This is a genomic window from Desulfurella multipotens (assembly GCF_900101285.1).
In the GTDB taxonomy this organism is placed as follows: domain Bacteria; phylum Campylobacterota_A; class Desulfurellia; order Desulfurellales; family Desulfurellaceae; genus Desulfurella; species Desulfurella acetivorans.
The window spans coordinates 1-57,671 of record NZ_FMYU01000002.1 but is presented as its reverse complement, the minus strand read 5'-3'; the positions used below and the strand labels follow the sequence as shown (position 1 = coordinate 57,671).

General features: G+C 33.3%; 62 protein-coding genes (1 of these 62 running past the window's edge). 6 read left to right on the top strand and 56 right to left on the bottom strand.

Annotated elements, in window-relative coordinates:
- From BLQ93_RS01520 to BLQ93_RS01365, 33 genes are all read right to left on the bottom strand, one after another.
- Positions 1 to 189 carry the beginning of a diacylglycerol/lipid kinase family protein gene (locus tag BLQ93_RS01520; RefSeq protein WP_092127685.1) on the bottom strand. 657 nt of this gene lie to the left of the window's left edge, so the window shows 189 of its 846 coding nt (coding positions 1–189); it begins with the start codon at positions 187 to 189; its stop codon lies off the left edge, out of view.
- The gene (locus BLQ93_RS01515; protein WP_159427463.1) at positions 186 to 974 is read right to left on the bottom strand and encodes an MBL fold metallo-hydrolase; all 789 of its coding nucleotides are present in this window, start codon (positions 972 to 974) and stop codon (positions 186 to 188) included. Before BLQ93_RS01515 ends, BLQ93_RS01520 begins: the two co-directional genes overlap by 4 nt.
- The gene (locus BLQ93_RS01510) at positions 955 to 2,184 is read right to left on the bottom strand and encodes a MiaB/RimO family radical SAM methylthiotransferase (protein WP_092127681.1); all 1,230 of its coding nucleotides are present in this window, start codon (positions 2,182 to 2,184) and stop codon (positions 955 to 957) included. The genes BLQ93_RS01515 and BLQ93_RS01510 overlap by 20 nt, the downstream gene beginning before the upstream one ends.
- The gene (hisB, locus tag BLQ93_RS01505) at positions 2,185 to 2,748 is read right to left on the bottom strand and encodes an imidazoleglycerol-phosphate dehydratase HisB (protein ID WP_025392698.1); all 564 of its coding nucleotides are present in this window, start codon (positions 2,746 to 2,748) and stop codon (positions 2,185 to 2,187) included.
- Positions 2,749 to 3,600: a polyprenyl synthetase family protein gene (locus BLQ93_RS01500; RefSeq protein WP_092127679.1), complete on the bottom strand. Its 852-nt coding sequence runs from the start codon at positions 3,598 to 3,600 to the stop codon at positions 2,749 to 2,751.
- Positions 3,597 to 3,812: an exodeoxyribonuclease VII small subunit gene (xseB, locus tag BLQ93_RS01495; protein ID WP_025392700.1), complete on the bottom strand. Its 216-nt coding sequence runs from the start codon at positions 3,810 to 3,812 to the stop codon at positions 3,597 to 3,599. The genes BLQ93_RS01500 and xseB overlap by 4 nt, the downstream gene beginning before the upstream one ends.
- Complete coding sequence (locus BLQ93_RS01490; protein WP_025392701.1) at positions 3,809 to 4,786, bottom strand: NAD-dependent epimerase/dehydratase family protein; 978 nt, start codon at positions 4,784 to 4,786, stop codon at positions 3,809 to 3,811. The genes xseB and BLQ93_RS01490 overlap by 4 nt, the downstream gene beginning before the upstream one ends.
- A gap of 3 nt (positions 4,787 to 4,789) precedes the next feature.
- On the bottom strand, positions 4,790 to 6,073 hold the full coding sequence (locus BLQ93_RS01485) for a nucleotide sugar dehydrogenase (protein ID WP_092127677.1): 1,284 nt from the start codon (positions 6,071 to 6,073) through the stop codon (positions 4,790 to 4,792).
- Positions 6,074 to 6,517, bottom strand: a complete 444-nt coding sequence (locus BLQ93_RS01480) for a universal stress protein (RefSeq protein ID WP_092127675.1) — start codon at positions 6,515 to 6,517, stop codon at positions 6,074 to 6,076.
- Between the two features lie 12 nt (positions 6,518 to 6,529).
- Positions 6,530 to 7,552, bottom strand: a complete 1,023-nt coding sequence (locus BLQ93_RS01475; RefSeq protein WP_025392704.1) for an aspartate-semialdehyde dehydrogenase — start codon at positions 7,550 to 7,552, stop codon at positions 6,530 to 6,532.
- Between the two features lie 59 nt (positions 7,553 to 7,611).
- Positions 7,612 to 10,158 carry a CBS domain-containing protein gene (locus tag BLQ93_RS01470; protein ID WP_092127673.1) on the bottom strand — a complete coding sequence of 849 codons (2,547 nt, stop codon included), beginning with the start codon at positions 10,156 to 10,158 and terminating at the stop codon, positions 7,612 to 7,614.
- 1 nt (position 10,159) lies between these two features.
- Complete coding sequence (locus tag BLQ93_RS01465) at positions 10,160 to 11,017, bottom strand: tyrosine-type recombinase/integrase (RefSeq protein WP_092127671.1); 858 nt, start codon at positions 11,015 to 11,017, stop codon at positions 10,160 to 10,162.
- Positions 11,004 to 11,150 carry a hypothetical protein gene (locus tag BLQ93_RS09400; RefSeq protein ID WP_156922932.1) on the bottom strand — a complete coding sequence of 49 codons (147 nt, stop codon included), beginning with the start codon at positions 11,148 to 11,150 and terminating at the stop codon, positions 11,004 to 11,006. The genes BLQ93_RS01465 and BLQ93_RS09400 overlap by 14 nt, the downstream gene beginning before the upstream one ends.
- Before the next feature lie 11 nt (positions 11,151 to 11,161).
- Positions 11,162 to 11,812, bottom strand: coding sequence for a hypothetical protein (locus tag BLQ93_RS01460; RefSeq protein WP_092127669.1), 651 nt, complete (start codon positions 11,810 to 11,812; stop codon positions 11,162 to 11,164).
- Positions 11,799 to 12,902 carry a tRNA guanosine(34) transglycosylase Tgt gene (tgt, locus tag BLQ93_RS01455; protein ID WP_092127667.1) on the bottom strand — a complete coding sequence of 368 codons (1,104 nt, stop codon included), beginning with the start codon at positions 12,900 to 12,902 and terminating at the stop codon, positions 11,799 to 11,801. Before tgt ends, BLQ93_RS01460 begins: the two co-directional genes overlap by 14 nt.
- 6 nt (positions 12,903 to 12,908) lie before the next feature.
- Positions 12,909 to 13,652 carry a hypothetical protein gene (locus tag BLQ93_RS01450; protein ID WP_092127665.1) on the bottom strand — a complete coding sequence of 248 codons (744 nt, stop codon included), beginning with the start codon at positions 13,650 to 13,652 and terminating at the stop codon, positions 12,909 to 12,911.
- Entirely contained in the window at positions 13,652 to 14,125 is a 474-nt protein-coding gene (gene purE, locus BLQ93_RS01445; RefSeq protein ID WP_025392710.1) for a 5-(carboxyamino)imidazole ribonucleotide mutase, read from the bottom strand. The genes BLQ93_RS01450 and purE overlap by 1 nt, the downstream gene beginning before the upstream one ends.
- A gap of 14 nt (positions 14,126 to 14,139) precedes the next feature.
- On the bottom strand, positions 14,140 to 15,399 hold the full coding sequence (gene purD / locus BLQ93_RS01440) for a phosphoribosylamine--glycine ligase (protein ID WP_025392711.1): 1,260 nt from the start codon (positions 15,397 to 15,399) through the stop codon (positions 14,140 to 14,142).
- On the bottom strand, positions 15,396 to 15,959 hold the full coding sequence (locus tag BLQ93_RS01435; protein ID WP_092127663.1) for a hypothetical protein: 564 nt from the start codon (positions 15,957 to 15,959) through the stop codon (positions 15,396 to 15,398). The genes purD and BLQ93_RS01435 overlap by 4 nt, the downstream gene beginning before the upstream one ends.
- Positions 15,956 to 16,888 carry an MlaD family protein gene (locus BLQ93_RS01430; protein WP_092127661.1) on the bottom strand — a complete coding sequence of 311 codons (933 nt, stop codon included), beginning with the start codon at positions 16,886 to 16,888 and terminating at the stop codon, positions 15,956 to 15,958. The genes BLQ93_RS01435 and BLQ93_RS01430 overlap by 4 nt, the downstream gene beginning before the upstream one ends.
- Complete coding sequence (locus tag BLQ93_RS01425) at positions 16,872 to 17,642, bottom strand: ABC transporter ATP-binding protein (protein ID WP_092127659.1); 771 nt, start codon at positions 17,640 to 17,642, stop codon at positions 16,872 to 16,874. Before BLQ93_RS01425 ends, BLQ93_RS01430 begins: the two co-directional genes overlap by 17 nt.
- The gene (locus tag BLQ93_RS01420) at positions 17,627 to 18,691 is read right to left on the bottom strand and encodes an MlaE family ABC transporter permease (RefSeq protein WP_025392715.1); all 1,065 of its coding nucleotides are present in this window, start codon (positions 18,689 to 18,691) and stop codon (positions 17,627 to 17,629) included. Before BLQ93_RS01420 ends, BLQ93_RS01425 begins: the two co-directional genes overlap by 16 nt.
- Complete coding sequence (locus tag BLQ93_RS01415; protein WP_092127657.1) at positions 18,692 to 19,066, bottom strand: Fur family transcriptional regulator; 375 nt, start codon at positions 19,064 to 19,066, stop codon at positions 18,692 to 18,694.
- Between the two features lie 19 nt (positions 19,067 to 19,085).
- The gene (locus BLQ93_RS01410) at positions 19,086 to 19,829 is read right to left on the bottom strand and encodes a GltB/FmdC/FwdC-like GXGXG domain-containing protein (protein WP_092127655.1); all 744 of its coding nucleotides are present in this window, start codon (positions 19,827 to 19,829) and stop codon (positions 19,086 to 19,088) included.
- Positions 19,816 to 20,979 (bottom strand): class II glutamine amidotransferase, encoded by a 1,164-nt coding sequence (locus BLQ93_RS01405; protein ID WP_092127653.1) that lies wholly within the window; start codon positions 20,977 to 20,979, stop codon positions 19,816 to 19,818. Before BLQ93_RS01405 ends, BLQ93_RS01410 begins: the two co-directional genes overlap by 14 nt.
- 6 nt (positions 20,980 to 20,985) lie before the next feature.
- Positions 20,986 to 22,242 carry an NAD(P)/FAD-dependent oxidoreductase gene (locus tag BLQ93_RS01400; protein ID WP_092127651.1) on the bottom strand — a complete coding sequence of 419 codons (1,257 nt, stop codon included), beginning with the start codon at positions 22,240 to 22,242 and terminating at the stop codon, positions 20,986 to 20,988.
- 8 nt (positions 22,243 to 22,250) lie between these two features.
- Positions 22,251 to 22,685, bottom strand: coding sequence for a 4Fe-4S dicluster domain-containing protein (locus tag BLQ93_RS01395; RefSeq protein WP_025392720.1), 435 nt, complete (start codon positions 22,683 to 22,685; stop codon positions 22,251 to 22,253).
- A 4-nt stretch (positions 22,686 to 22,689) separates the two neighbouring features.
- Positions 22,690 to 24,198: a glutamate synthase-related protein gene (locus BLQ93_RS01390; protein WP_025392721.1), complete on the bottom strand. Its 1,509-nt coding sequence runs from the start codon at positions 24,196 to 24,198 to the stop codon at positions 22,690 to 22,692.
- Between the two features lie 154 nt (positions 24,199 to 24,352).
- Positions 24,353 to 25,153: a flagellar motor protein MotB gene (locus BLQ93_RS01385; protein WP_092127649.1), complete on the bottom strand. Its 801-nt coding sequence runs from the start codon at positions 25,151 to 25,153 to the stop codon at positions 24,353 to 24,355.
- On the bottom strand, positions 25,154 to 26,002 hold the full coding sequence (locus tag BLQ93_RS01380) for a motility-associated protein (RefSeq protein WP_025392723.1): 849 nt from the start codon (positions 26,000 to 26,002) through the stop codon (positions 25,154 to 25,156).
- A gap of 46 nt (positions 26,003 to 26,048) precedes the next feature.
- On the bottom strand, positions 26,049 to 27,320 hold the full coding sequence (locus tag BLQ93_RS01375; protein ID WP_025392724.1) for a phenylacetate--CoA ligase family protein: 1,272 nt from the start codon (positions 27,318 to 27,320) through the stop codon (positions 26,049 to 26,051).
- Positions 27,307 to 27,738 (bottom strand): 2-oxoacid:acceptor oxidoreductase family protein, encoded by a 432-nt coding sequence (locus BLQ93_RS01370; RefSeq protein ID WP_092127647.1) that lies wholly within the window; start codon positions 27,736 to 27,738, stop codon positions 27,307 to 27,309. Before BLQ93_RS01370 ends, BLQ93_RS01375 begins: the two co-directional genes overlap by 14 nt.
- The gene (locus BLQ93_RS01365) at positions 27,735 to 29,504 is read right to left on the bottom strand and encodes a thiamine pyrophosphate-dependent enzyme (protein ID WP_092127832.1); all 1,770 of its coding nucleotides are present in this window, start codon (positions 29,502 to 29,504) and stop codon (positions 27,735 to 27,737) included. The genes BLQ93_RS01370 and BLQ93_RS01365 overlap by 4 nt, the downstream gene beginning before the upstream one ends.
- 96 nt (positions 29,505 to 29,600) lie before the next feature.
- Here BLQ93_RS01365 and BLQ93_RS01360 point away from each other — a divergent pair, with 96 nt between their 5' ends.
- Positions 29,601 to 32,291, top strand: coding sequence for a 6-hydroxymethylpterin diphosphokinase MptE-like protein (locus tag BLQ93_RS01360; protein WP_159427462.1), 2,691 nt, complete (start codon positions 29,601 to 29,603; stop codon positions 32,289 to 32,291).
- A 96-nt stretch (positions 32,292 to 32,387) separates the two neighbouring features.
- Here the strand turns inward: BLQ93_RS01360 and BLQ93_RS01355 are convergent, their stop codons facing one another.
- The 10 genes from BLQ93_RS01355 to ilvD form a co-directional block, all read right to left on the bottom strand.
- The gene (locus BLQ93_RS01355) at positions 32,388 to 32,696 is read right to left on the bottom strand and encodes an HU family DNA-binding protein (RefSeq protein WP_025392728.1); all 309 of its coding nucleotides are present in this window, start codon (positions 32,694 to 32,696) and stop codon (positions 32,388 to 32,390) included.
- A 68-nt stretch (positions 32,697 to 32,764) separates the two neighbouring features.
- Positions 32,765 to 32,974: a PLDc N-terminal domain-containing protein gene (locus BLQ93_RS01350; RefSeq protein ID WP_025392729.1), complete on the bottom strand. Its 210-nt coding sequence runs from the start codon at positions 32,972 to 32,974 to the stop codon at positions 32,765 to 32,767.
- A 41-nt stretch (positions 32,975 to 33,015) separates the two neighbouring features.
- Positions 33,016 to 34,794: a hypothetical protein gene (locus BLQ93_RS01345; protein WP_092127643.1), complete on the bottom strand. Its 1,779-nt coding sequence runs from the start codon at positions 34,792 to 34,794 to the stop codon at positions 33,016 to 33,018.
- Positions 34,791 to 35,642, bottom strand: coding sequence for a cytochrome b N-terminal domain-containing protein (locus tag BLQ93_RS01340; RefSeq protein WP_025392731.1), 852 nt, complete (start codon positions 35,640 to 35,642; stop codon positions 34,791 to 34,793). The genes BLQ93_RS01345 and BLQ93_RS01340 overlap by 4 nt, the downstream gene beginning before the upstream one ends.
- The gene (locus BLQ93_RS01335) at positions 35,643 to 37,043 is read right to left on the bottom strand and encodes a phosphomannomutase/phosphoglucomutase (RefSeq protein WP_092127642.1); all 1,401 of its coding nucleotides are present in this window, start codon (positions 37,041 to 37,043) and stop codon (positions 35,643 to 35,645) included.
- Entirely contained in the window at positions 37,040 to 37,834 is a 795-nt protein-coding gene (locus BLQ93_RS01330; RefSeq protein WP_092127640.1) for a sulfide-dependent adenosine diphosphate thiazole synthase, read from the bottom strand. The genes BLQ93_RS01335 and BLQ93_RS01330 overlap by 4 nt, the downstream gene beginning before the upstream one ends.
- A gap of 15 nt (positions 37,835 to 37,849) precedes the next feature.
- Positions 37,850 to 39,280 (bottom strand): ArnT family glycosyltransferase, encoded by a 1,431-nt coding sequence (locus BLQ93_RS01325; protein WP_092127639.1) that lies wholly within the window; start codon positions 39,278 to 39,280, stop codon positions 37,850 to 37,852.
- Entirely contained in the window at positions 39,280 to 39,813 is a 534-nt protein-coding gene (lptE, locus tag BLQ93_RS01320) for an LPS assembly lipoprotein LptE (protein WP_025392735.1), read from the bottom strand. The genes BLQ93_RS01325 and lptE overlap by 1 nt, the downstream gene beginning before the upstream one ends.
- Positions 39,810 to 42,254 carry a leucine--tRNA ligase gene (gene leuS, locus BLQ93_RS01315; protein WP_092127637.1) on the bottom strand — a complete coding sequence of 815 codons (2,445 nt, stop codon included), beginning with the start codon at positions 42,252 to 42,254 and terminating at the stop codon, positions 39,810 to 39,812. Before leuS ends, lptE begins: the two co-directional genes overlap by 4 nt.
- A 3-nt stretch (positions 42,255 to 42,257) precedes the next feature.
- A complete protein-coding gene (gene ilvD, locus BLQ93_RS01310; protein WP_092127635.1) occupies positions 42,258 to 43,919 on the bottom strand; it encodes a dihydroxy-acid dehydratase in 1,662 nt (553 codons plus the stop codon).
- A gap of 156 nt (positions 43,920 to 44,075) precedes the next feature.
- Between ilvD and BLQ93_RS01305 the strand changes: the two genes are divergently transcribed.
- Genes BLQ93_RS01305 through BLQ93_RS01295 form a run of 3 tightly spaced genes read left to right on the top strand, consistent with a single transcriptional unit; the run spans position 44,076 to position 45,947 of the window.
- Positions 44,076 to 45,215, top strand: coding sequence for an iron-containing alcohol dehydrogenase (locus BLQ93_RS01305; RefSeq protein ID WP_092127633.1), 1,140 nt, complete (start codon positions 44,076 to 44,078; stop codon positions 45,213 to 45,215).
- A gap of 11 nt (positions 45,216 to 45,226) precedes the next feature.
- On the top strand, positions 45,227 to 45,418 hold the full coding sequence (locus tag BLQ93_RS01300; RefSeq protein ID WP_025392739.1) for a putative motility protein: 192 nt from the start codon (positions 45,227 to 45,229) through the stop codon (positions 45,416 to 45,418).
- Between the two features lie 31 nt (positions 45,419 to 45,449).
- Positions 45,450 to 45,947: a DUF2148 domain-containing protein gene (locus BLQ93_RS01295; RefSeq protein WP_092127631.1), complete on the top strand. Its 498-nt coding sequence runs from the start codon at positions 45,450 to 45,452 to the stop codon at positions 45,945 to 45,947.
- Positions 45,948 to 45,949: 2 nt separating this feature from the next.
- On the opposite strand, the gene BLQ93_RS01290 is transcribed toward BLQ93_RS01295, so the two are convergent.
- Genes BLQ93_RS01290 through BLQ93_RS01280 form a run of 3 tightly spaced genes read right to left on the bottom strand, consistent with a single transcriptional unit; the run spans position 45,950 to position 47,547 of the window.
- A complete protein-coding gene (locus BLQ93_RS01290; protein ID WP_092127629.1) occupies positions 45,950 to 46,585 on the bottom strand; it encodes a PAB0415 family putative ATP pyrophosphatase in 636 nt (211 codons plus the stop codon).
- 6 nt (positions 46,586 to 46,591) lie between these two features.
- Positions 46,592 to 47,029 carry an FKBP-type peptidyl-prolyl cis-trans isomerase gene (locus BLQ93_RS01285; RefSeq protein WP_025392742.1) on the bottom strand — a complete coding sequence of 146 codons (438 nt, stop codon included), beginning with the start codon at positions 47,027 to 47,029 and terminating at the stop codon, positions 46,592 to 46,594.
- 35 nt (positions 47,030 to 47,064) lie between these two features.
- Positions 47,065 to 47,547: a hypothetical protein gene (locus BLQ93_RS01280; RefSeq protein ID WP_159427461.1), complete on the bottom strand. Its 483-nt coding sequence runs from the start codon at positions 47,545 to 47,547 to the stop codon at positions 47,065 to 47,067.
- 131 nt (positions 47,548 to 47,678) lie between these two features.
- On the opposite strand from BLQ93_RS01280, the gene uppP reads away from it, so the two are divergent.
- A complete protein-coding gene (uppP, locus tag BLQ93_RS01275) occupies positions 47,679 to 48,440 on the top strand; it encodes an undecaprenyl-diphosphatase UppP (protein WP_025392744.1) in 762 nt (253 codons plus the stop codon).
- Positions 48,441 to 48,473: 33 nt separating this feature from the next.
- Here the strand turns inward: uppP and BLQ93_RS01270 are convergent, their stop codons facing one another.
- The 10 genes from BLQ93_RS01270 to lexA all read right to left on the bottom strand — a co-directional run bounded on the left by BLQ93_RS01270 (position 48,474) and on the right by lexA (position 57,312).
- A complete protein-coding gene (locus tag BLQ93_RS01270) occupies positions 48,474 to 49,154 on the bottom strand; it encodes a metal-dependent hydrolase (protein WP_025392745.1) in 681 nt (226 codons plus the stop codon).
- Between the two features lie 12 nt (positions 49,155 to 49,166).
- Positions 49,167 to 49,739, bottom strand: coding sequence for an orotate phosphoribosyltransferase (pyrE, locus tag BLQ93_RS01265; protein ID WP_092127625.1), 573 nt, complete (start codon positions 49,737 to 49,739; stop codon positions 49,167 to 49,169).
- Entirely contained in the window at positions 49,740 to 50,453 is a 714-nt protein-coding gene (gene pyrF / locus BLQ93_RS01260) for an orotidine-5'-phosphate decarboxylase (RefSeq protein ID WP_092127623.1), read from the bottom strand.
- The gene (gene nusB, locus BLQ93_RS01255) at positions 50,443 to 50,835 is read right to left on the bottom strand and encodes a transcription antitermination factor NusB (protein WP_092127621.1); all 393 of its coding nucleotides are present in this window, start codon (positions 50,833 to 50,835) and stop codon (positions 50,443 to 50,445) included. The genes pyrF and nusB overlap by 11 nt, the downstream gene beginning before the upstream one ends.
- Positions 50,836 to 50,841: 6 nt before the next feature.
- On the bottom strand, positions 50,842 to 51,300 hold the full coding sequence (gene ribH, locus BLQ93_RS01250) for a 6,7-dimethyl-8-ribityllumazine synthase (RefSeq protein ID WP_025392749.1): 459 nt from the start codon (positions 51,298 to 51,300) through the stop codon (positions 50,842 to 50,844).
- 10 nt (positions 51,301 to 51,310) lie between these two features.
- Complete coding sequence (locus BLQ93_RS01245; RefSeq protein WP_051438209.1) at positions 51,311 to 52,459, bottom strand: bifunctional 3,4-dihydroxy-2-butanone-4-phosphate synthase/GTP cyclohydrolase II; 1,149 nt, start codon at positions 52,457 to 52,459, stop codon at positions 51,311 to 51,313.
- A gap of 137 nt (positions 52,460 to 52,596) precedes the next feature.
- Positions 52,597 to 53,199 carry a riboflavin synthase gene (locus BLQ93_RS01240; protein WP_092127619.1) on the bottom strand — a complete coding sequence of 201 codons (603 nt, stop codon included), beginning with the start codon at positions 53,197 to 53,199 and terminating at the stop codon, positions 52,597 to 52,599.
- On the bottom strand, positions 53,199 to 54,287 hold the full coding sequence (ribD, locus tag BLQ93_RS01235; protein WP_092127617.1) for a bifunctional diaminohydroxyphosphoribosylaminopyrimidine deaminase/5-amino-6-(5-phosphoribosylamino)uracil reductase RibD: 1,089 nt from the start codon (positions 54,285 to 54,287) through the stop codon (positions 53,199 to 53,201). The genes BLQ93_RS01240 and ribD overlap by 1 nt, the downstream gene beginning before the upstream one ends.
- Before the next feature lie 1,227 nt (positions 54,288 to 55,514).
- Complete coding sequence (locus BLQ93_RS01230; protein WP_092127615.1) at positions 55,515 to 56,759, bottom strand: DNA polymerase IV; 1,245 nt, start codon at positions 56,757 to 56,759, stop codon at positions 55,515 to 55,517.
- On the bottom strand, positions 56,737 to 57,312 hold the full coding sequence (lexA, locus tag BLQ93_RS01225; RefSeq protein WP_092127613.1) for a transcriptional repressor LexA: 576 nt from the start codon (positions 57,310 to 57,312) through the stop codon (positions 56,737 to 56,739). The genes BLQ93_RS01230 and lexA overlap by 23 nt, the downstream gene beginning before the upstream one ends.
- A gap of 136 nt (positions 57,313 to 57,448) precedes the next feature.
- On the opposite strand from lexA, the gene BLQ93_RS01220 reads away from it, so the two are divergent.
- A partial coding sequence (locus BLQ93_RS01220; RefSeq protein WP_143338653.1) for a phospholipase D-like domain-containing protein occupies positions 57,449 to 57,671 on the top strand: 223 nt, incomplete at its 3' end.

The following is a 57,671-nucleotide window of genomic DNA, read 5'->3' as shown; positions in this document are numbered from 1 at the left end:
ATCACCACCATAAGAACACACAATTTTATATGATGAATTAATTTTTTTTGCTATCTCAAAACCATCCATTGGCCTTTTTGTGTAAAAAATATCCACTTTTTTAAATGATTCATTAAATATCTGTTTTATTTGCATAAGTTTATTAATTGAAAATCTACGGGCTTTTGGGTTGGCAATTATTGCTATCATATATTTTCTAACTCCACTATCATATTATCCCATGCTGCAATTACATTTGTATTTGTCTTTTGGGATATTTCTTTCGCAACAAGGTGAGGGCTTTCATTTAAAAAACCCATACCAAAATGTGTTAAAATCAATATTTTTGGTTTAAAAATTTCCAAAAACTTATACATATCGTTTGCAGATAGATGCATATATCCTGGCATCTGATTTTTAAAAACTGTATTTACAATAACAACATCGGCTCTATAATCTATAGCTAATTGATCAGTATATAAAGTATCTGCAATATATGCAAACGAGTAACTATCTGATTTAAATACTGCACCAAATGTTGGTGTTGTGTGTAGGTGGGTTAATTTTGTAGAAATTTTAAGATCACCAATAGCATAATCTGTATATTCTTTTAAATAAAGTATATTAAATTTGTCTCTATTGTAATGTAAAACTACAGGATCTTCATCCAATGCTGCAGATGGCGCAAACAAATACCTGGTGCGTTTTCCAGATATTACCATTGACTCCATTATAGAATTAATATCTGCGCAGTGGTCTAGATGTCTGTGACTTAAAAAAATACCATCAACCTTCGACATGTTAATCTTATTTTTCAATGCTGTAACCAAAGCACCAGGTCCTGGGTCTATAACAAATGTTTTACCACCTAAATGAAACCAAATCCCGCCACTTTTGCGTATCTGGTAAAATACACTAAATCTTCCACCTGCCGTGCCTAAAAAAATAATCTTATCTTTGCCATTTTTAAAATTTCTATCTTTCAAAATACGCATAAACACCATCAAAATTAGTAATCTTTCCTTCAATTAAGCCTTTTTTTTCTATTTTTGTCAACACCTTAAAGTATTGGCTTGCAAGGGCTAAATTATACTCATCATTTTGAACAAAGGTGCGCTTTTGTTGTACAATAATTTGTGTACTTTTATTTATAAATTGTTGCATTTTTTGTTTGAATTTAACATTTATGAGTTCTTTTAGTTTATTTGATCTTTCTTTTAAGATGCTATTATCTATGTAACATGAAACTTCTTTTGTGAATGGTCTATGAGAATATGTAAAAATATGTGCAAACACAATATCATTATTCTCAACAAACTTATATGTAGTTAAAAAATCCTCATCAGTTTCTTCAAAACCAACAATTATATCTGTCCCTATAAATATACCCTTTTTTGAAGCATAATCTACAATTTTTTCAAAATCATAAGCAGTATAGTTTCTGTGTGCTAATTTAAGTATCCTATCACTGGCTGATTGAAGGGGTATATGTAGATGCTTTGCAAATTTTCCTGAAGCTATTATGTCAATAAGCTCTTTATCAACATACATAGGCTCAATTGAGCTTAACCTGATTCTAAAATTATACTTTAGTGAATCAATTTTTCTAAGCAGTTCTTTTAAGTTTTCATATGAGCCTATGTTTGTGCCTGTTAATACTATCTCGCCAAATCCTTGCTTTATAAAGTTTTCTATTTCTTTAATAACCAAAGAAGAATCTTTGCATCTTTGAATACCTCTTAAGTGAGCCACAACACAATAAGAACAAAAATTGCTGCAACCTTCTTGAATTTTTACAAATGGACGGCTTTTTTGCCAAAAAGATACAACTTTGTCTATATTGTAAGTTTTTGTTGGTAAAGATGTATCTACACTACGCTGGATAGCGCTTAATATATCGTATTTGTACTTATTGCCTACAATATGAAGATTATTTGCATCAAAATAATCGTCTTTGTTAATTAGGTAACTATCGCAACCAGTGTAAATAATATGTGAATTCGGATTTTGCCTTTGAAGTTTTCTTAAAGTATGTCTTGATTGATCAGAAGCAGACTTTGTAACCGCGCATGAATTAATAACATAAATATCCGCTTTAGTCGACTTATCAACAACTTTATATTGATTAACAATAGACTCAATCATTAATTGCGTTTCATATTGATTTGTTTTGCAACCAAAGGTATAAAAAGCTATTGTTTTCATCTAAAGCGTAAGTTTTGTTGATAAAATTTCAGTTGAAGGCATACAGGCACTCTTTAAGCTTTTTGCTACAGATTTAAATACAGCTTCAACAATATGGTGTTTATTGTAGCCAGCAAGTTGCTTTATGTGCAAAACAATGCGAGCATTGCTTACAAACGCTCTCCAAAACTCTTCAATGAGTTCTACATCAAAATTTAATATAGCTCCACTTACTTGGCAATCATACATTAAATAAACCCTGTTTGCCAAGTCAACACTTGATAATACCAAAGCATCATCCATAGGTATAATGCTATAGCCAAATCTCTCAAAATTGGCTTTCCTTGTTTCTTCAAAAAAAGCCTGACCTAACACAATACCAACATCCTCAACTAAATGGTGGTAATCAACATCAATATCACCGCTTGCTTTCACATTTAAATCGAAATTGCTATGTCGTGATAGTGTTTCTAACATATGATTAAAAAAACCAATACCTGTATCGATATTATATTTAGCAGAACCATTAATACTAAGCTCGATTTTTATATTAGTTTCTTTTGTTTTTCTTTCAATCTTTGTCATCTAACTAGCCCTTTTTACAATAAATTCAGCTAATTCAATTAATTTTTCATGACCTTGGATATTTTTTAATGCATCAATCGCCAAACCTTTAAGTTTATTTGCTAGATCCAGACTTTTTTCAATACCATAGACTTTCGGGTATGTAAGTGTGTTATTGTCAATATCCTTTTTATCTTTGCCCAAAACTTTTTTATCGGATACTATATCTAAATAATCATCTATGATCTGGTAAGACATACCCAAATATAAGCCAAATTTTGAAAAAGGGCGTTCATCTTGATCTGAAAGAATAGCCCCAATCTCGCAGCATGATTGCAAAAACCTCGCAGTTTTATTTTTATGTATAAAGTTAACAAGCCATTTTTGTGGTTTATTCAATTTGTTTTTACTTGAAAGGATATCTGCTGCCTGACCTAAAACCATACCATAAATGCCCGTTTTTTCGGATAATGTTTTAATTATCTTAACAATTTTCTCAGGTGATATTTTGGCGCTTGAAATCATATAAAATGCATTTGTATTCAAACCATCACCGGCCAAAATTGCCAGATCTTCACCAAAAACTATGTGATTAGTAGGTAAATTTCTTCTAAGTAATGCATTATCCATAGCAGGTAAATCATCATGTATAAGAGAATACGCATGCAACATTTCAAGGCCCATAGCAATTTTATAGTCATCTTCGCTAACTTGTCTTTTTAACTCTATGATGGTTAACATTAAAAGAGCCCTTAAGCGTTTCCCACCATTCAAAAGGCTGTAACAAAAGGCCTCATTAAAACTTTCTATATATAATCTTTGTTTACTACAATACTGACTTAGCTTAGAATCAATGATTTGTTTGTAACTCATTCTAGATCTTCCATTTCAACTTCACTATCTTTCATAATAACTTTAACTTTATTTTCTGCCTTTTGAAGTGTCAAAGAACAAAACTTTGACAATTCCATACCCTCTTCAAAGTATTTTAAAGCATCTTCCAAATTTAAATTTTCTTGTTCTAATTTTTGAGCTATTTCTTCAAGGCGTTTTAGAGCCTGTTCAAAACTAAGTTCTTGATTCATCTATCCTGCTCTTTTGTACTTATATCTTTTAAAAACGATGCGTTTTCTACATACCAATCGCATAATCTTTTTATTCCTTCTTCAATAGTTACCTTTGGTGTAAAGTCCAACATTGAATTAATTTTTGAAAAATCAGCACGTGTGGCTAAAACATCTGCTTTGTGAAACTCTTTGTGCACAATTTTTGCCTTTTTACCTAAATTTTGTTCAATGAGACTTATTATATAATTAAGAGAATAAGAAGTGTTTGCCCCTACATTGAAAGCTTCACACCCAACTTTTTTTAGTCCTTTAATTGTTGCATCCACTGCATCATCAATGTATGTAAAATCTCTTGATTGACTACCATCTCCAAAAATAATTACTGGTTCTTCTTCGTATATCCATTTTATAAATCTAAATATACTCATATCCGGTCTGCCATATGGACCATATACTGTAAAGTATCTTAGCATGGTAACATCTATACCATATAGCTGGTAATAGGAATAAGCAATTGCTTCCATTGCTTTTTTACTTGCAGCATATACTGACAATGGTTTGTTTACGCAATAGTCTTCTCTAAACGGTAATGACTCACCTGCATAAAGCGATGAAGTGGACGCAAGCACTACTTTTTCAACACCAAAACGCTTTGCAAGCTCAAATAAATTCAGCGTTCCGAGTGTATTTGTAGATAAATAAACAAAAGGATTTTGCATAGAATATCTAACGCCAGCACGGGCAGCTAAATTTATTATACTATCAAACTTGTGCATTTGAAATATGAGCTTTAGCACATCAAAATTTTCAACATCTGCTTCATAAAATATGAAATTTTTATAACCTTTTAATATAGATAGTCTTTTTTGTTTCATTTTTACATCGTAGTATTGATTTAGATTATCTATACCTACACAGGTTTTTCCTTGCTCAAGCAACGCACGCGTTGTAGAAAATCCTATAAAACCAGCACATCCTGGTATAAAAATCACTTTTTAAAGCCTCCACAAATAAACTGTGTCTGGTAAGTCTTTCTTGTCAACCACACTTTTTACATCTATCAAGCATGAGTTATCCTTCAAACATTTAAGCCATAACTTTTCTTTTATAAATTCATCATGCTTTACAGCTAATATCACACAATCATATTGCTTTAGCAATGGTGAGTCTATAAGGGCAATATTGCCATAATGGGATAACACTTCTTCTTTTATAACATGAGGGTCATAGACTTCAACATTCATATTGAAGTTTCTAAGCTCTCTATATATATCAAATACCAGGCTGTTTCTTGTATCTTTTATGTTTTCTTTAAATGTAAAGCCCAGTATCAAACAATTATGGCCTAAATTTTTTTGCATAATAAGCTTTACTGATTCTTGAGCAATATAGCAACCCATAGAATCATTAAGTCTTCTTCCAGCTAATATAACCTGGGGTAAATACCCTAATTCCTGAGCTTTGTATGTTAAATAATACGGGTCAACACTTATACAATGGCCACCAACAAGACCTGGTTCAAATTTTAAAAAATTCCATTTAGTCGCAGCTGCATCAAGGACTTCTTTTGTATCAAGTCCCATTTTATGAAAAATTAAACTCAGCTCGTTCATTAATGCAATATTTAAATCCCTTTGTGTATTTTCAATTACTTTTGCTGCTTCTGCTGTTTTTATGTTTGGGGCTTTGTACACATTTGTAATCTTACCGTATATTTTTGACAAAATCTCCAAACTTTCTTCATTTGAAGCTGATACCACTTTAGTTATATTTTCAAGTGTGTGTAACCTATCGCCTGGATTTATACGCTCTGGCGAGTAACCTACAAAAAAGTCATTTAAGTAGCTTAAACCTGAAGTTTTCTGTAGTATTGGAACACATATATCTTCTGTTACACCAGGGTATACGGTTGATTCATATACAACAATTGAGCCTTTAGCCAAATTTTTTCCAACGATATAACTTGCGCTTTCAACAAGGCTTAAATCTGGCAATTTGCTTTTTAAAATAGGCGTTGGAACTGTAACAATAATAACACTTGACTCTTTTAAAAAAGATGCGTCATTCGTGTAAAAAATATTTGGCGATTTTATAGAACTACTATCAGTTTCACCTGTTATATCAAAGCCTTTATTAAGTTCATCTATACGTTTTTTATTTATATCAAAGCCAATTACACTAAAATATTTAGCAAGGCTTACTGCCAGAGGTAAACCAACATAACCAAGCCCTACAACCGCAATTTTTTTTTGTTTTTTTTCAAACTCCTCTATGGTCATTTACATTTTCACCACTAAAATAGGTTTCTTTGACATTCTTAAAACTTTTTCCGTAGTTGAACCAAAAACAAACCGCTCAAGCGCACTTTTGCCTTGTGCACCCATAACTATCAAGTCAATGTCATTATTTGTTGCAAACTCAACAATTTTCTTTGGAGCATCACCAACTTCAATGTGCATATCAAAATTATCAAAATCTTTCAAAATCTTATTTTTTATATGTTCAAAGTAGTTTTCTGCCTCTTGCCTCATTGAAGCTTCTATTTTATCAAGTGGTAGTGATGGTACATAGCCAAGTGCAGCTTGTAAATCAGTTATTACATAATAAATGTGCAATTTTGCACCATAGGCTTTTGCCAAACTAAGCGCGTACTCAATAGCTTTTTGAGCATTCTCACTCAAATCTGTAGGAACAAGTATGTTTTTTGGGCTAAAACCTTGCATAGAAAGCCTCCTTTATAAATATTTTTCGATCAAAATCTGAGCTATCTGCACAGCATTATAAGCTGCACCTTTAAGTAAGTTGTCTGCTACTACCCACAGATTAAGTCCATTTTCGATTGACTCGTCACGTCTTATGCGTCCAACAAATGTCTCTCCTCTGCCGCTAACTTCTATAGGCGTTGGATAAATTAGGCTTTTTGGATCATCCATAAGCACACAACCTGCAGCTTCTTTTATAAGTTTTCTAACTTCGTTTATATCAAATGGCTTTTTGGTTTCAACATTGACAGATTCTGAGTGTCCCCTTAAAACAGGAACTCTAACGCATGTTGCGGTGACTTTTATTGAATCATCGTGGAAAATCTTTTTAGTTTCGTTAACCATTTTCATTTCTTCTTTTGTGTAGTCATTTTCTAAAAATACATCTATGTGTGGTAAACAATTAAAAGCTATTTTTTTTGGGAAAACCTTTGGCTTATATGAATCATACTTAAATTCAAAAAACGCTTTTGTTTCATCAATTAATTCTTCCATCGCCCTTCTTCCTGCACCGCTTGTTGCCTGGTATGTGGAAACTACAATCCTTTTGATGCCAAAATTATCATAGATAGGTTTTAGCGCTACAACCATCTGTATGGTAGAACAATTCGGGTTAGCTATAATGCCTTTGTTTTTATACAAAGCAATATCTTCTGCATTTACTTCCGGTACAACAAGCGGTATATCTTTATCCATTCTAAAGTAACTTGTATTATCTACCACAACCGCTCCAGATCTTGCAGCAATAGGAGCATACTTTGCACTAACGCTGCCTCCAGCACTAAAAAGCGCTATATCTATATCTTTAAACGATTCTTCATTCAACACTTCTACAGGTATTTCTTGGCCTTTGAAAGTGACATTTTTACCAATCGAACGCTCTGAGGCAAGAGGTAAAAGTTTTTTTACAGGAAAATTAAAATCTTCAAGTGTTTTAATCATATCCTCGCCAACTGCTCCTGTTGCACCAACAACTGCTACATTGTAACTTTTCATTGCAAACCCCCAAAATTTGCGCTTATTTGTTTATAATTATAGCATTATTATTGTAAAAATCAATTTAAATATTTGTTTTTTATATAATCAATAGCTTCTTGCTTGCTTGTGAATTCACCTTCAATTTGTTTTTCAAAGCAATCATTAAGAATTTTGCCAAAAATTGCTGAAGGTTTGAATCCTAAAGTAATTAAATCTTTACCTGACACGAGAGGTTTTATAAATTGTAAATCCCTTATATAAGAAATTAGCGCTTCTTTTACATAATTACTTTTGGATATTGCAAAAGCAGCAATTTGTGCTTCAAGAGCCATAGGCTTTAAAAAAAAATAAATCTCGCTTTTTTTTCTTCTTTTTGACAAAAATACATTTATCTGTATCATCTGGCTGTATATTTTTTCTATTTTGCTATCAACAATGCCTAAAATATTTGTTAAATTGAACTTTTTTCTAAAGCAAAACTTCAATATTGAAAAATAAATAGCTTCTATCCTGAATTCTATAGGGCAAAAAAAAGTGCACATTTTAACAAAATCTTTACCAGTATTAATTAAATTGAAACAATTTTCATCAATATAAAATTCTTTGTGAAGATATTTAAAAATTTTATAATCGTTGATTTTCTTTAGAATTTCTACAACTTTTTCTTCTTTTAATACTAAACTAAACTCTAGAAATAACCTATTTTTAGAAACCGTATTCAAAACTCCAAGCTCTAAAGCATTTTTCATTAGTTTTTCTGTTTGTTGACCCAATAAAAAATTAAACTTTTCTGCAAATCGCAAAGCTCTAAAAACTCTTGTTGGATCTTCTATAAAACTTAGATTGTGTAAAATGCGTATTTTTTTGTCTTTAATATCTTTTACTCCGCCAAAGTAATCTATAAGCTCGCCAAAATTTTCATTCAAACTTATAGCAAGTGTATTGATTGTAAAGTCTCTTCTGTATAAATCTAATTTTAGCGAACTTTCCTCGACATGTGGCAACCCAGATGATATTTCATCGTAATACTCTTGTCTAGCCGTTGCAAAATCAATTTTTTCACCGTTGATAATAACGCTTGCTGTTTTAAACTCATTGTGAGCAATTAGTTTTCCACCAACAATTGTTGAAAATTCTTTAGCAAATTCTATAGCATTACCTTCAATTACTATATCAATATCTTTAATGGGTATATCCATAATAAGATCTCTAACCATTCCACCTACTGCATAAGCTTTCATTTTTAACTTTAGAGCAACTTCTGATATAATTGTAAAGAAATTGTAAATTTTTTCGTCTAATTTATTTTTTAGCTTCAAATCAACTTTTAGTGTTTTGCGCATGAGTTTTTGTTCAGTTTGATTAATTAAATTTAAAATATTGGTCCTTGTCAAAACACCAACAACTTCATTGTTCCTAAGCACAGGTATTATGCGCTGCTTTTCTTCAATTATTATTGTTTTTATTTTTGCTAATGGTACATCTTCATTTACAGTATAAAAATCGGTTACCATAAACTTTTCTACAGGCTCATCTGCATAATTATGATAAATTGCCCTCTGAAGCGTTGGTCTTGAGATAATACCTGCTAAATTTCCTTTATCCAACACAACTAAAGAGTTTATACCATATTTTGCCATTATTTCGTTGCAGGAGGCAACAGTGTCTGTTTTTTCAACGCATTTAGCAGGTGTGCTCATAATATCTTTTGCTTTTGTTATATACAAAAAACTATCTCTTATAGCAAGTGTTGCTTCATCAAGCGTTTCAATAAGGGTAAGATCTTTTACTGTTGCACTTGCTGCCAAACTATGTCCACCACCATTGAATGTTTTTAAAATCCTTGCTACATCAACTTTCTCGTTTATAGAACGACCAATGATAAAAATTCGAGACTGCATCCTGAAAACACAAATAGCAGCATCTGCTTTTTTCATACTCAAAAATGTATTTACTAAGTTTGCTGCTTCTGCCACATATTCGCTATACTGAGCAAAACTTAATACAATACTAATATTGTTATACTCAAATATACGAGCATTATGTATTAACTCATTTAATAGGTATACCTGCGATTCTTCTATTGTTTCTTCCAATACACTCGATACTACATCAAGCTTTGCCCCTTTTTCAAGCAAATATGCACATACTTCAAAATCATATACTGTTGTGGATGGGTATAGCAATTTTCCTGTGTCTTCATATATTCCAAGCATAAATAACGTTGCTTCTTCTGCGCTAAAATCTATATTGCGTTCTTTTAACTTCATGACAACCTGTGTTGTGTTTGCACCAGTTTTTTTGCAGTAAAACTCATGACAGTTTATATCGCCATCTGGATGGTGGTCAAAACATATAACTTTAACTTTATCAACTATCTTTGCAAATTCACCTATTCGTGACTTTTGACGCGTATCAACAACAATCAATGTATCAATACTTTCAAGGTCCACCTTTTGAAAGTCCGCATAAGCGTATATTGTTGACTGGATGAGAAAATTCTTTTTTGAACGTTTTGGTAAATTTGGAAAAACAATTGTAGCGTCTGGATAAAGTAATTTTGCTGCTATTGCACTTGCTATTGCATCAAAATCAGGTTCAACGTGGCATGTAATTACCTTCATTTTATTCTTTGTAATAATCAGTTTCTTTAAAAGCTTTATTTAAAGCCTCATCACTAACAAAAGTATAGCGTTGAGTTGTATTTAAACTTGAATGACCAAGCAACTCTTGAATAATTTTTATATTGGCTCCTCTTTCAAGCAAATGCGTAGCATATAAGTGTCTCAAGCTATGGGGGTGTAGGTCAAAGCCCTTAGCCCTCGATTCTTGTTTTATTATTTTCCAGATTGCTGCTCTTGTAAATGGTTTGCCTTGTTTACTTAAAAACAAATAATCTTTTGATTCGCTATTTGAATAGGCACTGCGTATATTTGCTATGTAATCTTTAATCTTTAAAAGAACATCCATTGACACAGGTAAAAGACGCATTTTAGAACCCTTTGTTACAACACGTATTAAACCTGCATCAAAGTAAATATCGCTTATTTTTAAATTTATCAGTTCGCTAACCCTTAAACCTGTAGCATAAAAAAAAAGCAAAATCAAACCATTTCGTGTATCCGTAAAAAGAGTTTTTAAAAACTCATAATCAATTGGTTTTTCTATTTTAAAGTTTACTTTTACATTTTTTAGATAACTTAAATCAATTTCAAGCTGGTAATGCTTTCTTATAAATGTTAAAAAAGCTCTAAGACTTGATAGTTTTCTATTTAAAGAAGCTGGCTTGTATAATTTTTTTAGATTATTTACATAATCAAACAAATTAATATTGTCAAGTTGTCTATCTTTAAAATATTCGCAAAATGGTTTTAAATCGCTTTCGTATGACTCAACAGTTTTTACTGACAAACCTTTATTGGCACTTAAGAATATGCAAAAATCAGATAAAATCTGTTTAAGATCCATATTATCCAAATACATCAAAACCACTTGAAAAACATCCACCAAGTGACATTTGAAAATCACTTTTATCTTTAAGTTTCAATTTTAAAAAAAATTGTAAAATATAAGGCAAAACGAGCACAATAAGTATACCAACTAATAAAAGCTTCACAAAAACCTCTTTTAAATTTTTATCTTTAAAAAATTCTCTAATTCTTTTAAGTAATTTTCAAATAAAGGCAATAGTTTATCAAATGTAGGTCTTTTAGGCATAAAAAACAACTTCTTTGTGTTTTCAAGGTTTATCAAAAAATGCTTTTCCACGTCTTCAAAAACATTTTGCGATTGTTTTATGTTCAAAAGGTAAAGTATATACTTTGAAATCAAATAAAAATTATATAAAGACCTGTATGTAATATCTTCTACAGTCTTTCTCTCAAGTGTAAGTTCTAAAAAACTCGAGCGAACTGCTAATATTTTACTTGCTATTTCTCTTTTTATTTGATTCCTTAATGCTTGTGATTCTATATCAATATTTTGGACAGGGTTTTTACCATACAAAACCTTGATATTTTCTTTCAATTCCAGGATTTCCATACAAAAATAGTCTTTGTTTTGTTCTAAAAAGTCAACTTCAAAAAGCAACGGAGAAATATAAAGTTTTTTAAATTTTTTTAAATGTTGTTTTAGTAATTTTATGTCATCCACCAACACTCTATCAAGAACTACCAAAATGCCATTTTTTGAAATACTTGCACTTATTCCTAAGTTGTGAAGGCAAACAGACTGCAACCTTTCTTTAAATAAATTTTTCAAACTCTCAACTATATCCATATTTCCTCTTGTCTAAAAAACTTTTGCTAAACTCAGCAAAACTATTATTTTTAATAGCTTGCCCTATGCGTTGCATCAAATTATAATAATAACTTAAATTGTGAATTGTTGCAAGCGTATAAAAGCTTAATTCCTTTGATTTATAAAGATGCCTCAAAAAAGCTCTTGAGTAGTTTTTGCACGTATAGCAATCGCAGTTTTCATCTATAGGGGATTCATCTTTTGCATAAGCAGCATTTTTTATGTTTATATTACCAAAATCGGTAAATAAATAGCCATTTCTTGCATTTCTTGTGGGCATTACGCAATCAAACATATCTACACCAAAACCAACAAGCCTTACAATATCTTCTGGCCTACCAACTCCCATGGCATACCTTGGTTTATCTTCTGGTAAATATTGCATAACAGAAGCCACAGTGTCATACATTTCTTGCGTAGACTCTCCAACACTTAAACCACCAATAGCTATACCATCAAAATCCATACCTGCAATCTCAAGAGCGCTTTTTTTTCTTAAATCTTCAAATACACCACCTTGCACAATACCAAAAACAGCAGTATGTGGTGGCCTTTTTATTACAGAAGAGCGTTTTGCCCAATTTAGTGTTATGTTTAGCGATTTTTCTACAAAGCTTTTATCAAGACTGTATGCTGGACATTCATCAAGAACCATCGCAATATCGCTTTTAAATCGAAACTGTATATCAAGCACTTTTTCTGGTGTAAACAAGTGATAAGACCCATCAATGTGCGATTTAAAAACAACACCTTCTTGGGTAACTTTTCTTAAATCCGACAAGCTAAAAACCTGAAAACCGCCGCTATCTGTTAAAATAGAACCCTTAAAATTTGTAAATTTATGCAACCCTCCAAAAGCTTCAATTATTTCAACGCCTGGCCTTAAATACAAATGGTATGTATTGGACAACATTAGTTTATAACCAATATCAATAAGTGTATCTGGCAAAAGCGCCTTTACTATACCTTGCGTACCAACAGGCATAAACGCAGGCAACTCAATTTCATCTTTTAGCCACAACAAAGACAGTCTTGCATTATCTGAAGTTTTCAAACACTTAAATTCCATAATTACCTAATTATTTCTGATGTAGATTTTATCTAAATCGCTTGAACAAACAAACAATTTTTGGTTTGAATAATATGCAAATGTTGGTTTTTCAAATTTAAATGATTTTACTAGCATTAAATCTTTATTTAAAATAAAAACTCTGTTTACTTGTTGAGATGTTACACTTAAATAACCATTATTAAAACTAATATAATCAATTGGTACACTAAAATCCTTGCTTGTCAAAACTTGTTTATTTATATTGTAGGATTTAATACTGTGTCCTACAACTACAAAAATTTCATTGTCATTGGTTGCAATTGACGAAGCACCTTTAATATTAAATAAAAATTTTACTTTATAATTTTGTACTTTTAAAATATCCCCTGTATCAAGCAAAACCAAAATATCATTGCCAAAGTTTGCAATTTGTCTGATCTTTCCAGAAAACTTAACTACTTTTAAAAGCTTAGATGACCTTTGGTAAAAAAATAAATTATCTTTTGTTGATACTACAATCATATTTTGATAGGTTAATATGCTTGATGGATCATTTAAATCCAAAAACTCCAATTCCAATATATGACCGTATTTATCTAGCATGCTTATATAGCCATCTTTTTGGACAACATACAATATACCATTGCTGTATGAGAGACTCAAAGGTTTTTTTAAACCATACACACTATAATCGTTTCCAAATTTAAAACTTGTTATAACAATAAATATTACAATTCCAGCAATACAGGCATACTCTTTTTTGGACATTACAAATCTTCGTTAATTTTGCGTATATTTTCTTCTTCTTTTTTAATGTAATCAAGTAATTTTTGCTTTAAATCAGGATCTTGTTGCGCAAACATCCTTGCTACAAATAATGCTGCGTTATGTGCACCTTTTTTGCCAATACCCATAGATGCAACAGGTACGCCTTTTGGCATTTGAGTAATAGAAAGCAGTGCATCAAGCCCAAACATCTCACTATCAACCGGTACACCAATTACTGGCAAAATTGAATATGATGCAACAAAACCCGGCAATGCTGCAGAAAGCCCTGCTATTGCGATTATGCAATCAAATTCAGCATTTACTTTTTGAACTATTTCTTTTACATACTCTGGACTTCTGTGGGCACTTGCAATGTAAACCTTATATTCAATACCAAACTCTTCCAATGTTTTTTTTGCTTCATAGATAATGTTTTCATCGCTTTTACTGCCGGATATAATTGCTACTTTCATAATTTTCCTCCTTTTCAAAAGTACTTTAGTGCTTTTTTGCCAATATCGCGTCTAAAATGCATTCCATCAAAGTGAATATTCTCAATTGCCTTATAAGCCTTTTCTATAGCTTTTTTAAAGTCTTTATCAAGTGCCACTACATTCAACACTCTGCCACCGTTTGTATATATTTTTGAATCTTTTTTGTATGTTCCTGCATGAAATACAATTGCGTCAGTAACATTTTCCAGGCCATATATAGGCTTGTCTTTCTCGTAAGGCCCCGGATAGCCTTTGCTAGCTAAAACCACACTTACGCAGAATTTATCTTCGAACTCTATTTTATAATCACCTAAATTGCCATTTGCACATCTAAGCATAATATCTAACAAATCACTTTTTAATAAAGGCAAAACCACCTGAGTTTCTGGATCTCCAAACCTGCAATTGTATTCAAGCACATAAGGCTTGTTATCTACAACCATTAAACCTGCATACAAAACTCCCCTGTAATCAATCCCTTCACTTTTTAAAGCATCTAAGGTTTGCTCTATTAAAGAATCGCACTTACTTTGTATAGCGTTTACTATTGGCGCTTTTGCATAAGCTCCCATACCGCCCGTATTTGGACCCAAATCATTATCAAAAACCCTTTTGTGGTCTTGAGAAGCAACCATTGGGACAAATTTTTTGCCATCACAAAAAACCATATAAGACAATTCTTCGCCGTCTAAGAACTCTTCTATAACAACTCTACTTCCTGCTTCGCCAAACTTTTTATTGGCAAAACAATCATTGAGGTGAGCAAGAGCTTCGTATTCATTATTGGCAATAGCTACACCTTTTCCTGCTGCCAAACCATCTGCTTTTATAACCAATGGATAAATTGCCTTTTTTATATACCTATACGCTTCATCAAAATTATCAAATGTTTCATAGGCCGCCGTTGGTATAGAGTATTTTTTGCATAAATTTTTGCAAAATATTTTACTTGACTCAATTGCTGAAGCTATTTTTGTGGGGCCAAATGCTAGTATGCCAGCATAATTTAGGTAATCTACAATACCTTTTGCCAAAGGCTCTTCTGGTCCAACAACAACAAATTCAATCGAATTTTTTTTACAAAACTTTGCCAAAGCTTCAAAATCAAGCACTGATATATCAACATTTGTTGCCAATTGTGATGTACCAGCGTTTCCTTTTGCGCAGTAAATTTTCTCACAACGCTTGCTTTGTGAGAGTTTATAACAAATGGCATGTTCTCTTGCTCCATTACCAACAACAAGTACATTCATTTTAACACTCCCAATAACCATTCATTTAGGTTTTCTAAAAATTCCTGTGTTGCTTTACCTGCTGCATCCAGCATCGATTCATTTGTATTCTTTTTAAAATCCTTTTTATAATCAAACATTTTGCTTGCTAAAAGCTCATATTGAGAGTTATACAAAAAAGCCCTTGCTTTAAAGTAAAAAAAACTTTCTTTATTATTAAAATGTGGCTCATAATTAAAAAGTAGAATTTTAAGCCTATATTTTGCATAAGGGTCTTGCTTGATATATCTTATATTTTCAAGTATAAAATCTTTTAGCATTGTTGGGGGAGAATTTATCCACTTAGAGTAAGCAAAATAATTATAAACACCATTTGACTCATACAAAATGTAGTTGTTTTTAAGTCTATTTGACTCTACGTTATCTAAGTTAACCGAATTTATTTTTATTTCATTTTTTTTGCTTACATTAGAAACCTCAGGCTGCAGGTAATTATATCCGGTATTGTTTACGTTTTTAACCTTTACAGAACAAGAAGCTAAAAATAAGCCTAATAAAAGAAAAAATACAATTTTTTTCATTGATTACTCCTTTCAGTTGGCGATGGAGTTTTGGGTTTCCCATATATTATGTAAGTAGGATTTGATCTTAATTCATTAACAAGCTCATCAGTAGTTTTTACTGTTTTATTGATGTTTTCTATCATGCGATTTAAATTATACATACTTTCATGTGTAAAATAATTTATTTGATTTTTATTTTCATTTATTAACTGACTCAAATCAGAACTTATCTGAGTAAGATTTTTTGAACTTTCCTGCAATGTGGCTATGAGCTTATTTGTAGATTGAAAAGCACTATCTGCGCTTTCTCCTGCCTGTTTTATAGATTGTATAGCTTCGTTTGCTTTATTTAATGTTGAATTTAAATTTTGCAAATCAATAGATAATTCTTTGCTTGCTTTGTTTGTGTTGTTTAGAATTGATGATATTTGCTGTCTGTTTTCTTTATTAAAAACTTCATTCATGTTTTTAATAAGGGTGTTTGCACTATCTAATACATTTGGTAAAGCTTGAGAAATTTTTTGCAATTCACTCATTTTTGATTTAATAACAGGATACTCCCTATGATCAACACTTGTTAAAAGAGGTGCGTTTTTTGTCCCACCTGTTAAATCAATAGAAGCAAGACCCGTTAAACCCTGAGCTGAAACTGTGGCTACTGTATCAGTTTTTATTGGTATATTGCTTTTTACTTTTATAAAAATTCTTACAATTTCTGGGTTGTTTGGGTCTATATCTATTTTTTCAACATTACCAACATTTACACCTTTGTACTTTACAAGAGAATTACTGGATAAACCATTTACAGAATATTTTGTCAAAATAAGGTAAGTCTTGTAAGATTCATTTGTCCTGTAGCCAAACAACCAAAGAACTATAATTACTATTGCAAAACTCAATATAATTACAAAACTGCCAACAAGTATATAATTAGGCTTTGTTTCCATCTAAAAACCTCTTGCCCCTCTCTCCCATAAACAGCTCTTTTACCCAGGCATCGTCTACAGTGTGTATTTTATCTGGTGTATCACAAAAAATAATTGTTTTATTTGCAATAATGGCAACTCTATCAGCTATTAAAAGCGAAGACAAATCGTGCGTTATCATAATTACACTAACACCTAAAAGCTCAACAAGTTTCTTTATCGTTTTGTCAAACTCATCTGCACTTATAGGATCAAGACCGCTAACTGGCTCATCCAAAAATAGAATCTTTGGGTCAACAGCCAGTGCACGTGCAAGTGCTGCTTTTTTTTTCATACCCCCTGAGAGCTCACTTGGGTACAACCAGTAAACGTCTTCGTCTAAATCAGAAAGTTTTATCTTTAGCATAGCCATATTTTTTGCCGTTTCATCGTCTATATTATAGCGTTTTTTTATCACATATACAATATTTTCACCAACACTTAAGCTACTAAACAATGCAGCTGATTGAAACATTACACCAATCTTGTTTTTTATAGCCTGTTTTTGTTTAAAACTCAATTGTTTAATATTTATACCATCTATAATAATATCACCTTGTTTCGGCTCTTTAAGTAAAATTAATTCTTTTAAAAGCGTAGTTTTGCCAGAACCAGAACCGCCAATTATGGCTAAAATTTCCCCTTTGTAAACATCAAGGTTTAAATTTTGGTGTATTATTCGCTCATTGTATGCACTTTGTAGATTTCTAACGCTAATTATTATATCTTTAACCATCTATAAATCACACTAAATATTGCATCTATTACAATCACGCTAAATATACTTTTTACAACACTCGCGGTTACATGTGTACCTATACTTTCTGCTTTTTGCTCAACTTTAAATCCTTCACTTGTACCAATCAATGCTATTACAATACCAAACACAGGACCCTTAACTATACCGGATAAAAAAGATTTTATCGTAACAACACGGCTTGCCCTATCTAAAAACTCTGCGTAGTTTACACCCAATATAAGATTTGATATAATCATCCCGCCAAAAATCCCAATAATATCGGCAAATACTATCAAAAGTGGCATAACGATAAAAAGTGAAAGTATGCGCGGCAACACCAATAGCGTATATGGCGATACGCCCATTGTATCAAGTGTATCAACTTCTTCCTGGACTTTCATTAAGCCAAGCGTAGCAGTATAGCTGCTTGCGCTTCTGCCTGAAACAATTATTGCAACAATCAATGGGCCAAGTTCTCTAACAATTGAAATACTAACCAGATCAACTATAAAAATATTTGCACCAAACTGCCTTAGTTGAGCAGCAGACTGATATGCAATAACAAGACCAATTAAAAAAGACAAAACACCTACAATACCAATTGCACCCACGCCCATATTTTGTATATCTTTTATAAAAGTGCGAAATTCAAAATCCGAAATTTTTGAGATAAAATCAATTGTTGATTTGCCTATAAAATTCAAAAAAAACAAATAATCTTTAAGTTTTTTTTCTAAATAATTACTAAAGCGCAACAAAAGGCTTTTCTTTTTTACCTTCGGGATTTTAGCAAGATTGTTTAAAACAAGCTCAAGTACACTTTCTACTTTTTCATTTTTGCCACTTAACTTTGATTTATCAAAATTTTGTAATATTAAAAGTCCACCAAATGTGTCTATCTCATCAACTAGCGAGATATCGACACGCTCAAAACCAACAAAATCTGAAATTTTTTTTTGAATGCCTTTTGTATTTTCAACAACCCACTTACCTTTTAAGTATAAAATTTTATCTTTTAATTCAAAAAACTCGTGATTTTGACCCATTTACTTTGCGCAATTTGGGCACAGACCATAAAATATAGTAGAGTGATAATCAACTTTGTAGCCTTTCTTGTTTAACTCTTCATCTAAAGCTTTATTGTATGGTATGTCTAAATCTAGCACAGCCCCACACTTTGTGCACTTGAAATGATAGTGCGGTTCTGTTTTTGCATCGTAGCGCAAAATATTCTTGTCACTTTTTATCTCTATTACTTTGCCCTCTTCTGCCAAAATACGCAAATTTCTATAAACCGTTGCTATAGAAATCTTTGGATACCTGGGTTTTATCGAGTAATAGAGTTCTTCTGGTGTAGGATGATCATAGCGGGATTTAAGCTCTTCATACACCATGGCACGTTGTTTTGTATTTTTTCTCATGTGTTTAACCTCCTAATATTTAAGGTCCCGGGATATACAAATTTCCGTAGGGCCTTTTACTTTTCGGCGTGATTTTTACAAACTCATCTTTTATTATCTTATCGCAATCAAAACCAAAAAGATCGCAAAATTTCTTTATATTTGTTATGATTTTTTGCATATCTTTGTCGTCAGGCTTGCTTATTAATACTTCGCTAGAGCAAAGTGATTCATCTACGTCTTGTCTTACAAAAATAGCTCCACCATGCATACCTGTACCTAAATAATTACCAGTTAAGCGTTTCTTATCCCTATTTAGTCCAAGCAGTATTAGTGTGCCGCCTGCCATGTACTCACCCATAAAAGCACCGGCGCAACCGCCTATTACTACTGTTGGGCTTACATCTTCTTTGTAGGCTTTCATGTGAATACATGCTCTATAGCCAACATTGCCTTTGACAAATATTGAACCACCTCTCATGCTATAGCCCAATACATCGCCTGCATTACCATGAATGATGATTTCTCCAGAACTCATAGTGTTGCCTATACCATCTTGAGCATCTTCGTTTACAATAATGGTGGGTCCTTCCATAAATGCACCTAAATCATTTCCTGGTACGCCGTTAATTACTATTTCTACGGGTTTTGCTATACCACAACCAATATAGTATTGTCCGCAAACACCATCAATTATAATTTTATTTTCACCTTCTTCAATTACACGCCTTATTATATCATTTAAAACATTGTATTTAAGATTACTTGCATCAATCCTCTTCATCTTGTACCCCATAATAAACATTATAAGCTTCATCAGTAAGTCTTGCGATAACAGGTTCACCCGCATCTGGAGAACTTATATCTTTTATATCACTGCAAATATGCTTTATAGCTGCTTCTTCGCTTGAAAAATAATATACACCATCCTTTTTTCCTACAACCAGCGGTCTTAATTTAATTCTATCATTTAAAGCCATTATACCACCTTTAAATGTCAATAAAATTGAAAAAGGACCGTTAAGAAGTGCTCTGCCATATATTATCCTTAAAGCTTTGTAAAGTTTTTTCTGATCTTGTGGCATCCTTTCTATCTCTTCCCACAAAGGAGCACTGAATATTTTGGCTAACAACTCTATTGGTATCTTATGTTTTCTTACAATTAAATCTGCCAGATAAACAATTGCTTCTGTATCAGTTTTTTGAGTGCACTTATAACCATGCATCTCCAAATATCGCTTATTGGCACCGTAGGATGAAATCTCTCCATTGTGCACAACTGTCCAATCAAGCAAACCAAATGGATGTGCGCCACCCCACCATCCAGGTGTATTGGTAGGAAAACGGTTATGGGCTGTCCAGCAATAAGCCTTGTAACGTTCAATCCTGAAAAAGTTTGCAATTTCATCGGGATAGCCTATGCCTTTAAATATACCCATGTTTTTACCGCTTGATATAACAAAAGCACCATTTATATTTTCGTTTATAAAAAACACAAGCTTGTTTATAAATTCATCGGCATCAGTTTCGCTCATGTACTCGCTTTCTGCTTTTGTGCCCTGGGCTCTTGGCAATACAAAATATACAAAAAACATAGGTCGTTTCCTATTTTTCATTCCCCTTGTAGGAATACCGCTGCGTTCTGCAACCATTACTCTGCGCTCTAAAAAATCCTCTACAGCACGCTTTGCTAAATCGTCATCAATCATCAAATGTAATGCATAATAATTTTTAAATTCTGGGTATATACCATATGCGGCATATCCTGAGCCCAAACCATTGCCTCTATCGCGCATTATATCAATTGCAGAAACAATTTTATTGCCATCTATAAGATCACCTTTTGTGTTAAAAATCCCAAAAATACCGCAACCCGAAGCATCTTTTGGATCATTGGAAATGGCAAAACTTTGAATCTTTTCTATCTCAACCATATATACCTACCTTTGTAATTTTCTATCAAGCCTTAACACTCTAAAAGCTTTATCAAAATATTTCCACCCAAAATCATTGTTTAAAAATGTATCTTTTATCCATGAAACATCAAACTTTTTTTCTATCATCCAATTAAACATACCTGCTTTTTCAACATTATTTACAAGAATAACACCAATTAATTTGTTATCTCTAATAATAAACTTTCTATATTTGTCATCTTTTTTGTATTCAAGTACCTCATCAGTATCGCTTTCAATTAATCCCATAGAAATAAACCCTACATTGCCAATCTCAATGGAATTCATTGCAAAACCACCGCCAAACTTTACCTCATGTCCGCTTGCATTCAGGCCTGCAACATAGCCTTCCCTGGCTGCAAGCGGCAAAATAGGAATAGGCCTTCTAACATTTACTACAATATCATAAATACTTGCAACATCACCAGCTGCATAGCAATCATCGCATGCTTTTAGGTAATCATCAACCACAATGCCTCTATCAAGCTTTATGTTTTGATCAACAAAAGCTACATTTGGCGCAACACCCACACTAAGCAAGCATGCATCGCATAATATTTTTTTACCACTTGAAAGCGTAACCTGACTAACAGTTTTATCACCATCAAGCTCAACAACAGAGTCATTTAAAATTATATCTACTCCACTTAGCTTCAATTGTTCCTGGATCAACACTGCCGCATAATCATCAAGTGCTGGAAACAATACTCTTTTTGCAAGCTCGACCAATACTACCTTTTTTCCTATTTTTGACAAATCATAAGCCATTTTTGTGCCAATTAAGCCAGCCCCTACTATAACAATAGAGTTTATTTTGACTAAATCCTCTTTAAGTTTTTTTGCCCCTTTAATATTTGTTAATGTATAAACCCCATCTAAATCAATACCTGTAATATTTTTTGGTATTATAGCATTTGCACCACTTGCAATAATAAGCTTGTCATAGTTAATGTTTTCTTTATTGGATAAAATTACTGTTTTTTGTTTTGTATCAACTTTTTCAACAGTTTGTCCAAGTAATGTTTGTATATTATTTTTATCAAAAAAATCATTTCTTCTATAAAACATTCTTTCTTCAGAAAAACTTACTTCTCCAATTACCCAATTTGGCAAAAGCGGTCTAGAATATGGCCTTGTTTGTTCATCTGATATTATTAAAATTTCACCTTGAGTATCATTTTGCCTAATGGCAGTGGCTGCGTTAATACCTGCAACAGAATTTCCTATTATTACATACTTCATTTAACTCCTCACAACTCTTCAAAAGTTAAAGCTTCATTGGGGCATGCTTCAACACATGCTGGAATACTTCTATCTGGACATAAATCGCATTTGATAGATAAACCCCAGTCATCATTTTTGCCTTGTTTTATAACACCATACGGACAAACCATAATACACATCCAACAACCTACACATGTCTGAGTATTAACAACAACATAACCTCTTTCATCCCTATGCATAGAACCATTCTGGCAGGCAAAAATACATGGCGCATCATCACAATGTCTGCACATTATTGAAGCAGAATATGGATAATTAAATTCCACTGTGCATCTTGATAATACATTTTCTTTTTTTACAGCTTTGATAATATCTTTTGATACAGAATGCTCTGTTTTGCAAGCTACCTCGCATAAATGACAATATACACAATTATCTTCATTTATTTTAACAAGCTTCATTTTATTATTCTCCTGCGTGCAATATACCTAATATTTCCATTTCTTTTTCACTTAAATCAAAACCTCTTAAGGCGAGCCTGTTGCCTTTTAGTGATTCTATAGAGTTTATGCCCATAGCGCCAAGCGTTTCTTTTATCTCTAAAGCCCAAACATTTACTAAATTAACAAGCCTTTGAGTAGCAATATTCGGATTTTGGCGCTTTGACAAAAATGGGTCTTGTGTTGCAATACCCCATGCGCATTTTCCAGTGTGGCACTGCTGACACATAGTACAACCTATAGCAATAAGCGTAGCTGTGCCAATGTATACTGCATCTGCACCTAATGCAATTGCTTTTATTACATCCATCGAGTTTCTAATCCCGCCTGATGCAACTAGTGAAATCTTGCCTCTTAAGCCTTCCTGTCTTAATCTATCATCGACGCTTGCAAGGGCAAGCTCTATAGGAAGTCCAACATTATCCCTTATAACCTGGGGCGATGCGCCTGTCCCACCCTTAAAACCATCAAGGACAATTACATCAGCGCCCGCTTGGGCTACACCACTTGCAATTGCAGCAATGTTATGCACACATGCAATTTTAACAAAAATAGGCTTTTTATACTCCGTAGCTTCTTTTAAGGCGTATATAAGTTGTCTTAAATCTTCAATCGAGTAAATATCATGGTGCGGAGCAGGACTTAGCGCATCGGTTCCTTTTGGTATCATTCTCGTTTGGGCAATAGAAGCTGTAACTTTTTCGCCGGGCAAATGACCACCTATGCCTGGCTTTGCACCCTGGCCAATTTTAATTTCAATTGCGCTTGCTACATCAAGGTACTCTTTGTAAACCCCAAAACGTCCACTTGCCACCTGAACTATTATATTGCCTTCAAATTTATAGTGGTCTTTGTGAAGGCCACCTTCGCCAGAGTTGAAGTACGTACCAAGCTCAACTGCTGCCCTGCCTATAGCTTCAATAACGTTGTAATTCAGCGCACCATAGCTCATTGCAGCAAACATTATTGGTATTTCCAATTCAAGCTGAGGGTATAAAACAGTTTTTAATTTACCATCTTCTATCTCTAAATAATCAACTTTTTTACCTAAAAATGTTTTTAACTCCATTGGTTCCCTTAAAGGATCAATTGATGGGTTTGTTACTTGTGAAGCATTTATAAGCATATGATCCCAATACACAATATACGGTTTATCTGAACCCATAGAAACAACTGGTGCCCCGCCAAAAGCTGCCCTTTTTTTGACACCAACCACATTCCATTTGCCCCAGCTTTCGTTAATACGATAAGGGTTTTCGCGGTTTTCTATTGTAATGGCCTCTGTTGGACAAAACGCAGCGCATCTATTACAACCTACGCATTTCGCATCCCAGTTCCATATTTTATCTTCTTCTTCATCGTAAAATGTAGCATCAAAAGAGCATTGCTCAACACACGCTTTACACTTAATACACCTATCTGGATCCCTTATAACATGAAAATCTGGCGGTGTATAAGTTTTAACATCTTTCATCCACTTCACGTTATTACTCCCCTTAAACAGAAATATAATTTAAGGATAAATACATACAATAAAAAATAATCATTGTCAATACTGTTAATTATTTAAATAAAAATATTAAAAAAATGTAATATATTTGATATGCACTATAACTTTTTAATCAATATTACAATACGCCTGTTAACCGGATCTTGGGGCAATGTTCCTGGCATAGGCCTTGTATCACCATAGCCAACAACACTACTAAAGCGCTCCGAAACAATACCTTGAGATTCAAGTATCTTTCTTGCTTCATTTGCTCTACCAATAGATAAATCCCAATTAGATATAAACCAGAAACAACTGGTGTATAATTTGCATAACCTTCTATGACAATTTTATTTGGAAGAGGTCTGATATTAGAAGCTATTATCTTCAATATATCAATTGTATATGGTTCTGGTTTAATGGAACCATTTGCAAACATTGGTCTATCATTTTTATCAAATAGAATAATATTCAAACCTTCTTCATTAATCGAATATTTTATCTGCACACCATAAGGAGCAATTTCTTTATTTGACTTAATAGCTTCTTGAATTTTACCCAGGATTGATGTCATTTGATTTTGCATTTCGTATTTATTTTCATATCTTTTTATTTGGGAAGCTTGATTATTTATAGTTATGGGTTTATTCTCAGAAGGCACCTGGCTGACCACAAGCTGTTTTGAGCCTATATCAAATACTCCTTTTGATGGATTTAAACCGCTTCCTTGAGATACGCTTACAGATTGCATAGGGTGTGTAAAGTAATACTCAATAATTTTTCTTTGCTGTTCGTTTGTTGCTGCAACAAGCCACATAACAAGGAAAAAAGCCATCATTGAAGTCATAAAATCGCCATAGGCTATCTCCCATACGCTTGATTCTGGTGGTTTTGACTTCTTGCATTTCTTCTTTCGCACTAAATTGGTACTGTCTGCCATTTAGCGCCTCTCTTTTGCAAGCTTTTCTACCTCATCAAATTCAGTGCGATATACTGGCGGTACAGTTTGTCTTACTGATTCCATAGCAATAATAGGTGCGTCACCTTTTGCAATAGAAATAATGCCAACTTTAAGTGATTTTAAATATCCCACAAAATCTTCATTTTTTAGTTCCTGTACGGTAGCCATTGGACCAATCACCACATAACAAAGTAGTAAGCCCAAAAAAGTACCTGTAAGCGCACCTGCAACATGGTGACCTACTTCTAAAATAGAACCCCCCAGTGCGCCCATGGTTAAAATAACACCCATAACAGCTGCAACAATACCCATACCAGGCATACTCTCGGCAATTTTTGCCACCATTTTTGGTGCTACAGATATCTCTTTTTCTACAACTTCAATATTAGAGTCAAGCATTTCATCAAGTTTTTCTATTTCAATACCAGTTACAATGTTTCTTATTGCATCAATCACAAATTCTCTTATTTCTTTGTTTTTGAGCAAAAAGGTATTAGACTGCATAATAGGGCTTTCTTCTGGCTTATCAACAATGGCTTCAAGTGATAATATGCCATCTTTTCTTACTTTAACTGATAAGTTGTAAATAAATAGTAATAATTCCAAATATACTTTTTTATTAAAAGGGTTTGGCTTTGCAAACCCAACAATAACCTTTATAGCATCCTTCATAATAGAAGGTGTAGTAGAAGCAACAAGTATACCCGCTGCACCGCCAAATAAGACGATATATTCCGATACCTGTATTAAAACAAGTGGCTTTCCGCCGCCCAAAACAAAACCTGTTAAAATAGCAGCAATGGTAAGTACAACACCGATTACATTCATTTATACCCCACACTAATACAATCGGAATATATGCAAAAAAAATAAGTTATTTCTGTCTTTTGTCAATAACTCTTACCATTTTGCCTGGCATTCTTTGTATTGTATTTTCTGGAACAATTTGCAATATGCAATGAAAACCCAATAAATCATAGAGAGCGTTTTCCAGCCTATTTCTTGCTTCAGATGAAAAACCATTTGTTTTTTCTAAAATTATTGTAATCTCATCTTTACCTTTCGTGTTTTCAAGCACAATTTGATAGTATGGGCCAATTGTTTCATACTGAAGTAAAATCTGTTCAATTTGAGATGGATAAAAATTAACACCTTTAACTTTTAACATATCATCCGTGCGTCCTTTTAGTCGAGAAACTCTTAAGTGTGTCCTTCCACAATCGCACTTGTCTCTTGAAACAATTTTTGTTATATCTTTTGTACGGTACCTTATTAGCGGCAAACCTTCCCTTGTTAGAGTTGTGATAACAAGCTCGCCTTCTTTTCCATCATCAAGGGGATTTAGTGTATTTGGGTCTACAATTTCTGCAATATAGTGATCTTCCCATATATGTATGCCAGATTTTGCCTCACAATCAATACCCATGCCAACACCACCAGTTTCCGTCATGCCTATAATATCAAATGTTTTAACCCTCATCTGACTTTCAATGCGAGCCCTAAGTTCATCTGACCATGTCTCTGCTCCCAAAATGGCTACGCGTAAATTTGTTTTAGAAAAATCAAAGTTGTTTTGTTTTGCAACTTCTATTAACCTTTGTGGGTACGAAGCAATCGAGCAAATGGCAGTTGTTTGAAAATCTTTTATGAATTTAAGCTGGAGTAGAGTCCTACCTGCACCCATTGGTATAATAAAAGCACCGATCTTTTGAGCACCAAAGTGGAATCCAAATCCACCATTAAATAAACCAAAAGATGGCATTATCTGGATTCTATCTTTTTTGTCAACGCCAGCTGCATAAAAACACCTTGCAACAATTTCTGCCCAATTTTCCACATCGGACTGGCTCATAGCATTCACTACAGGCGTGCCTGTTGTGCCTGAGCTTGTATGTATTCTTACTATTTTGTCTGTATAGGTAATATGATTCAGAGGGTAAGCTTCTCTGAGTTCTTCTTTTGTTGTAAAAGGTAATTTTTTTAAGTCATCAAGGCTTTTTATGTCATCTGGCTCAATTGAATCATACTTTGATTTAAGAGATGAATTAGAGTTTTTTATTAAAGAAAGTGTTTGTTTTAAGCGATCAAGCTGAAGTTTTTGGATCTCTTCTTGAGGCATTGTCTCAAAATGTTCATTGAATATCATTATTAAACCCCTTGTTAAAAAATTCTGCATCATTTTTATTAATTAAACTAATGGCTTTTTGATAATCAATATTTAATACCTTTGCTAATTTGGCAAACATATAAATATTTAACATTTTTGGGTTGGATTTTAAAATATACTCCTGTTCTCTTTCAGACAAAAATATAATATTTTGCGAATATAAATAAGCAAGCTTTTTGAGTGAGTTATTTAACAAAACAACTAAATCTGCCTTTTTGTAACCAATAGTTGGGCTTTTGTAATCACCAATTTTTAAGTGTACCTCTACAAGACCACCTTTTTTTGCCATACCATGGATCTCGCTTGATAGTATATTTTGACCATCAAACGATTTAATAATCAGCCTTGATAGGTAAAGTACACCTTCACCGCCCCTTCCCAGTAAAACAATTTTCATTTTAGTACCTTTATGGAGCCAAATGGGCAACTATATATACACTGAGCACAATCGATGCATGTTTTTCTATCAATTTCCACCTGTTTAGTATCCTCATTGAATATAAGCGATTGACACTCAAACTCATCGATACATAATTTACAGCCTTTGCAATCATTATCCACAAAAACTTTAATAATTGGGTTATTTTTTAAACCTTCATCTGTATTGACACACAAATGTCTAAATATAATAACAGCTATTGAAGAATTTTTTTCAATATAATCTTTTGATTGTTTTAGTACTTCAATGCTTTTTTTAAAATCATACGGATCTACAATTTCTAAAAAACCAATATCTAAATTTCTAACTATTTTTTCTATAGATATAGGTTTTACTGCCTCGCCAAGAGAATTAACCGGACTTGATAGTGTTTTTTGATTACCTGTCATAGCAACTGTAGAATTATCAAGTATAACAAGCAAAAATGCAGCGTTATTATGAATTGCATCAATCAAGGCGCTCAGTCCTGTATGAAAAAATGTTGAATCACCAATGATTGCTACTACATGCTGGTTTTTGTCGGAAAGTTTAAATGCTTTATCAAAACCAAAAGCAAAAGATACACTTGCGCCCATACAGAAAACAGTATCTGTTACGCCTAAATTTACACCAAGCGTGTAACAACCTATATCGCCGGCAAAAATGGCATCAGAATAAACTTGCTTTATCTCAAAAAAAGCGCTCCTGTGAGCACAACCCGGACACAAAGAAGGCGGTTTATCTTTAAAATCGATATTAACTGGCACAAAAGAATCCAAAACGCCAATATTGTACAAAATTTGTTCACATACATCCATACTAAGCTCGCCTTCTTTTGGCACAATGTTGTTTCTTCTGCCTTGTAAATTTAGCTGTAGCTCTATTAATGGATAAGTTTCCTCAATAGCTATAGCTTTTTCAAATCTTGATAAATCAATATTTGGCAAAGGATAGGGCATGTCTGCCTTGGCAAGTGTAACTTTATCTTGTAATTTATGCTCTTGTATTAGCTCATATAGGTTACTATAGACCAAACCACTTGATACAAGTAAAATATTCCCAAAAAAATCGAATTTTAATGAGTTTTTCGAAGCAATACTGAAGAGTTTTTCATTTAATTTTTTATGTAATATAAACCTTAATTTGGGTGTTGCAGCAAACCTAGCTGGGTCTTTTTTAAACTCTGCATTTAAAGTAATATTTTCAATATTGTCTTGCACAACAATATTTTGTCTTCCATGCGAGATACGCGTTGTGGTCCTAAGCATTACTGGTAGTTTATAGGTTCTGCTTAACTCAACAGCTTTTTTTGAAAAGTCATAGGCTTCTTTTATATCTGATGGATCAAAAACGGGAATTTTTGCAAATAAAGCTAACATACGAGAATCTTGCTCGGTTTGCGAAGAATATGGGCCTGGATCATCTGCTGCAACTACTACAAATGCCCCTTGTGTACCCACAAGAGAAGCGCTCATTAATGGATCAAGTGCAACATTAAGGCCTACCTGTTTGCAAAAAAAAGCTGAATCAATACCCGTAAAACTTGCGCTTAAAGCTTCTTCCAATGCTACTTTTTCGTTTATAGACCACTCAATATAAGCATTCAAATTGTATTTTGATTTTAAATATAGGCCGTAGCGCAAAATCTCGCTTGAAGGCGTTCCGGGATAAGCACTTGCAAACCTCACATTGCTCTCTAAGAGCGCCTGAGCTATCGCTTCATTGCCAGACAAAATCTCGATCATGAATATACTTTTAGCAAAAAATACAAATTTTGCAAGCACCTTGAAAAAAAAGCTTTTTTTAATAAAATGTGTATAATAAAGCAACAAGGAGTTAAAATGTTAGAAAAAAACGCATTGGTTATTGATAAAAAAGCTACATACTTAAAGAAGTTACTTGAAAATATAAATCCAAAACCAATTCAAGTAAGTAAAGAAATCTATACAAAGCCTCAATTAAAACACGAAGATGTGGTAGTATTGTCTGGTTTTGGAAGTGGACATATTGCAAAACGTTTGATTGAAGATTTTCCAAAAAATACGATTATTTGTTATGAAACGGATTTAGAAGGCCTAAAATATGTTCTTGACAATGTTGATGTATCGGACTGTTTTGTGCATGATAATTTCTTTTTCTTTGCAAGCGATGAAGAAAACATAGAAAATACCATAACCGCAACTTTTAATTTATTTGTCGGAAAATTTAACTTTGGAAATCTCCAGATCATTACAAACCCACTTTTAGAACCATCAAAATCTCAAAAAATTAATGATATTATTCAAAAGCTATATACACCGATACTATTAAACCGAAACACACTTTTATTAAAATCTCAGTACATAATAGAAAATATTGTAAAAAATATATCCGATGTTGCTTTAGGCTTTAATCTTGATTATTTAAAAAATAGGGCCAAAAATAAGCCTGCATTAATTGTTGCATCTGGTCCATCTCTATCAAACGATATAGAAACAATAAAAAAATACCACAATAGATTTATTGTAATTGCAGTTGATTCTGTAATTAATATTCTAAAGCAACACGATATAAAACCAGATATTATATGCGGCCTTGACTATCAGCAAGTTACGCTTGAAAAATACTCTCCTTTAATGAAAAAAACTCAAGCTGACGATAGTATCTTTGTATTTGAGCCAGCTATATTTTACCAGATACCAAAATTATTTAAAAATAAAGTTTTCAAAACGGAAGAAAACAGCTTTTTGGAGTTGCTCGATATAAAACCTAACTACGAAGTTTTTCCAATTAATGCCGTAACACACTTGGCTGTAAATGTTGCCTATATTCTTGGTGCAAACCCTATTGTATTTGTTGGTCAAGATTGGGCATACACCAAAGCCCAGCATCACGCAAAAGGCACTATTTTGCCTCAGGGTCTTCCAGAAAAATTAATCTGGGTAAAAGGCAATTATGAAGAAAAGGTCCCAACAGATGAAAATTTATTTTCAGGTCTTACCATAATGTCTGAGATTGCAAATTTTTTAACCTCAAAAGGCATACAGGTTATAAACGCAACAAGTGGTGGTGCATATATAGAAAATACACAAATAGAAAAACTTGAAGAATTTGCAAAAAGGATCAAAAAAAATGCTACTATAACAATAAAATTCAATAAAAAGCCATCTTTGTCAATATACATTAAAAAACTGAAAAACATACTTTTAGAAATGAACAAAGCAATTCATAAAGCAGATAAAGCTCTAAAGATAAACCAAAACATACAAAAAACATATGAAAAAACTAAAAATATGGAAAAAATCAGATCAAAAGTAGAAGAATCCAATAAAATCAATAATGAATTATACAACAACCCTGTAATGACCAAATTTGTATTTTTTTACTATTTTCAAGAATTTTACAATTATTTCAAAGAAGAAATTGACATAGAAAACCAAACTCTGGAAAAAAGATTAGAACAGTCAAATAAATACTTTGAGTTAATAAAAACTCTCACTCAAAACCTGATCGAGCTTGTTCAAAAAACAATTAAATACCTTGAACTAAAAAATGCTTTTTTGCAAAAATTTGAAGAAAATGTAAAAAACAATGATAAATTGTTTGAATTACTGATGAACTGCTATGATTTTGGCGATATATACTTTGGTCTTGAAATATTAGATAAAATAAATATACAAAACAATTCAAAACTCATATTTGCAAAGGCAAAACTTTTATCAAACTACAGATATTTTCACAAACATGCGGTGGAATTGTATGAAAAAGCCATTGAACTTGACCCGGATTTTGAGTTAGCCAGAAACGAGCTTGCTGTTGAGAAGTACAAAATTATTTCTCATCTCATTCTTGCAAAAGATGCTATTTTAAACAGAAATGATTTTATTACTGCAAAAAGACTCATAGAAAGAGCAAAAGATTATGACCCAGACAATGAGCACACCATACAGTGGCTATCAATGATAAACAACTTAGAACAAATGCAAACAATGCAAGAGCGCCAAAAGGTAATCAAAGAACAGCTCAAAATCGAAGGTACTATACCCGAATACGATAAAGCCATTGAATTATTAAAACAAAATAAAATTGATGAAGCCTACAGTGTGCTTGAAAATCTAAACAAAAAATACCCGGCTTTTGGTGATGCGCTTTTTTTAATGGGAAGCATTTTAATCGACAAAAAAGATTTTGATAAAGCCCTTGATTTACTCAATCAGGCGAAAAACCTTCTTCCGTACCATCCATTTGTTTATGTTGCACTTGCAAAAATTTATATGTCAAAAGAAATTTACGATAAAGCAAAGGAAGCATTAGAAACTGCATTGAGTCTAAATCCTGCTTTAAAAGACGAAATTGGAGAAAATCTTGGAGATTTGTATTACGAGTTTGGTGAGTACGAAAAGGCTTTATCACTTTATGAATCACACCTGCAAATAACTCAAGATAAAAGAAAATTACTTATGAAAATAGCACTATGCTATAAAGGTTTGGGGTTGATTCAAAGCTACAATCAGATTTTATCAAAACTGCAAGAACTGTCAACAAATGCCTAAAAAAACTTTAAAAAATAGAAATAAAAAAATGCTGGTTTTGATAAATACAGAAAAAAACCCACTGACATTGCTGTCAGTGGGTAAATGCTTTAATTTTTACTTTTTCTTTCCTTTAGAAGCAGGTTTTTCTTGTTTATTGATTTCTTCTTTAAAAACTGCACCTACTTTAAATGCAGGCAATTTAAAAGCAGGAATTGTGATTGCTTCGCCAGTTTGAGGATTTCTACCTTTCCTTTGAGCTCTATTTGATACATAAAAACTACCAAAGCCTGTAAAAAGAACGCTCTCGCCAGATTTAAGTGTTTCCACTATTGTAGATAGAGTAGCATCTAAGAATTCTTTCGCTTTTTCCTGAGAAATATTGGTTTTCTTAGCCAATACTTTTACAAACTCGTTCTTTGTCATAGAAACCTCCCTTTATTGGATAAACTTTTCATAGTTTAATGAGTTTATATTGATTTGTCAAAGAAAAATTAATCATTTTTTAGCTTTTGGTTTCTACCAATAAAAAAATACAAAATTGATCCCAAAAATGGCAAAACGATAACAAGAACAAGCCATATAACTTTGGTTAATCCATCTTTAAAATCGCTTTTTAGTATATCTATTAAAGCAAAAAGCCACAATGCAACTGCAATTAACGATAATAAACCCATAACAAAAAAACCTTCAAATAATCCCATATCAACTCCACTAAGTAAATTTAAAAAAATTGTAATAAAATTTATCGCTTATTGCAAGGTGTTTTGTGTTCTAAAAATAATTTGTAACTTTTTGAAAAATCACGATATATAGGGTCATTGTAGCTTTTATGACAAACAACACACTGACCAACTTCATAAATTTTTACAAGCTCATCTTTATTAAAAGCTCTTTCACCTTTTACAGGAAAACTTTGCATTTGCCTGCCATGCTCGTTGACTATCATATCAAGCGGTACATCGCCTAAACCACTTGCTTTTGCATCACATGTAGGCGTAAATTTAAACTGTTTAGTATATGGATTAAAGCTCAAATTACCCGTCCCAAAGCCCATTGTACTAGGATTATGATGACAATCTTCACAACTTCTAGATTGTAATTGTGTTGTGTGTGGATCTATTGTAGCTACACTTAAACCCTTAATTTGTTTAACAAATTTAAAGTCTTTATTAAAAATAGTGATAAAATCCTGGCAACCAGGTTCAACTGGCATAACTTTCCCATGCGGGTCAAATGCCAGCTGAGGTGTTTCAAAACGCACATAGCTATTTAGCTCAGCATAAGCACCAGGTGTGTCTTTGTACTTTATCCAATTAAGTTGTTTTAGACCTTCAAAATTGACAATATGGCAACCATAGCACTGTGGCGCCCATGCAGAATGACAAGCTTGGCATGATAAATTTTTATGCCCAGCAAATGTATGATAGGGTTTATTATTTACAAGCGGAATCGGTATTGCTTTGCCTGTTTCTTTACTAAAAAATATAGCTTTGCCGTTAATCTTTTGAACATTGTAAATTATCTGACCTGTGCGTTCCTCTAAAGCTGCATAATCACCTGCTTTTAATGGCACTTTACCATTAAGAAAAGCTAATTTCAAAGCCAATGAATTTGGAGGCACTTGTACAAAATGAGGTTCATGGCAGTCTTTACAGGTAATTCCTACCTGTTGTGTCATGTTTTTGTAGTGAAGACCAAGACCCATTGTATCAGACATTGTATGGCAATCAATACAACTCATATGTGCTTTAGTATAATGAACATCGCCTGGCAAATCTAAATAATACCTATCTGGGTTACCTAAAATATTATAATGTGATGGACCACCATCCATAAATGGTGTGCCATATTCTTCTGTTTCATAGTGACCAAAGTACGATAAACCAATTCTACCTGATCTGTTATGGCACTTTACGCATGTTGCATCGCTTATATGCATGGTTAGCTCTACATGAGGATTTCCTTTAACCCACTTAGCATGGCAATCAAGACAGCCTCCACCACGCTCTTGTATTTCTTTTGTAGGACCCTGACCGTAGGGTTTATATAAATGACAGGCTCCACAGTTTTTTTCATAATATTGAATAGCTTTATTTTCTTTAAATTTTCCTTCGTATAAATCTTTAACAGTAACATCACTTGAAAGATTATCCGTGTAGCCAAATTTATGTAAAACTGCAGAAATTATTCCCCTATTTGTTGCCATAAGTGAAGTTTCTACTTCCTCAACCTGCTCTTTATGACACTTACCGCAGGTTTGGGCAGCATACCTTAAATCTGCTGGGTTTTTAATCAAACCTTTGTGTGCTTGGGCTTCATTTGTTGTATAAGGATTGCCGCCATGGCACACAACGCATCCTATCTGGTCAACCGGGTGAGCCTTATCCATATGAATATCTTTATGGCATACAAAGCAGGATTCCTTTTGAGGATTTACATGTGGTTTTTGACTTTGCCTGTACACTGCTATAAATAAAATCGCTATAGTTAACACAACAAGTATTACTATTGTTTTTTTCATTGTCTAAAAATCATTATATAAAAAATCATAATAAAATACAAAACAAAACCAAATAAAAATAAACGCTTCAAGATATGGCCTTTTTGAGTTGGCAATAAAGCAAAAGACAGTAAACCAAAAAAAGGAAGTATTATACCCGCAATAAAAGGAGCTATATATATCAAGCTTTCCTGTATTGGCCAAAAAAACCACGGACCCCATATAATTGGTCGTTTTGCACTTGATACTATATCAAAAGGAGCACTGATAGGTAGCAGAGCACTTAGTAAAACTGTTACAAAAAAAGCTATCAGTGTATTTTCAAAGTTTGTAAACATGCGCTTTATATGGTAATAATTAAGTAAGATAAGTATAATAGGTAATATACTAATATGGTAAAAATAAAAGTACAAAGAAGGATACTGCTGAGAGTAAAATAAGCTGGCAATGTACTGACCAAAAAAAGGCACAGATAAAATAATATGCTGCATAATAAGCGAAGCAGAATCACTTTCATTGTTTGCTCTCAGCACAAAGCCAGTAAACATTTCAAAAAAAGAAACTACAAGTATTGCAGCCAAAGCAAACCAATATACATACTTTTTGCCTACATAATCATCTATTTGCACATGCCATATCGTATGAATAAGTAGAAAAATAAAAAAAAGCTCACTTGAATAAAAGTGAGCTGAGCGAATCAACCATCCATACCTATAGGCATCTTCAATCAAAAACATACTATTCTGTGCTGTTTCAAATGTTGTGGGATCATACCTATAAAGCAGCATTACACCAGATATTATTGATATACCTAAAAAGGCCAGCGTAAGCCAGCCAATATAATATGTAAAATCCTGTTTTTTGAACATTTAAACGGAATCAATTGTCCTTTTAACTATATCTAGCGTATCATTTTTTAGTTTTTCTAAATTTTCTGGACTATTTGCTTCAAATCGTAGTACAAGTGCAGGTTGCGTATTGCTTGAGCGCACAAGCCCCCAGCCGTTTTTTGTATTGAATCTTATACCATCAATTGTTATTATATTTGTTATAGCATATTTTTCTTTGTTTTTTATATAGTAATCTTCAATTTCTTTTGTAACTAATACTTTTTTCTCTTCTGGGCAGTCTATTCTGATTTCTGGCGTATTAAATGTTTTTGGCAAATCATTTTTCCACTTTTGTAAATCTATGCGCTCTTTTGCCAAAATTTCAAGCAATCTCAATGAAACATATATAGCATCATCATAACCAAAATACCTATCGGCAAAAAATATATGCCCACTCATTTCACCGCCAAGCAAAGCTTTTTCTTCTTTCATTTTTGCTTTAATTAAAGAGTGGCCTGCTTTCCACATAATAGCTTTTCCACCTGCTTGCTCAATTTTGTCATATAACACTTGAGAACATTTAACTTCGCCAATAATTGTTGCGCCTTTGTGTTCTTTTAAAATATGCTGGGCAAAAAGCAACAATAGTTGGTCTCCATACATAGTTTCTTCATTTTTTAATATAACACCTATTCTATCAGCATCTCCATCAAAGCCAATGCCAATATCAAAAGAATTATCTTTTAATGTTTTTTTAAGTTCTTTAAGATTTTCCTCAACAGTTGGATCTGGATGGTGGTTTGGAAATGTACCGTCTGGTTCAATAAAAAGGCCAATAACATCAAAATCCAATTCTTTAAGTATGGGGTAAGCTATAAAACCACCTGTACCATTACCTGCATCTAACACAACTTTCGGCTTATTTGGCAATTCTTTTAATTGTCTAAATTGGTTCAACATGTATGTTGTATAATCTTTTATTATATCGTATGTGCTAAATTCGGGCTTTCCAATTTCAATTACATCTGTAGATTTCATAATTTCTTTTATAGTTTGAATTTCTTCACCAAAAATAGTATTTTTGCCAACACTTAGCTTAAAACCATTATACTGGGGTGGGTTGTGGGAGGCAGTTATCATTATACCGCCATCAACATGCAAATTAAACAGCGAAAAATACGCAACAGGCGTAGCAACAAGGCCTATATCTATAACTTTTACTCCCCTGTAATTAAGCCCATAGCACAAAGCATTAAATAATTTTTTTGAGCTAAGCCTTGCATCATAACCAATACTAACTGTTAAGTCTTCTTTTTTAAAAGCTTTTTTTAGATGCGCTGCAAATGCCTGCCCAAGTGTGCAAGCAAACTGCTCATCTAAATTTTCACCCACTATCCCTCTTATGTCATATTCTCTAAAAATACTATCGTCAACTATCATTTTTTGCCCCACTTTTCCAATATTAAAGAAGCGCATTTTTTACCAGAGTTTAGCATACCGCCAAATATAGGACCCATTCTGTGAGCACCAGAGCAAGCATTTGCAGCCATACCGCACACATAAAGACCATTGTATATTTCTTTTGTATGGTTAACTGTATCTTGTTCTCCAACATCTGCCCACATGGGTTTTTCACCAGGCACACCGCCTGAATCTGTATTTAGCTTTACACCAGCTTTTCTAACAAGTGTTTGAGCTAAATGTGCATCGTGGCCCGTGGCATCTACTGTAAAGCTTGCGCTAACAACTATGGGGTCAACTGGCAAACTCGCCATATTAACGGTTGTCCAGTTTATTACAACGCCACCTACCCTGTATTGCCCATCAACTTTTTTTAGCACTACATCTTCTATTTCTATACCATTAAATATTTTTACGCCAGCTTTAACTGTTTTTGATATGAGTGTTGAAATAGCTTCTATAGAGTCTGCTGTATAGTAGTTTGGCTCATATAAAACTGTTTTTATATCAAACTCATCAAGTATAGCTTTTCCATCTTCCTGGACAACTATCTCATTAAACATCATTGCACCACCCCACATACCGCCACCTACAGATAATCTTTTATCAAATAGTGTAACTTTAAGGCCGTTTTTTGCAAGCTCATAACCGCAAATTAACCCTGCAGGACCACCGCCAACAATAACACAATCGCAATCAAGCTGTGATAATAATTTTTGACTGTAGCGCTCAATAATCGCCTTAGAAATAATTCTTTCATCCAATGCCATAATCTATCCTCCTATCTAATATTCTCCCACATAAAACACTCCATATGGACTAAATTCACTGCCATAGACTTTTTTAAGCACTTCTTTGTTTTGCGTTATAAGCACACCTTTTGATTTTTGTGGTATGTATATTGGCAAATTTGATTCTTTTTCAACATAATACAATAAATCTAAATGCACATTATTACTCATAACATATTTTGCTTTATTTTTCAAAATTATGCTTGCTATCTTTTTACCATAAACCGACACATCAGGCATATAGCTAGCCTTATAGGGTACATATACCATACTATAAGCTGCCTTTGCACAAATCATAAATACAACAATATACATGTATTGCTCTAGCGCATATTTTTTGGATAGTTGGTATAAAAATACAACCACAAAAACGCTAAAAATTAGCAAGATTAAATAGTTTGATCCTTTAGCAAATAAATAGCCAAATAAAATTGCACCGCTAATTAGAATAATTGTAAAAATAGCAACTAATTTAAGATAAAAACTATCTATATTTACTTTATAAAATGATGCCAAACTTGCAAAAAAAGGCACCAGAATTAAATAATTCTCAAATGGCAAAATCCACATTAAAAAAAATACTGCAATACTTCCATTTAATGCAAACCTGTAAAGCCTGGTATCGTATTTTCTAAAGAAATTTTTAATAAAAATTGACCATGGTAAAAGCAAAAAAAATGCTATAAATGGAAAAGAAATCAAATGCCCCATATAATTTTTAAAATCAAAAGATTCTAAAAAACCCAAAAAAAACGAACCCACAAGGTAGTGAATACTATTTATATTTAAACCATACAAAGCTATACCAAAAAGGCTTAAAAATAATATTAAAATAAGAGCTACCAGATGTTCTTTTATGCTTATTAGTTCTTTATTTTTTTCTAAGACAGCTAAGCAAAGCAAAATAACATAAAACAAAAAAATCGCACTTAAGCCCAATGTTAAAAAAGCCAATACTAGCCATACTTCAAAATTTTTTTGTCTGAAATATACTTTTATCAAAGCCATAAACAAAAAAAATACAGCGCTTGGATACAAAGAGTAAGTATTGACTGATAATAGCACAATTACAGTGGTTAAATAAATAGATGCAAAGTAAAATGGATCTATACCTTCAAACTCATTTTTTAAAATAAATGGCAAAAGTGCAGTTAAAATTACAAAGACAAACTGACCAAATCTTGCTTGCCATTGATTTTCACCAAATATTTTAAACAATATGCTTGTATAGTAAGCACCAAGTGGAGGTTTTTTGAAGTAAGGCTTACCCAGTACTGTTTGCCATTTATAATTGCCACTTTTGTTCATCTGCAAACTTATTATAGCATTTTTAGCTTCTTTATAACTAAAATCCAGCTTACCTAAATTAAAAAGATTTGCTATTAGATAAAGTGCAAAAAAAACGGCCAATACTTGTTTGGGCATTAAAAATTAATAAATAAATCTTCTCTAACTAATACTGCAAGTTGATCCAAAACCTTTTGTTGCACAGAGTTTTTTGCTATTTGAAGTGCAATTTCTCTATTGTTTGCTTTAAAATCTGCGAAACTTGTCAATAATTTATTCAAAATCAAAGCTTTTCCGTCTCTGTCTTTTAGTGTCAAACTTATTGTTATCATGCATCTATAAACTATAGGCAACCCTTCGCTATTAAAAAGAGATGGATCAACCGAATAACTTGTTATATCTGTTTCCAAATAACCCTGTGCATGTAGTTTTTGATCTACAACCTTTATATTATGTGCAATTAATTCATTAATTATGGATTTTTTTAAATATAGAGCAATATCTGGATTTGATGTAGAATTCTTTGGTGTTTCAACATATACAGTTTTTATACTATCAATTACTGATGAGTGTGTGGCTGCACGATAGCCACACGAAGCTAAAATAAACGGAATAACAATTAAAAATATTATTTTGAAAAAGTTTTTTATTTCCAAAGTAGCTTTTTTCATACAATAATGTTTAGGATCTTGTTTTTAACATACACATACTTTTTGATTTCTTTGCCTTCAAGGTGTTTTTTTACTTTTTCTGAGTTTAGCGCAAGCTTTTCAACTTCTTTTTGGTCTGCATCTTTAGTGGTTTCAACTGTATCTCTGAGTTTTCCATTTATCGTAATTGCAATTTTAACTGTATCTTTGGTTGCATATTCAAGCTCAACTTTAGGCCAGCTTTGAGAAAATACAATTTCACTATGACCCAACATTTCCCAAAGCTCGCAAGCTAAATGTGGCACAAAAGGGCTAGCCATTATGGTTAATTTTTCAAGTGCTTCCTTGAAGTAGCCAAGTTCATCTTCTTCAGGGTTAAAACTATATAAAAAGTTTACAAATTCCATCAATTTAGCAATTGCTGTGTTAAAATGATAGTTTTCAATATCGTTTGTGACTTTTTGCACGCAAGAGTTTATCTCATAGAGAAGCTCTTTAATGCGAGGCGTCAGTGTACCTTGCAAAGGTGCATCTTTGACTTTGAAAGCATAATTTGCAATAAGCCTATAAAGCCTATTTAAAAATCTAAATGAGCCTTCAATGCCTTCATCAGACCATTCTAAATCTTTATCTACAGGTGCTGCAAACAGGATAAATAACCTGGCAGTATCTGCACCGTAAGTGTTTACAATATCGTCTGGATCCACCACATTGCCTTTGGATTTACTCATTTTAGCGCCATCTTTTATAACCATTCCTTGTGTTAACAAGCGCTTAAATGGCTCACTTGACTCAACATAGCCAAGATCCCTCAACACTTTTGTAAAATACCTTGCATATAGTAAATGCATTACCGCATGTTCAATGCCGCCAATGTATTGATCCACATCCATCCAGTATTTAACTTTTTGTTTGTCAAATATATCTTTATCGTAATCAGGAGAACAATACCTCAAGAAATACCAGCTTGATTCTACAAATGTATCAAAAGTATCTGTTTCTCTTTTTGCTTTTGCACCGCATATTGGACAGGTAGTATTTACAAAACTCTCTACTTTTGCCAATGGTGAACCACCAAAACCTGTTATCTCTACATTTTCGGGTAACTCAACAGGTAAATTTTCTATGCTTTCTGTTACTACACCGCAATTTGGACAATAAATAATTGGAATTGGAGCACCCCAATAGCGCTGACGAGACACGTTCCAATCCCTTAATTTGTATTGATAAGCTTTTCTTGCTAGGTTCTTACTCGCAAGGTGTTCAACAATTTTTTCTTTAGCCAATTCATTTTGCAAACCATTAAACTCTCCTGAATTTACAAGAAATCCACTATCAACAAAGCTGCTTTTCCAGGTTGTTACATCTTTGCTTAAATCTTCGCGGTAAATTACAATCTTTTTTGGTATGTTAAATTTAGTTGCAAACTCAAAATCCCTTTGATCGTGCGCTGGCACACCCATTACAACGCCTGTACCATACTCCATTAAAACAAAATTAGCAATATAAAGTGGCACAATTTCACCATTAGCAGGATTAACTAAATTAATACCGCTATATATGCCGTCTTTTTCTTTATCGTAATCTTTTTTTATGTCCAGATCAACTATCATTTTTTCAACATAATCCAATATATTTTTGTCCTTTACAATCTCTTTTACCTTTGGGTGTTTTGGCGATATACTAACGAATGTTACACCAAACAATGTATCGGGTCTTGTTGTAAAAACTTCTAAGTACTCATCTGATTTTTCAAACTTGAATTTGATAAAAGCACCTTCACTTTTTCCTATCCAATTTATCTGTTGGCTTAAAACCCTACTTGGCCATCCTTGTTCTAATAATTTAATATCTTCTAACAATTCATCTGCATAATCTGTAATTTTAAAATACCAGCTAAAGATAGTTTTTTTAACAACTTCGCTATCGCATCTCCAACATTTGCCATCTTCTACCTGCTCGTTTGCAAGCACAGTCTGACAGTGTGGACAGAAATTAACTTCTGATTCCTTTCTATATGCCATACCGCGTTTAAACATTTCTATAAATATCTTTTGTTCCCATTTATAGTATTTTGGATCACATGTAGCAATTATTCTGTCTTTATCATAAGAAAAGCCAAGTTTTTGCAATTGACTGAGCATATAATCCATATTTGCGTAAGTCCATTTTGCAGGATGAATCTTTGCATTAATTGCTGCGTTTTCTGCAGGCAAACCAAATGCATCAAAGCCTATTGGGTGCAATACGTTGTAGCCTGTATAACGCTTAAAACGAGCTATAACATCGCCAATTGTATAATTTCTAACATGTCCCATATGAATTTTACCAGATGGGTAGGGGAACATTTCCAAACAATAGTATTTTGGTTTTTCATCAAAATCTACAGCTTTATTTAAGTTTAACTTATCCCAGATTTCCTGCCATTTTTTTTCAATAACACTTGGATTATACTTTTCCATAAGCTACCTCAACACTGCTCCTAAATGTGCATCTTGAACAAGCCTTGCATAACGGGCCAAATAACCCGTTGTAATTTTGGGTGGCTTTGGCTTAAAATGTTTTTTCCTTTCTTCAATTACTTTTTCATCCACAAGCAAATTAATTGTTTTTTCTGGTACATTAATTTCTATTAGATCACCTTCTTCTACTAAACCAATAAGTCCCCCTTTTGCAGCTTCAGGTGATATATGGCCTATAGATAAACCTCTTGTTGCACCGGAAAACCTGCCATCAGTAATTAAAGCTACTTTTGTATCAAGACCCATGCCTGCTATTGCGCTTGTTGGCTGAAGCATTTCTTTCATGCCTGGACCACCCGCTGGACCTTCATATCGAATAACAACACAATCGCCTTCTTTGATCTGTTTGTTAAATATTGCCTTTGTTGCTTCTTCTTCACTATCAAAGACTCTGGCTTTCCCGACAAAATGGTCCATTTTTGCAGATACGCCAGATTGCTTTAGTACTGCACCAAATGGTGCCAGGTTACCTTTTAGTATTGATAATCCTCCTTTTGGATAATAAGGCTTATCAACTGGTCTAATAATATTATTATTTTTAACCTTTGCGTTTTTGTAGGAGTCATAAATTGTAGCGCCTGTTACAGTAATGCAGTCTCTTTTTATTAAACCAATGCTATCAAGTCTACTCATAATAGCCATCACACCACCTGCATTGTCAAGATCTTCTAAGTGGTATGGCCCAACTGGACTAAATGAACACAAATCGGGTGTTTTATCGCTTATTTCATTGAATATATCAAGAGAAAGCTCTATATTTGCTTCTTGAGCAATGGCAAGCAAATGAAGCACAGTGTTTGTAGAACATCCCATTGCCATATCAACTGCAATGGCATTTTTTATACTATCAATTGTTATTATATCCCTTGGTTTTATATTTTTTTCCACTAGTTCAACAATCTTAGCACCTGCAAGCTTTGCAAGTCTTACACGTGCTGCATACACAGCAGGTATTGTACCGTTTCCAGGCAAACTCAAACCTAAAGCCTCGCTTAAGCAATTTATAGAATTTGCAGAATACATACCAGAACAAGACCCACATGAAGGACATGCTATATTTTCTATTTCTAATAACTCTTCTTCGTTTATGCTACCAGAAATGTATTTTCCTACAGCTTCAAAAGCCTGCGCCAAATCTATATCTTTACCCTGGTATTTACCGGCAAGCATTGGACCACCGGATATCATAATTGTTGGTATATTAACCCTGGCTGCTGCCATCATCATGCCAGGTACAATTTTATCACATGCAGGAAGTATCACAAGTCCATCAACTGGATGTGCATTTACCATAATTTCTACAGCATCTGCAATATTTTCCCTTGATGGCAAAGAATAGTGCATCCCTAAATGACCCATTGCAATACCGTCATCTACACCTATGGTGTTAAATTCAATAGGTGTTCCACCTGCCATATAAATACCTGCTTTAACAGCTTCAACAAGCGTTTTTAGGTGCACATGACCAGGCACTATATCGTTTGAAGAATTGGCAATAGCAATAATTGGCCTTGAAAGTTCTTCATCGGTAAAGCCATCTGCTTTAAACAAAGATCTATGTGGTGCCCTTTCTGGTCCCTTTAACATAATATCGCTTCTTCGCATACTTTCAACTCCTTCAAAAAATACAATTTTGTTAAAATTATAACTTAAAAAATCTTTGTGTCAAATAATATAGGTTTTAAATACTTGACTTATAAGAGTGTTAGTATATTTTAGTAATGTGATTGCTTTACTTACTAGCAAGTCAAGGGGGTGCAAATGAAAGGATTTATTTTCTACAATCCAACACAGATTGTTTTTGGCGAAGATCAAACTAAAAAAATAGGTAAGTATATAAAAGATAAAAAATGCTTATTATTGTATGGTGGTGGGAGTATAAAGAAAAATGGAATATACGATAAAGTTGTAGAATCGCTAAATAAATATAACGTATCATTTGTTGAAAAATCAGGCATAAAACCTAACCCGGTGCTTTCATTTGTTTATGAAGCAATTGAATTTGCTAAAAAAGAGCAGGTGGAAGCTATATTGGCCGTTGGTGGTGGTAGCGTGATAGATAGTGCAAAAGCTATAGCAGCAGGTTTTTATTACTATGGTGATGTTTGGGATTTTTTCATTGATAAAGCCCAAATCAAACAAGCTTTGCCCATTTATACAGTTTTAACACTTGCAGCTACTGCTTCGGAGATGAACTCAGGCGCTGTTATAACAAATGAAAAAACAAAGCAAAAATTTAATATAAGAAGCGATTGTTTGTTTCCAAAGGTTTCCATACTGGACCCAATAAATACATACACGGTACCAAAAGACCAGGTGGCAAATGGCAGTGTTGATGCTATTGTACATTTACTTGAAGGCTATTTTACAAAAAAATATCCAAATACACCAATTCAGGATGGTTTTGTTGAAACACTTGTAAAAACAATTATTTCATCAACAAAAGAAATCTTAAAAGAACCGGCAAACTATGACGCAAGGGCAAATTTCATGTGGTCTGCCACACTTGCTTTAAACGGCTTAACCACAGCAGGTATTGGTGAATACGCATTTCCAAATCACATGATTGGCCACTCTTTATCTGCGCTTTTTGATATAGCTCATGGTCAAAGCCTATCTATTGTTTTTCCTGCCTGGCTTAAGTATAATAAAGACACTTTAAACAATAGACTTGAGCATTTTGGTAAAGAGGTCTTTGGCGTAAAATCGCCGGATAAAGCAATAGAAGAACTGGAAATCTATTTTAAAGCAATTGGAGCACCAACAAAACTAAAAGATGTTAATCTATCCGAAGCTGACATTGAAGCTATTGCACAAAATGCTATTTCTCTTGCTAAAAAATGGGGTCTAAATGATTACAGTACAGAAAAAATCGCGAGTATTTTAAAATTTGCATTGTAAGGAGGCAAAGTATGGAGGTAAATGCAAATACTCAAATAGGCATAGATGTTTTAAAAAAAGCCATTGATGCAAATAAAACTCAGGTAAGCAACCTGTTGAAAATGCAGCAAAATGCCCAAGACAAGCTAAATACTCAAATTCAAAAAAACGACACAGTGCCAAAATCCAACGTAATAGGGAGTTTGTTTGACAAAAGGGTATAGTAAAAGCTAGTTTATAAATGGATATATAAAAATGCTTGATTGTAGTGTTGAGCTTTTAATTAATAGTGCTATAACTGCGCCAAAAGCTGGTGGCAAAGATGATGTAATTGTTGTTAATTTAACTGATAATGAGAAAATTAAACTCATACTTGATGCAATGGTAAAAATTTCTGAGCGTACTAATTTTAGCTTTTATAAAAGAGATTCAATTACATGTCAAAACATAAAACAAATAATATTTGTAGGCGCAAAAGACTATTACCACAACTATAATTGCGGTTTTTGTGGGTTTGAAACCTGTGATTTGTGCAAAAAAAACGGTGCCTTTTGCGCATTAACCATAACCGATTGTGGTATTGCGCTTGGTTCTTTAGTTAAACTTGCAAGTATTTTGGGCATCGACAATAGAATAATGCTATCACTTGGAAAAGCTGCCATTGAAACCGGTGTTATAAAAGGTGCTGTTGCAGTTTACGGTGTACCTTTGTATGTCAGCTCAAAAAGCATATTTTTTGATAGAAAATATTGAATTTATTCTAAACTACACTGTAAATAGTAATATTTTTCAGAATCTTTTATAAAATCAGTTTTTAATTTAAAACTTCTATCATACAAAGGACATGACGTAACGATTGTATGAAATTCACCAGCTTCGCCTGCTAGATCAATGTGCGGATTTTCGTTTAAAAATCTATATAAATCGTCTTCTGTTTCAAAAGTGTATCCTAAATATTTTTTATCAAGCTTAAATTTATCGCAAGCAATTATACTGTATTTAAATCCGCAATCCAGCATTTTCTTGACTAAAATTTTACTGTCTTGTTTCCACAGTGGTTCTAAAAACTCTTTGTTTGATCTTTTAGCAAGTTCTCTTAGCCAATCGTAATGAGACTCCAAGTAAATATCTCCACTTATAATCATATCAATATCAAGTGCTTTTAAAAATTCTACAAATTGTTCCTGACCATTTTTCATATCAAATATTAAAAGTTCTTTTTTGCATGATTTCGCTAAAAGTTTTAGAGCATTTAAGTTTTCATAATGAACAGATAAACCTACTGTAGTCTTTAGCAGCAAAAAATACTTGACATAAATATCGTTTTTTTGAGCTAAATAAGTGGCAAAGAGACCGTCTTTGCCACCTGAAAAAAATGATATAGCTTTCAAATTTAATTAAGATGCTGCTTCTACTTTTACAAGTTCAATTTCAAAATTAAGGTTTTTACCAGCCAAAGGATGATTACCGTCAAGTGTTAGCTCTTCTTCGTTTTTGTCAATTACACTAAATAGCACTACACTGCCATCGGGCTGTTGACCTTGAAGTCTATCTCCAATTTGAGGATCTAGGTCTGGAGGTAGTTGAGATTTGTTAATTACAATAACACGCTCATTGTAGTATGGCCCGTAAGCTTCTTCAGGTTTTAGTGTAAATGATTTTTTTTGCCCTTCTTCTAAGCCAATAACTGCTTCTTCAAAACCCGGTATTATAGTCCCATCACCTATTATAAACTCCAAAGGGCTTGATTCAATAGATGAGTCAAAAACACTACCATCATCTAATTTTCCTACATAATGTACTAATACCTTGTCGCCTTTTTGCGCAATAGCCATGAAACACCTCGAAATATAAAAATTTATTTAGAAAATCACTCACCAAATGTTATAACTACAAAACCCAACTGAGAGTTTGTACTCATGATGGGCACTATAAGATAAGACAAACCGGGTTGAAGTTGCTTTATGGTAATTTCTTTGTACTTTGCAAAGTCTTCCGGGTAAATTTTGTCAAATTTTTCACCTTCAAATTTCTTATTTGTACCAACAGTTATCTTACCATCTCTTACCAAGTTAATGTCTTTGAAACCTTTTTGTCTTACAAGCTCATTAAAGCATTCATTAATTATCTGATTATTGTTTGACTCAATAGCATTTTTTACAAAATAACTAAGGGGTACAGCTACACTTTTCATAAGTGAATCGGTTTTTGCTTTTTGTGAAGCTTCAAAATTAGCATTCATCTGGGCAATTTTGTTTGAAAATGCCAGCTCTTGTGCTTTTTTAAATGAATTTAGCTTAATAGAGCCATAAAAATACACACCTACAATACATAGTATTAATATTAAAATCACAATATAACATATCTTTTTTGATTCCAAGAGATAACCTCCTTTTCATTTTAGTATATTTAATCTTTGCAAAAAAGTCAAGTGCAAAAATAAAATTGACAAATCACAAAACGATATGTAAAATCCTTAGCGTTATGAGTATTTTTCATGCCATTGTTTTGGGTATTGTAGAAGGCGTATTGGAATTTCTGCCTGTGTCTGCTGCTGGAAACCTCACTCTGGTTGGCAAGTTACTGGGCATACCTTCAAGTGATTTTATTAAAATATATGAAATTGTTATGCAGCTTGGCGCTGTTTTTGCTGTGCTCATTCTTTACGCAAAAAGACTTTTAGTGGATATAAAAACACTAAAAAAGGTAATTTATGCATTTATACCTACAGGTATTTTAGGATTGATCGTATACAAACCTGTAAAACACTATTTATTGTACAATGATAAAATTACCGTAATTTCTCTAATTATAGGCGGCATTATAATTATAGCTATTGAATTATCCAAAAAGAAACCTACTATTTACAAAATAGATGATCTTAGCACAAAAAAAGCTATTTTGCTTGGCTTTATCCAGGCCCTTGCCTTTATACCTGGCGTATCGAGGTCTGGGGCAACTATTGTAGGCGGTATTTTGCTTGGTATGGACAGAAAAACATCTGTGGAATTTTCATTTTTACTTGCGATTCCAACGATTCTAAGTGCTGGTTCATACGCATTATTAAAAGATCATGCTCAAATTTCACATAGTGACTTTTTGGCTATGGGCGTAAGTTTTGTGACTGCCTTGATATTTGCAATCATTAGTGTCAAAACTTTTTTGCGCTTTATTTCAACAAACAATCTAATGGCTTTTGGTTTTTACAGGATTATAGTGGGCATTGCTTATTTGGTGTTTGCTTAAGAATTGGCTACCCAAAAAGAGTAGCCAAAATTTCTACAGATTTAGAGTTTCGTTTGGTTTTAAAATTACTACTTCACATGGAAACTTCACAGCATTCTTAAATTCCTGCGGGTCTGCTTTAATTATATCCCATGTGTTATAGTGTATAGGAAGCACTTTCTTTGGCTTTAAAAACTCAACTGCTTTTGCAGCATCTGTTATTCCCATTGTAAAATTGTCGCCAATGGGTAAAATCGCAAGATCAAGACCATTTTCGCCAATTAATTGCATATCCAAAAACAAGCCCGTATCGCCTGAATGATAAAATTTTTTACCATCAAGTTCAACAACATAACCACATGGGTTTCCTGTATAGATTATTTTATCTCCCTCTATTACACTGCTACCATGATGTGCTATTGTAAGCTTTACCCAAAATGAATCGCTAAACCTATGCGCACCACCTATGTGCATGGGATGGACTTTTGCGGCACCTTTTGATTGACAATACATTGCAAGCTCAAATGGCGCAATAATTGTAGCTGAATTTGCTTTTGCAATTTCAAGTGCATCTCCTATGTGATCTCCATGACCGTGTGTAAGTAAAATGTAGTCTACTTTCACATCGCCTGGTTTAATAGTTGCCTGCGGATTACCTGTTAAAAAAGGGTCAATAATGATAGAAACGCTTCCTTTTGCCATAACTGCCGCATGGCCTAAATAGGTAAGTTGCATAAAGCACCTCCTTTATATTTTTCTGCTGCCTGGCTTTACAAGTGGTATATTTTCTTTACACAAAGGACAATTTTCAGGCTCGTAATTTACAATATTGAGCCTTATTAGCGGAAAGTAATCTAGTTCTGTCTTAAATCCTCCGCCTCTATCAACAAGCGCACCTATACCAACTATATTGTTAGAGTACTGTTTCGTAACTTCAATAGTTTCATAAACGCTTTTCCCAGTTGTAACAACATCTTCTACAACTAATACCCTTTCATTCTTTTCTATAAAAAAATTGCGCTTTAGTGTTAGTACATTATCAACGCGTTCTGCAAAAACACTTCGAGCGCCAAGATGTCGCGCAACTTCATATGAAACCAAAATTGCCCCCATAGCAGGACCAATAACGACATCTATTTTGGCGTCTTTAAAATGCTCTGCAATAGATGAGCATAGTTTTTCTGCATAATCTGGATATTGAAGCACAAGTGCAGATTGCAAATAATATTTGCTATGCAAACCACTTGTCAGCTTAAAGTGACCTTCTAGATAAGCACCACATTTTTTGTAGATATCTAAGGCTTCTTCTTGTGTTAACATTTAATCTTCTCCTTTCATATTTTTAATACAAGCAATGGCTGCCTGTTTTGGGTTTTTGGCTTTTATAATTGGTCTTCCAACCACTATATAGTCTGCTTTGTTTTCTATGGCAAACCTTGGTGTGCTTGCGCGTTTTTGGTCATCTTTTGAGTTATCCATCCTGATGCCAGGTGTAACTACCACGATATCATCACCAAGCTTATCTTTTAAAAGTTTAGCCTCAAAAGGCGAAGCAACAAAACCTCTAAGGCCAACTTCATAAGCATTTTTAGCCAAACCAAAAATTGCCTCTTCAATAGGCTTTTCTATAAACATACCATTTGTTAGACTTTCTTGATCCATACTTGTCAAAATTGTAACACCAAGAAGCATTGCACCGGATTTTCCAAATTTATCTTCATAGCGCTTTTTTCCAGAAATAGCTGCTTCTATCATTGATTTTGCACCTATTGTATGTAACGTAAGCATGGATGCGCCCATTGCACAAGCCTGATAAACAGCCAGCTCAACTGTGTTTGGTATATCAAAAAATTTTAAATCTAAAAAAAACTTTTTATCTTTTGATTTTAAATAATCAATAATCTTAAAACCATACCCGATAAACGGTGCAAGCCCTATTTTGTAAATAGAAACTTCATCGCTAAGCTCATCAACAATCATACATGCATCTTCAAATGTATCAACATCCAAAGCTACAATCAGCCTATCTTTCATATTTTTCTCCTATGCAGTCAAGTATTGCGTTTACAATGGCTTTAGATACATCATCACCGAATTCTTTTGCAATTTCTACAGCTTCGTTTATAACAATGCTTTTTGGCAAATTGGTGTATAATAACTCAAATGCTCCAACTTTGAGTATGCTTTTATCAAGCTGATTGAGTTTTTCATACTCTTTTGAACAATTTTTTATGCATTCTTCAAGTTTTTCTTCAACTTTCAATATACCATCTACAAGCATACCTAGCTCTTCTTTTTCCAAGTCTTTTTTAATTTTTGTTAAATTACACAAAAAATCAGAGAATGCAAATGAATCATTGAGCGTTTTTGCATATAAGAATTTCATTGCTTCGCTTCTTATTGTCCGCCTTGACATAATTTATTATATTGCTTCAAAAAGATTAATCATCTCAAGCAAAGCAAGTGCTGCATCAAAACCTTTATTGCCCATTTTTGTGCCAGCGCGCTCAATTGCCTGATCGATTGTGTCTGTTGTCAACACACCGTAAGATATTGGCATTTTGGCTTTTTGAGCTATTTGAGCTATGCCTTTTGTAGTCTCCTGTGCAATAAAATCAAAATGAGGCGTAGCTCCTCTAATAATTGCGCCAAGGCATAATATACCATCAAAATCTTTTTCTACAATTTTTGATAACAAAATAGGTATTTCAAATGCACCTGGCACTTTATAAATAGTTAAATTGTCCTTGCTTCCGCCTTCACGCAAAATTGCATCAATTGCACCCTCAAGCAATTTATCAGATATAAAACTATTAAACCTACTAACTATGATTGCTATTTTTTTATTTTTTGCACTAAGCAAACCTTCAACATAATTCATACATAACTCCCTAAACTTTATTTAACATGTGTCCCATTTTAGTTTTTTTAACAGACAGGTAGCATTTATTAACATCATTTGGCTCAATTTCTATCGGCACTCTTTCTACTACTTCCAGACCATAGCCTTTTAAAGCTACGATTTTTTTAGGGTTATTAGTCATAAGCCTCATTTTTCTAACACCTAAATCTACAAGCATTTGCGCGCCTATGCCATAGTTTCTCAAGTCCGCTTTAAAACCTAACTTTTCATTTGCTTCAACTGTATCGTATCCTTCATCTTGAAGCTTATAGGCTTTAATTTTGTTTGATAAACCTATACCTCTGCCTTCTTGCTGCATGTATAGCACTACGCCTTTACCTGCTTTTTCTACCATTTTCATAGCAGTATGCAATTGGTCACCGCAATCACATCTTAAAGATCCCAAAATATCGCCAGTTAAGCATGAAGAATGAACCCTAACAAGCACAGGTTCATCGGGACTTATGTGACCTTTTACGAGAGCCACATGCTCATAATTATCTATAGAATTAGTATAAACAATAATTTCAAAATCTCCATATTTTGTAGGCAGATGTGCACTTGCCTGCCTTTTTATGAGTTTTTCTGTGCGCATCCTATATTCGATAATGTCTGCAATTGTAGCAATTTTAATATTATGCTGTTTTGCAAACTCAATTAACTGCTCAGTACGTGCCATAGTGCCATCTTCATTCATAATCTCACAAATCACAGCAGCCGGGATCAGACCTGCCATTTTGGCTAAATCCACGCTACCTTCTGTGTGGCCTGCCCTTACCAATACACCGCCTTTTTTTGCAATAAGCGGAAATACATGACCGGGCTTAACAAAATCTTCTGGTTTTGCATCTGGCTTTATTGCTGTTTGTATTGTAAGCGATCTATCCGCTGCAGAAATACCTGTAGTGGTACCATGTTTTGCATCAATTGAAACAGTAAAAGCTGTCCTGAATGGATCTTCGCTTTCTACCATCAAGTCCAGACCCAATCTATCCAAAATTTGTTTTTCGGCAGGAAAACAAATAAGACCACGCGCATATTTTGCCATAAAATTTATAGCTTCAGGCGTAGCAAATTGGGCAGCTATGACTAAATCGCCTTCGTTTTCTCTGTCTTCATCGTCCACAAGGATTATCATCCTGCCTGATTTTATTTCTTCTATTGCTTCCTGTGTGGTACAAAATGCACTTTTTAAGCTTGCTGGAAGATTTTTGTTGTCTTCGTATTTGAGAGATTTAAGCGTTGTATCAAAAACATCAGTTTTTGTTTCCATAATCATTTCACCTCTTTTAAATTCTTAAGATACTTTTCTATAAATTTTCCAAAATAATCAGCCTCAATGTTTAATTTATATGCTGGTTTTCTAAATTTCAATGTTGTATTCTCAAATGTATGTGGAATCACTGCCACCTCAAAATAATTTTCTGTTAAATTAGAAACGGTAAGACTCATGCCATCAACACATACAGAACCTTTTAAAATTACATAGTTATTTATATCTTTTGGCAATTGAACTCTTAAAATGTAAAATTCTCCTGTGTTTTTTATTGATAATAGATTTGCCGTACAATCCACATGGCCAAGTACAATGTGACCAGATAGCCTATCTGAAAGCTTTAAAGCCCTCTCCAGATTTAAATACTCACCAACACTTGCATATTTTAAGTTTGTTTTATCCAATGTTTCTTTTGATACATCAGCCCAAAAACCTTTATGTTCAAGTTTTGTACATGTCAGACAGGCTCCGTTTACAGCAATAGAATCACCCATTTTTAAATCATCCAAAACATGTGTTGCTTCTATGAATAGACTTAAACCACCGCTTTTTTCTCTTATTGATTTAACTTTACCAACTTCTTCTACAATGCCTGTAAACATTAAAAATAGCCTTCAATAATTATATCATCGCCAATTTTTTTGCAATTGTAACTTTTCAAATTTTTTACTTCAGAAAAATCTGATGCTGCTTGAGAGCCAATTACATTAAAAGCACCATATGAACCAGTAATTTTTGGCGCATAAAATAAGTGTACTTTATCATATAGATTTGCATTCAAAAATGATCCATGAATGCGAGACCCACCTTCAACCAAAACACTGCAAATATCTTTTTCAAGTAATTTTTTTGATAAATCAATCAAATCTATACCATCAGACGTTGAAGCGCACTCCAAAATATTTACACCCATAGATTTTAGTATGGATTTTTTATTTGAATCACTTGAAACAGTTGTTGCTATATATATATTTTGAGGCTCAAAACCGAATATTCTTGCAGAAAGCGGTATTTTTAAAAAGGCATCAAGCACAATGCGCTTTGGTTGCCCGCAGCGCTTTAACCTGCAGTTTAAAAGCGGATCATCCATTAAAACTGTGTTTATACCTACTAAAACGCCATTGTATCTACTTCTTAGCCTATGCACATACTCAAGTGATTTTGTGGAAGTTATATATTTTGACACACCGCCTTTGATGGAAATACATCCGTTTAAGAGCATTGCGGCTTTCATTGCATAAAAAGGTCTTTGTTTTGTAATGTTGGTAATAAATATTTTATTTAAATCACGACATTCTTTTTCAAGTATGCCGCTTACAACCTCTATGCCATGAGATTTTAAAAATTCAGCACCACCACTTGCAGTTTTATTTACATCTAACATACCAATAACAACGCGCTTTATATTAGAATTTAATATAGCAATAGAGCATGGTGGTGTTTTGCCATAATGATTGCAAGGCTCAAGCGTAACATACATCGTAGCACCATCAAGCATGGTTTTATCTTTTACGCTTTTTATGGCAACCACTTCTGCATGATCGGTCCCAGCTTTTTTGTGATAACCTTTTCCAATGATCTTACCATCTTTTACGATAACAGCGCCAACAGCAGGATTTGGGCAAGTTTTATATAAGCCTTTTTTTGCAAGCTCTATAGCTTTTTTCATGAACAACTCATCTTTGTCCATAGATTAGAAAATACTAAACTATCAAAACTTTGTCAAATTTTACAAAAGTATGGTTTTTTATATATTCACAGAGTCTTTAAGAATTTTATAAATAACACTCATAGCCAATGAATGCCATCCTGAAGCGTAAGCGAAGTTAGTCATCCTGAAGCGTAGCGAAGTTAGTCATCCTGAGCGTAAGCGAAGGATCTACTTGTGAGATTCTTCAGTCACTTACGTGACCTCAGAATGACCGTTTGGGTGTCATCCTGAGGGCGCAAAGCCCGAAGGATCTATAAAACTATTAAAAATATATACCATTAATCACCCGATTAATCCTTGTACATAACATTTTTATTACATGATTTTTTTACTTGACAATTTAAAAAGATTATTGTATTAGTAAAATTAGCGGTTTGACAGTAAGCAATATTGGATTTAGATTTGTCAAAAAGTCTGTCAATAACCAAGCTCTTTTAAAAGAAAATAGGCGCTATCCCCTACAAATTTGAATGCAACAAAAATGTTTTTAAAACAAAAGAATCGTTATGTCTAATATAAAAGTATCAAATTTAAGAATGCTGTTATCATAACCTTTATAAAAGGTGGCTGGTTGCATTCTTTCCCGTTTTGAAGGGAATTACGACACATTAGATACATTCCAATCGTTTAACGGTTGATTGAAATTCTTGTTGCATTCTTTCCCGTTTTGAAGGGAATTACGACTGTATACTTTCTGCAATCTTGTTTTTTATTCTCTTCCTTGTTGCATTCTTTCCCGTTTTGAAGGGAATTACGACTAGATCGTATCAACAAGATACAACCTACCCGAAAAAAAATTTCCCCGTTGCATTCTTTCCCGCTTTGAAGGGAATTACGGGCGTTTTTGCGCAAAGCTAGTTATTGGCTTTGTTATCAATATAAAGCTTGCTTGTCTTTCCTATTTTGAATGGAAGTTATAATTTTTTCGTCATCCTGAAGGCGCGTAAAGCCCGAAGGATCTCATAAACATTAAAAAAAGTGAGTAGATTCTTCGCTAGCGCTTAGAATGACACAAACATTAAAAAAGTAAAGAATAGGTTTTCGCTGAAAGCTTTTCGAATGACACTCCTTTTCTCGTCATTCTGAGAAAGCGTTAGCTTTCGAAGAATCCCATTGCTTAAAAAATACCAAATACAGATTCTTCGCTTACGCTTCAGAATGACACAAAATACGCTTTAAAATAACAAAAAACTATTTATAAAATTTTTATATTTTTATATCAATAAATGGTAAATTTAGGTGCTGTTTTTTGTTTTGTTTTGAAGCCAGACTTGAAGCAAGACACACTGTATTGTTACCAAAGCGAGAGTTTATTTTATCCAAAGCTTTATAGATGCGCTCTATTTTTTCAATTTTTACTGTGTCTTCAAAAAGATCCTGCTGGGTTTTTTCTGTGAGATCAGATAATACTATACCTGTTTGCCTATAAAACAAACCTTGCGTGTATATTTTATTAAATGCTTCTTTTAGCGTGTTGGTAAGCATTATAGGAAGATTTGTAGGAATGGATAAAGCAACTTTTATAAAAGATACCTGGAAATCGCTCGTCTTTAAAAACACAGTAAGTTTTTTGGCAAAAAGCCCATGCCTTCTTGCCTTGTAAGAGGCAAGTTCCAGGTTTTTTACAAGCTCTGAAAAAATAAAACTTTCTTTGTTTGATGGTGCAAAACTCTGGGCTTTGCTTATAGATTTGTTTGGAAGCTTTGGAATAAATTCTATGCTTTGTATGCCCTTTAACTCATTGTAGGTTTGAATGTAGGGCTTTGAGAGGTATCTTTTTAAAAAGTTTTCGTCCTTTTCTACAAACTCTAAAGCTGTGCGTATATTTAGTTTTTTTAAAAGGCTTGCCGTATTTGGCCCTATACCCCAAACATCTTCTATGGGAGTATCTTTTAAAAAAATATGTATCTGGTTTCCTGGGATTAGAGTTATACCGTATGGTTTTTTGAGCTTTGAGGCTAGCTTTGCGAGTGTCTTTGTAAGGCTAATGCCAATCGATACGCTTATATTTAGCTCTTGCTTTATGGTGCTTTGAATACTTAGCGCAATTTCTTTATATGTTTTTGAATGCAGCCTCCTTAATCCTGTTAAGTCAACAAAGGCTTCATCTATTGAATATTCTTCTATAAGCGGGGAAAAGCGCTTTAGTATTTCAAACATCCTGACAGAAAACAAACTATAAGTTTCATAGTGAGATTCAAGCACGATCAAATCCCTGCAGATATTTTTTGCCTGATTTAGCCTCATTCCCCTTTTTATGCCTTTTTGCTTTGCTTCATAGCTTAAAGCAGTAATAATTCCTCGCTCTTTGCCAACTGCCACACACTTACCTTTAAGCGATGGATTTAAAGCTTGCTCACAGGCAACAAAAAATGCATCTGCATCTATGTGGGCTATAGCGCTACTCCATGTGTGAGTGCAGATTACTTTACCTGTATTTTCTTGCAACACCCACCACCACCCCTGCTATAGTAAGCTCACTTTTTGGCTTTATAGGCTTGTAATTTTTGTTTGCAGCAATCAGGATATATGAGCCATTTTCTTTTGATAAATACTTCATAGTCCAGTTATTGTCAACGCATGCAATTACTATATCGCCTTCTTTGGGCTCAATGGACCTATCCACAATTACAAAGTCTCCTGGCATAATGCCTGCTTCAATCATTGAGTCTCCGCTAACTTTGAGCAAGAAAGAAGAATTTGGGTTCTTCACAAGCAATCTGTCTATAGATATAGTATCTAAAAGCTCTTCTTCTGCCGGGCTTGGAAAACCTGCTTCTATGTTTCCAAGCAGTTTTATACTAATAGGCTTTAGCGTAATATGGCGCTCTTCTTTTTTAACAAGGCCTAAGTGTTCTAATTTTGCTATAGTTTTAAAAACTGCATTTTTTGATTTAACATTAAATAAAACGCTCATTTCTTTGTAGGTAGGCATCCTATTATTTAACCTATAAAACTCTACAATCTGTCCATAGCGCTTTTGTAGCAAGTAATCAAACTCCATACAATGTATTATAGTGAACAATCGTTCACTATCAAGATATTTTTAATTTTTACCGCAAATTTATACTGTGCAAATCAAATCTTTCTTTACATTTTGCCATTTGTGTGTTTTAATTAACAAAAAAACCAGAGGTTTTATGCAATCTTCAAGCGACCTTACATTTATTACAAATGAAAATAATCAAAGTCTACTTGATCGCTTTAAAGTACTGATAAAAGATGCAAAATATTTTGATTGTCTTGTGGGTTACTTTTATACAAGTGGTTTTTATGCATTGTATAAATCACTCAATGAAACTGAGAAAATAAGAATTTTAATAGGCATTGGCACATCAAGCGAAACTTACAATTTAATAAAAG

Excerpts from the sequence above, each read along its gene's own strand:
- BLQ93_RS01515 (WP_159427463.1), bottom strand. The coding sequence starts at position 974 with ATGCGTATTTTGAAAGATAGAAATTTTAAAAATGGCAAAGATAAGATT.
- leuS (WP_092127637.1), bottom strand. The coding sequence starts at position 42,254 with ATGGAAAAGTATAATCCAAGTGTTATTGAAAAAAAATGGCAGGAAATC.
- purE (WP_025392710.1), bottom strand. The coding sequence starts at position 14,125 with ATGAAAGTAGCAATTATATCCGGCAGTAAAAGCGATGAAAACATTATC.
- BLQ93_RS01415 (WP_092127657.1), bottom strand. The coding sequence starts at position 19,066 with ATGAGAAAAAATACAAAACAACGTGCCATGGTGTATGAAGAGCTTAAA.
- uppP (WP_025392744.1), top strand. The coding sequence starts at position 47,679 with ATGAGTATTTTTCATGCCATTGTTTTGGGTATTGTAGAAGGCGTATTG.
- lexA (WP_092127613.1), bottom strand. The coding sequence starts at position 57,312 with ATGGAGTTTGATTACTTGCTACAAAAGCGCTATGGACAGATTGTAGAG.
- BLQ93_RS01450 (WP_092127665.1), bottom strand. The coding sequence starts at position 13,652 with ATGTCCAAAAAAGAGTATGCCTGTATTGCTGGAATTGTAATATTTATT.
- lptE (WP_025392735.1), bottom strand. The coding sequence starts at position 39,813 with ATGAAAAAAGCTACTTTGGAAATAAAAAACTTTTTCAAAATAATATTT.
- ribD (WP_092127617.1), bottom strand. The coding sequence starts at position 54,287 with ATGGACAAAGATGAGTTGTTCATGAAAAAAGCTATAGAGCTTGCAAAA.
- BLQ93_RS01465 (WP_092127671.1), bottom strand. The coding sequence starts at position 11,017 with ATGTATTTGGATAATATGGATCTTAAACAGATTTTATCTGATTTTTGC.
- pyrF (WP_092127623.1), bottom strand. The coding sequence starts at position 50,453 with ATGAAAGATAGGCTGATTGTAGCTTTGGATGTTGATACATTTGAAGAT.
- BLQ93_RS01370 (WP_092127647.1), bottom strand. The coding sequence starts at position 27,738 with ATGAAAATTGTTTTACTGGGAAGGGGCGGTGAAGGTGTACTTTACCTA.
- BLQ93_RS01385 (WP_092127649.1), bottom strand. The coding sequence starts at position 25,153 with ATGGCAGACAGTACCAATTTAGTGCGAAAGAAGAAATGCAAGAAGTCA.
- ribH (WP_025392749.1), bottom strand. The coding sequence starts at position 51,300 with ATGAATTATGTTGAAGGTTTGCTTAGTGCAAAAAATAAAAAAATAGCA.
- BLQ93_RS01245 (WP_051438209.1), bottom strand. The coding sequence starts at position 52,459 with ATGATAATCCTTGTGGACGATGAAGACAGAGAAAACGAAGGCGATTTA.
- BLQ93_RS01425 (WP_092127659.1), bottom strand. The coding sequence starts at position 17,642 with ATGGTTAAAGATATAATAATTAGCGTTAGAAATCTACAAAGTGCATAC.
- BLQ93_RS01300 (WP_025392739.1), top strand. The coding sequence starts at position 45,227 with ATGGAGGTAAATGCAAATACTCAAATAGGCATAGATGTTTTAAAAAAA.
- BLQ93_RS01430 (WP_092127661.1), bottom strand. The coding sequence starts at position 16,888 with ATGGAAACAAAGCCTAATTATATACTTGTTGGCAGTTTTGTAATTATA.
- BLQ93_RS01390 (WP_025392721.1), bottom strand. The coding sequence starts at position 24,198 with ATGAAAGATGTTAAAACTTATACACCGCCAGATTTTCATGTTATAAGG.
- BLQ93_RS01240 (WP_092127619.1), bottom strand. The coding sequence starts at position 53,199 with ATGTTTACAGGCATTGTAGAAGAAGTTGGTAAAGTTAAATCAATAAGA.
- BLQ93_RS01475 (WP_025392704.1), bottom strand. The coding sequence starts at position 7,552 with ATGAAAAGTTACAATGTAGCAGTTGTTGGTGCAACAGGAGCAGTTGGC.
- BLQ93_RS01365 (WP_092127832.1), bottom strand. The coding sequence starts at position 29,504 with ATGATCGAGATTTTGTCTGGCAATGAAGCGATAGCTCAGGCGCTCTTA.
- xseB (WP_025392700.1), bottom strand. The coding sequence starts at position 3,812 with ATGAATCAAGAACTTAGTTTTGAACAGGCTCTAAAACGCCTTGAAGAA.
- BLQ93_RS01435 (WP_092127663.1), bottom strand. The coding sequence starts at position 15,959 with ATGAAAAAAATTGTATTTTTTCTTTTATTAGGCTTATTTTTAGCTTCT.
- BLQ93_RS01305 (WP_092127633.1), top strand. The coding sequence starts at position 44,076 with ATGAAAGGATTTATTTTCTACAATCCAACACAGATTGTTTTTGGCGAA.
- BLQ93_RS01380 (WP_025392723.1), bottom strand. The coding sequence starts at position 26,002 with ATGAATGTAATCGGTGTTGTACTTACCATTGCTGCTATTTTAACAGGT.
- BLQ93_RS01400 (WP_092127651.1), bottom strand. The coding sequence starts at position 22,242 with ATGAAGTATGTAATAATAGGAAATTCTGTTGCAGGTATTAACGCAGCC.
- BLQ93_RS01405 (WP_092127653.1), bottom strand. The coding sequence starts at position 20,979 with ATGGTTGAGATAGAAAAGATTCAAAGTTTTGCCATTTCCAATGATCCA.
- BLQ93_RS01485 (WP_092127677.1), bottom strand. The coding sequence starts at position 6,073 with ATGACCATAGAGGAGTTTGAAAAAAAACAAAAAAAAATTGCGGTTGTA.
- BLQ93_RS01395 (WP_025392720.1), bottom strand. The coding sequence starts at position 22,685 with ATGAAGCTTGTTAAAATAAATGAAGATAATTGTGTATATTGTCATTTA.
- BLQ93_RS01480 (WP_092127675.1), bottom strand. The coding sequence starts at position 6,517 with ATGCAAGGTTTTAGCCCAAAAAACATACTTGTTCCTACAGATTTGAGT.
- hisB (WP_025392698.1), bottom strand. The coding sequence starts at position 2,748 with ATGACAAAGATTGAAAGAAAAACAAAAGAAACTAATATAAAAATCGAG.
- BLQ93_RS01360 (WP_159427462.1), top strand. The coding sequence starts at position 29,601 with ATGTTAGAAAAAAACGCATTGGTTATTGATAAAAAAGCTACATACTTA.
- BLQ93_RS01510 (WP_092127681.1), bottom strand. The coding sequence starts at position 2,184 with ATGAAAACAATAGCTTTTTATACCTTTGGTTGCAAAACAAATCAATAT.
- BLQ93_RS01345 (WP_092127643.1), bottom strand. The coding sequence starts at position 34,794 with ATGAAAAAAACAATAGTAATACTTGTTGTGTTAACTATAGCGATTTTA.
- nusB (WP_092127621.1), bottom strand. The coding sequence starts at position 50,835 with ATGTCAAGGCGGACAATAAGAAGCGAAGCAATGAAATTCTTATATGCA.
- BLQ93_RS01410 (WP_092127655.1), bottom strand. The coding sequence starts at position 19,829 with ATGAAGAGGATTGATGCAAGTAATCTTAAATACAATGTTTTAAATGAT.
- BLQ93_RS01270 (WP_025392745.1), bottom strand. The coding sequence starts at position 49,154 with ATGCAACTTACCTATTTAGGCCATGCGGCAGTTATGGCAAAAGGAAGC.
- BLQ93_RS01285 (WP_025392742.1), bottom strand. The coding sequence starts at position 47,029 with ATGGCTATTGCGCAAAAAGGCGACAAGGTATTAGTACATTATGTAGGA.
- BLQ93_RS01375 (WP_025392724.1), bottom strand. The coding sequence starts at position 27,320 with ATGATATTCAATGAACATTTTGAGACAATGCCTCAAGAAGAGATCCAA.
- BLQ93_RS01350 (WP_025392729.1), bottom strand. The coding sequence starts at position 32,974 with ATGGGATTATTTGAAGGTTTTTTTGTTATGGGTTTATTATCGTTAATT.
- BLQ93_RS01420 (WP_025392715.1), bottom strand. The coding sequence starts at position 18,691 with ATGGGTCAAAATCACGAGTTTTTTGAATTAAAAGATAAAATTTTATAC.
- BLQ93_RS01460 (WP_092127669.1), bottom strand. The coding sequence starts at position 11,812 with ATGGATATAGTTGAGAGTTTGAAAAATTTATTTAAAGAAAGGTTGCAG.
- BLQ93_RS01330 (WP_092127640.1), bottom strand. The coding sequence starts at position 37,834 with ATGGCATTGGATGAAAGAATTATTTCTAAGGCGATTATTGAGCGCTAC.
- pyrE (WP_092127625.1), bottom strand. The coding sequence starts at position 49,739 with ATGTTAACACAAGAAGAAGCCTTAGATATCTACAAAAAATGTGGTGCT.
- purD (WP_025392711.1), bottom strand. The coding sequence starts at position 15,399 with ATGAATGTACTTGTTGTTGGTAATGGAGCAAGAGAACATGCCATTTGT.
- BLQ93_RS01500 (WP_092127679.1), bottom strand. The coding sequence starts at position 3,600 with ATGAGTTACAAACAAATCATTGATTCTAAGCTAAGTCAGTATTGTAGT.
- ilvD (WP_092127635.1), bottom strand. The coding sequence starts at position 43,919 with ATGCGAAGAAGCGATATTATGTTAAAGGGACCAGAAAGGGCACCACAT.
- BLQ93_RS01470 (WP_092127673.1), bottom strand. The coding sequence starts at position 10,158 with ATGAAGGTAATTACATGCCACGTTGAACCTGATTTTGATGCAATAGCA.
- tgt (WP_092127667.1), bottom strand. The coding sequence starts at position 12,902 with ATGGAATTTAAGTGTTTGAAAACTTCAGATAATGCAAGACTGTCTTTG.
- BLQ93_RS01340 (WP_025392731.1), bottom strand. The coding sequence starts at position 35,642 with ATGTTCAAAAAACAGGATTTTACATATTATATTGGCTGGCTTACGCTG.
- BLQ93_RS01355 (WP_025392728.1), bottom strand. The coding sequence starts at position 32,696 with ATGACAAAGAACGAGTTTGTAAAAGTATTGGCTAAGAAAACCAATATT.
- BLQ93_RS01325 (WP_092127639.1), bottom strand. The coding sequence starts at position 39,280 with ATGCCCAAACAAGTATTGGCCGTTTTTTTTGCACTTTATCTAATAGCA.
- BLQ93_RS01295 (WP_092127631.1), top strand. The coding sequence starts at position 45,450 with ATGCTTGATTGTAGTGTTGAGCTTTTAATTAATAGTGCTATAACTGCG.
- BLQ93_RS01335 (WP_092127642.1), bottom strand. The coding sequence starts at position 37,043 with ATGATAGTTGACGATAGTATTTTTAGAGAATATGACATAAGAGGGATA.